The organism is Paenibacillus pseudetheri (assembly GCF_924513355.1).
GTDB classification, from domain to species: domain Bacteria; phylum Bacillota; class Bacilli; order Paenibacillales; family Paenibacillaceae; genus Paenibacillus_AQ; species Paenibacillus_AQ pseudetheri.
In genome coordinates, this window is the sequence record NZ_CAKMAB010000018.1 from 57672 (window position 1) to 109709 (window position 52038).

Below are 52038 nucleotides of genomic sequence, written 5' to 3' on the forward strand. Positions count from 1 at the left end.
CATATAGTTGCCGACAAATACTTTAAACACTTGCTTATTCTTGGCCGTCAATTCACGGATCACAGAATTATTTAACAAATAAAGCTCTTGCAGGGGTGTTCCGCCAAATCCATTGATCAGAACAGCAACTTCTTGCTGCGACTCATCGTTCATTTGCAAGTTGCTCAGCAAGGACGTAACCATTCGCTGTGCCAGTTCATCCGCTGACACGGCTTTTTCTCTGCGAATTCCAGGTTCACCGTGAATTCCAACACCGTATTCCATCTCATCCTCTTCGATATAAAATGTCGGGGTCCCTTTGGCAGGAACGGTGCAAGATGTAAAGGCGAAGCCGATGGTGCGAACATGGTCAATCGCATGTTGCGCCGCTTCTTTTACTTCCGTCAGGGACAGTCCGGCTTCTGCCGCAGCTCCGGCAACTTTATGAACGAGAACGGTTCCGGCCACCCCTCTTTTCCCTACGGTATAGAGACTGTCTTCAACGGCAATGTCATCGTCTACTTTGACATATTCCACTTGTATGCCATCTTCACTTGCGAGATGAGCCCCATTTTTAAAGTTCATGATGTCACCGCTGTAGTTCTTAATAATAAGCAGCGTTCCCTTTTTACTTGCAGAGCTACGGATCGCTTGGTAGACCTGAATCTGGGATGGAGAAGCGAACACATCACCGCACACGGCAGCATCCAGCATACCGCTACCTACAAACCCGGCATGGGCCGGTTCATGCCCACTTCCGCCACCGCTTATTAGTGTAACTTTATTGGTGTTGATCTCTTTTTTAGAAATCACTTTGAATTTATCATTGAAATCCAGCTCAGGATGTGCTAAGACAAGTCCATTACACATTTCCCGGACTAGCGTCTCCGGCTTATTCATAATTTTCTTCATCTTAAAGCTCCTTACTTAATTTGTATTGACGGCCTAATTGGTCGGCAGCCATAATTGCCGATGCTACGGCTTCTTCTGTAATGGGGAACGGCATCGAATGAATCGATTCCTCAGCAATACAAGCTTTTTTTGCAACCTCAAGAAGTTCTTCGTAAGTGACTTGCTCCACTCCGATATCTGCTAAGCACACCGGAAGCCCAATAGACAAGCAGAAATCTAACACTTCTTTTAATTCGGTACGGTCCGCATTTTCAAGCACCAATTGAGCAATCGTACTGAAGGCTACCTTTTCACCATGATAATAATGATGCGTTCCTTCTAAAGCTGTTAAACCATTATGGATCGCATGAATCGCAGCCAACCCTCCACTTTCAAAGCCCAGTCCCGATAACAAAATATTCGTTTCTATAATATTCTCCAAGGCTGGAGTTACAATATTCAAATCACAAGCCTGCTTCGCTTTATAACCATTTTCAAGCAAAGTATCATAACACATTTTGGCAAGACCTAGTGCGGTTATTGTTCCTTTAGCTTCCCCACAAACTCCTTCACGTACCCCACAAGGTAGACCCGCATTCACATTGGAATATGAATTCGCTGTGGCTCTTGCTTCGAAATAAGTGGAGAGTGCATCTCCCATCCCTGCAACCAGAAATCTTGTTGGCGCCTTGGCAATGACTGTTGTATCGATCATGACTACACTTGGGCTTTGCTTGAAATAAGCATAATCATCAAATTCACCTTCTGGGGTATAGAGTACCGCGGAGTGGCTTGTTGGTGCATCAGTGGCTGCTATCGTTGGAACGATAATCAATGCTTCTCCTTCTGCTACGCATTTCGCCGTATCAATCGCCTTACCTCCACCCAAACCAATCGTACATGCACATTGATGTTCCTTAGCCAAAGCCTGTAATCTTGCGACTTCTTGTCTTGAGCATTCCCCATGGAAGCCACTTTCAACAAGCGTTATATTAAATTTCTGTTTAGTTGACTCCAATTTATCTTTCACACGTGTAACATCATCTGGATGTGCAATGAGCAGTGCGGAATCACCGAATGTTTTTACAAAATAGCCTAAATTCAAAAGTTCATTCTCACCTTGCACATATTTCGTCGGACTGATAAACGCTCTTCTCATTTTCATTCCTCCTAGGTTGTATATAGTTATTATTATAGATTGCTCTATTTCGGTATGCATGAAACAATAAGATCAGAATAAAGCGTTTTCTTATCGAGTTTTTTTGTCTTCTTAATAAGAAATTGTATTATCTTGTCCTTTTGCGCAAAAATTCGCTATAATGTTCAATATGTTTCTATAACTTTCCTAGGAGAATATCGTGATGTCCAAATCTCGATTTAATTTAGAAGAAATTATTGATTTGAAGAAATGGGAGAAACTGCAGGATTCTTTATCACTCGTGACTAAAATGGCGATTCTTACCGTAGATTATAAAGGCGTTCCCGTGACTAAGCACAGCTTCTGTCAGCCTTTCTGCCAAGGCGTTCGCCAAGATTCTAATCTCTCTCCTTATTGTCAAAAATGTGATGCTCGTGCCGGCATTGAAGCTGTACGCCAGAACAAGCCTTATATTTATTTATGCCATTTCAACATTATCGATATCGCGATTCCAATTATTATTGACGATCAATATCTGGGTGCAATTATGGCCGGACAGCTTAAGCTTCGTGAACCTGATGTGTCACAGCTGGAGCAGATAGTATCTAGGCCACCTAATGTTGAGTCGAACATGAAGTTTCAAGCGCTCAAAGAGGATTACGAAGCACTACCTGTCCTATCCTACGATGAAGTAACCAAGTGCGTGGACCTACTTCTACAGTTAAGTACTTACATCGTGGAAGAAGCCATTCAAAAGCGTACTACCGTTGATTTGTACAAAAGAGTACTGACCACAGATATTGATATATCTGCTTCAGCAGAATTATTCGAAGAGACAGACCTTACCTATCGAAAAATCCAGTCTCTGCAGCAAGAGTTGTCAGGAGCACTTATTGAGACCAAATTGAAAAATGGAGCACAAAAGTTCGTCTCTTCAAATGCAGTGCTTCAGCCTGCGTTCGATTACATCTATGCGCATAAAAATGAAAATTTCAGCCTAAAAGAAATGGCCAAGCTTTGTCATATCAGCCCCAGTTATTTCAGTCGCATATTTACAAAAGAAACAGGCGAGAACTTCTCCCTCTTCATTGCCAGGCTCAAGATTGAATGGGCCAAGCAGCTGCTGGAAACCACAGACGCACCTATTAATCAAGTGAGTGATGATTTAGGATTTTGTGATACTGGTTATTTTATTAAAACATTCAAACGGTTCGAAAACCTTACCCCGGCTGTATACCGGAATATGTATATGAATTGATTAGTTGCATTAAGGGGAAATCTGTGATTTCGCCTAATATAGCCTCTTTGATCTTTCCCTCTCCGTTTATAATATACGTAGCAGGAAGCGCACTAACTCCGAATAAAGCAGATATTTTTCCGGTAACATCGATGACAACTGGAAAAGAAAAACTATGATCCTTAAGATATTCTGATGCAGTCCCTTTAGACTCACCAACATTAATAAACAAGGTTTCAATTTGAGAACTTGTAGATTTATGAATGTCATTCAGAAGGGGCATTTCACGCACACATGACGTGCACCAGGAGGCCCAAAAGTTAAGCACCACAATCTGTCCCTGGAAATCGCTTAGACGAACCTTTTTGCCTTCTATTGTTGTAGCTTCAAATTCGGGAGCGATAGAGCCCACTGTAATCCTCTCAGATGAATCTCTTGTTTCATTATGGCTAAATACCCATACAACAGTCGTGACAGCTGCGATAATCACCAGCATAGCAATGATTCGACGCATGCTCATTTCAGACCCAGACTATGATTAAAGGCTGTATACAAAGAACCAAATTTCGCATGAAATTCTTTGGTCGGACCTGAACCAACATTTCTTCCATGACTTAGAAAGACAATCTGATCAGCAATTTTATCAGCGATTTCTAATTGGTGTGTGGAGAAAATAACGGTATGCCCTTCTTCCTTGATTCTTTGGAGTAGGTCTACGAATTCATTCATCCAAAAAGGGTCAAGACCGTTTGTGGGTTCGTCCATAATTAGCAACGAAGGTTTGGTCAGCAATGCCTGAGCAAATAAGATACGCTGACGCATTCCCTTTGAAAAGGTGTTGACCAGACGATTTCGTTTATCCTGTAGACCTACTAAGCCAAGGACTTCGTTGACTCTCGCTTTGCGATTGGGTACCCTACGGAGTGCGGCCCAAAAAGTCAGAGCTTCCTCTGCCGACAGCCCCTGATTGAATTGATAATCATCCGGCATATAACCAATTTGTTTCGAGAATTGTTTGCGTGATTTGTGCCAGTATAAACCACCCACTGAGATTTCGCCCACCGAAGGCTGAAGAATACCCGCAACCATTCGCAAAACGGTACTTTTGCCAGCCCCGTTACCGCCACATAGTGCAAGTATGCTCCCAGTGGGGATTTGAAAGCTAATCTCTTCAACTATTGTTTGCTTTTTAATAACCTTAGAGATTCCTATTACATTCACTAAGGGGTTATCCACGAGAGCGCCCCCTTTCCCATATCCAATATACAAACAGGATCGAGCTCAACATCCAGACTAGACAGACTCCCATAAACAACAAACTACCCTTCGAACCATTTATCCATTCTACCCATTGGTAATATTCAGGTCCCAGCACTGAACCTCCGCCCAGCTTAATTACAACGAATAACCGAACAAGCTCTGCTGGGTTGAGTATTGTGAATACGACCAGCAAGGGCTTAATCCAGAGATAAGGCATTAAGCCTAAAAAGGCGATCAAAAAGGTTGGCCAACCTATTACTGTGAAAAACCACACAGCAACAGAAACAGTCAGCGCCTGCCAGCGGTTTCTTGATAATGAACCGATAAACAAGGCGATGGTCAAGAATAGTAAAACAAGTCCTGCCGAAAAAAACAAAAATAGAAAGTAGGTAGTAGAATCGAAGGCCATGCCCATGAGTCCACTAATCGTCCCCATCAAACCATAGCCGAAAGCCACAACTGTAAGTAATACGACAGCCAGACCCACATACTTGCCAAGAATAAATGACAACGTTCCTATTGGATAAGTAGATAAAAGCTGCCAACTACCTTCTTCCTTTTCTGAAGTCAGTGAAAAAGAGCCTAAAAATAAGGTCATAAGCGGCAGCAGATACAAAATCAGGCTTAGCATGGAACCTGTAACTGCGGTATAGCCTTGAATCTCATTTTGTGCATTAATCAGCAGTAAGCCAAGACTAAACGCACAAAATAATGCCAAAAAAGAATAAGCCCATGGATTTCGAAACCCCATTTTAATCTCTCTGCGTGCGACTTGCAGGATATCAACCATTACATATCCATCTCTTTATCCGATGTCATACCTTCCATTTCCTCAGACTTATGCTCGTCCATATGACCTTCTCCGCCATTCATATCCATTTGCATCATATCCGTATTTTGTTTCCATTCATGCTTGGACAGATCACTTGCTGACAGAACGCTGCCAACACCTTGTTCCTTCACAAAAGCTTCGGCTGAAGCAGTGTCCTTGAAGCTGATAACTCCATACGCCATAGGTGTGCGTAGTGTCTCATCATAGACAAAGCTGGCCTTACTGAATTCTACCCATTCTTTGTCGTTATAGTCACGGACATAGTCCTTTCCGATGTTTTTGGTTCCATTCTTGTTCTTCCATTCATTCATACAACCAATATCATCAAACTTATAATTCTTCCCGTCTTTTGTTGTTAGTTGTGTAGCAAAAGCATCGTCCTTAACCTGCATATTGCAAATCGCGCAAATATCAACTTTTTCATTAATCGCCAACGGTTCAAACTTTTTGGGGCCACAAGCCGCCAGAATTAACAAACCCATCATCATCATCAGTACTAAACTCCATTTTTTCATAACCTTAATACCCCCATATATAGTATTGTGATCACAGCGAAGAACAAAAGCAGCCAACCCACTACCATTACTGACCCTTGCCCCACACTTACTTGTCCAACATTTGCATGAACTGAATCTAATTGCATAAGTGGCTCTGGATCAGTGGACCATTGTTCTTTATCATTTGTATACAGATCGCTTAAAAATGTCATGCCCGGTGATTGAAAAAAGAGCTGATAAGCAGCATTTTCAGTAACTAATTGCTGATAAAATGGATTAATAGCATATGGCAGATCACTTACACCATCACCCGATACATCCAGCCCTTCGAATGAATCCCAAAAATTTCTCGTCATCTTATTATTCTTGGAATCTGTTGCCTCTGCTTCAATCACATTTGCAATAAAAGCATTCTTCTGAAAGCGGTTGCCTTCAGAGCCCTCAAATTGAATCCCAATATAATTTCGGAGCACCATATTATTCTGAAGAGTGTTGTCGGAGGATTGTTGCATATAGATTCCTACCCGATTTCCTTCCACGACGTTATTTACAATCTGAGAGGTACGAACGTCAAAGAGCAGGATTCCTTGAGAATGAACATTCTGGTTTTGTTTACGGAAAGAGTTTCCTGATACCATAACGTCGCTCACTCCCATCACCATCGCGCCAGTAATGTTGTATTCTCCAATATTATTCGTTACAGATGATCCATTGATATACATACAGTGAACACCGTATCGCAAATGAAAGAGCCGATTGTGATCAACCTTTGTATTGCGACTCTTCTCTAAATAAATGCCATCTCGGAGATAAGAGATTTCATTTTCTCTAATATCTGAACCATGAGAGTTATAGAGATCGATGCCATTACCTCTTTTTCCCGAAGCAGCACCTTTAGGTATAAACCAACGGATTTTATTGTTTACTATAACTCCACTATCAGCCTCACGTAGCATAATGCCAAAGCCAAATGTATGTATGACTAAATCTTTCAAAGTTACCTGATCGGCTTCCACCCGAATCGCTGCTGCTTCTCCCCCGTTATCCTGCTGTATATTAAGTCCTTGAAGCTTTACCCCATCAGCCTGAATCATAACTGCAACCTCAGCATCGGGAGATGAATTTAATAGTGTTGCCCCTCCTTCCCCGCTAATCGTCAATCTTTTGTTAATATAAACCGGGCCGAGATAAGTACCTGGAGCTAAAGTAATTGAATCTCCAATTTGTGCCGCATCAATAATCGGCTGAAGTGGAATCGCTTCCGAATTATTTGCACTAGCCCTTCCGCTGTAGGTCGTGATTATTAAAAAAAGGCTGAATAACATCATGATCAAAACTCTGTAGTGACAGAAACTTTTGCGTATAACCATTGTTCACCCCCTTGTCAGCGATTCATTCTCTAATTAATCATTCCCATTCAGAGAACAATCATTACGCCTAATTGTAAAGAAAAGGAAGATACATGCCTATAGCTCAATGTAGCTATCCCTAATGAAAAGATGTGTCTGAATTGTGAGTTATATCACATCAATTGATATCCCGAATGTGTACCCATATTATAAAAAAAACCGCGCATAGCGCGGTTCCATTAGGGTTGCTTATTATCCTCAAGAAATTGATAAACGGCCATCATTTCTTGTTTATTTAACTCCCGAATACGATTGAAAATTGGAATATCTGCTACAGCAGCAATATTTGAGCCTTCAGTCACTACATCACTAACATTACCAGTTAGCCAGGTCTGAACATCAATGCCTTCGACAATTTCCTTAAGCCCTGCATCATTAATACCACTTGCATAGCAACTAACACATGGAATCGTTAACTTATAAACGCCATCGTGGAGTCCATCTTCTGATATGACTTTCTTTCCTTTACAGAATGGACATGGCTGACTAGCTTTTATCTTATTAATTAAAGTAACCAGTTTTTTGTAACCAAACGCTTCATAAACATAGGTCAGTTTTTTGTATTTTCCATTCGTGAAATACTTATCAATGATGTTTTCTCTAGTTTCGGTAATATTCTCAAAATCACAAATCGTAATCTGATTATTCATGCTTATGAATTCAATGCTACTACTAATCTTGCCCCAGAATGGCAGTGCATTTTGCAATACCATTTCATAGTGCGCAAAGCTCGCTACTTCAAGTTCAAGCATTTTTAGAGCAACTTGTGTTTCCCTAGGTAATAGAGAGACATCCTCTGTTAGAACCATATCACCGCCGACAACAGCTTTCATTTTTTCAAGCACCGGTAATTTGCCAACGGTACCGATCACTTGTTCAAGAGGTTGTCCAATGATCTCACGAATATCTGTGTCGCTAAACTTTAGCTTTTTATGATGATTTAGTACGGTACCTTCACAGATTGGACAGGTAATCAGTATCTTGGACTGTTTAATATGCTCTTTAATAATCGCTTTCGATATTACCATGTAGTTCCCAATGATGTAATTAAAGCCTTCCCAAGTTCTCGTTGCCTTACTAGCTTTATCATAAAATGACTTTTCCCAATACCCGTACCAAAAAGTATGCTTTTCTGCATCTGTCATCTCATTATAGCTCTTACTGATATCTTGTCCGAGTTCATTCTTAATCTCTTCAAAGATGAATCTGATTTTGTGGAATTGATAGAATTTCAGAATATCCATTGCATCTGGATGCAATAAGCCATCCCAAAATGGCATATTTTTATCCTGAAGAACAACTTCAAAATCAAACTTTTCAATGACTCGACGTCCCTTGCAGCAAGGACAATGATTGTCTTGATAATAGAAATCGAAGCTACTTGTGTCTCTATTGGTTGGATGTGCCGTTACAATATTGTTGATCAAGCCACCAATTTCATACAGAAAAGTATATTGACTATATAAGTGTCTTTCCAGATCAATGGCGATGACAGGTGCAATGGTATCTGATTCGTATTCACCATAAATCAAACGCGCCATGGAGGATAAGCTTTTTAAGATGCCACCTTTATAAACGTTTTCCGCATTTTTAAAGTAGGCCATTTGATTTTCTTTTAAATAGCTAATGCCATTTTGTTGACGCAGTGTTGAAGAAATTTGCAAGGGGGCGACATACTCATCACTATTTTGTTGACGATAATACGCTTCATGGCTGACAACATCGAGATGCTCCACCGGTTCAAGCTGTCTTTTGCCAAAATCAACGATAAAATCAGAGTTTTCCAGCATATACGAGTTATGTTCAATCATCATAATGGAGACAGCTTCATCCAGAAGAATGACTCTAATGCTATCAATGAATTGATTTAGAATATTTTGTGATAGCCCTTTGGAAGGCTCATCAAAAATGAAAAGCGTATTTGTGTTTCTTGAACCCGAAAACAGCTCGGAGACTAAATGAACACATTGAAATTCACCTGTGGATAAAGACTGTGTTTTTCTTTCCAACGTTAAATACCCAAGTCCAAGCTTGATTAACAAACTTAAGCGTTTATGAGCGATGTCTTCATTCGGAAGTTCTTCAATAATATCTTCAATCGAGCGCTGAAAAATATCATCAATCTCATCACTATATTTTGTAAGCTTTCTTTTAATATCAAGAAAAGTAGCTACCGTAGACCGGCTGGTAATCGATTGATTTCGATCTTGCCCCACAATGACCAGCTTATCTTTAGGATATCGCTTCACAAAATCTTTGGACATACACTCATTGACTAATGTAGATTTACCGCAGCCTGATTCACCTGTAAACGTTACAAGTCTATTACGGGGAATCTGAATTTCGGCGATTTGAATATTACGGCAGTAAAGATCTTGAAAATGATAGTATTTAATAGGTGCAGCCTGATTTATCTCTCCATTGATTGGCGCCGGACGTGGCGATTCTTCAACGATTTTCCCGCCATATTTACCACTTCCTGGTCCAAAGAACAATTGATCGTCCGTTATGTCTAATACCGTATCCGAATGATCAATGAGCCAAATTTGATTCTTAAATCCTAGTTGTTTTATCTGCTCTAATATTTTTAAAAGGGTTTGGTGATCCAGACCCACAGAGATTTCATCAATGATAATGACTGTGTTTTCACTTGTTGCCATGAATTCAGCTAAGTAAAGTCGTGTTAACTCTCCACCTGACAAGGTGCCCATAATGCGATTTAAGGTTAAATACCCAATATTCATATGGATTATGTTTTTTAGAATGTTTTGTTTGCCTTCACTCAGTTTCAAAACTTCTGCTAGAGAAAAAATGCTTTCAACACTTAAGTCATTAATATTGGAAATACTCATGTTTTGATCCAATAACTCCATTTTGTATTGTTCAGTTTCATGATTATAACGCTTCCCTTTACACTTTTTGCATTCAACGTTTTTAGTAGTGCCGCGACCTTTACAATCTGGGCACCAGCCTAATTCATTATTAAATGAAAAAACCTCTGGCGATAGGTTATATTGTTCAGCAATCGCAACTCGAATTTCTGTGAACACACCCGTATGTGTGCCAATGGTTGAACGAGGATTGGAAGAAATAGATGATCTCCCTAGAAAAAGTACAAGTGGCATTTCTTCCATCTGAATCGCACTGAAATTAGTCTCCATAATGTTAGGGAATAAATACTGATATTCTGCCTTTGGCAATAAAGAAACGAGACGTTTCTTGGATTCTTCGCCGATGGTTTGACAAAAGGTTGTTTTACCAGAACCGGACAAACCCGCAATCCCCAGGGATTGATCTACAGGTAGTACTGCATCTAACTTATTAATATTGTTCGCAATTAGTCGGTTTATTTTCATAGTGGTATCATCTCATCTCCATTCTCTTCATTTAGTATTACCATGATTTATTCCATTAAAAAGGGCACTTTCCGTGTTTCAGAAAAGCGCCCTATTCTTGAAATTACAGTTCTGCTAATACTTTTTCAAGCTGATTGCCCATATTCGCCCAAGCATATTTAGCTCCCTCGATAGCGCCTTGGCGAGCTTTGGTCTCTTCACTAAATCCAGATTGACCAAGATGTAGATGTACCTTACCATCTGACTCTTTGCTCAAAGTCCAAGTAACTGTAGTGCCTTCTCCGGCACTATGCCAAGTATAGGATAATGTATGTGGCTCGTCTACAACGAGAACCTCGCAATCTACAATACCATCCCACCATTCATTTGGCTCTGCGCGAAATTGAAATTTATGCCCTACAACTGGCTTAAAGTCATTGCTCCAAATCCATTTCGCAAGTGTGTCTGAATCCGTCAAAGCGTTCCACACCTTCTCAATGGAGCTTGTAAATTGATAATCTAAGGATACATCTGGTTTCATTATTCTTCCTCCAATAAAAGTTTTAGTTTATCGATTCTTTCTTTCCAGAAGCCTTCGTAAAAAGATACCCAATCCCGAATTTCTTTTAATGGATTGGCATTCAAACGATATCTCGTTTCTCTACCAACCTTTCGAGCAACTACAAGATCAGCGTCTTTAAGAATAGACAAGTGCTTAGAAACTGCAGTACGGCCCATATCAAAATGAACCGTTATTTCATGTAGGGGTAATTCATCAACATCAGCCAGGATTTGAAGTAATTTTCGCCTCGTTGGATCTGCAACAGCGTCATATACATCCCTCACTTGACTATTATCGTTCAAAACCACCCCCACCTTTTCCGTAATATTACCTGTAGTGTATCCGATTATACTTTATCAGTACCCAATCGGACACCATTTAGTGTCATATTGATTATAGGACACCAAAAGGTGTCGTGTCAAGGTCCTTAAAATTTTAATTATCTGATCTTTTAATGGAATGAGGATATCGGTGCCTTGTTATTTTATTGCTCCCGTTCCCTGTATAGAAACTTTAACATTTACATCAAAAACAGCTTCGGGATAAATAGACTGCCATTGCTCCCATTCCTTATCCCCTTCATGCCGGGTAGCTCTATAGAGTAATCCAAATCCGAACGGATCTATCCCGTTTTTTTGCAGCTTTTTCAGCAAGCTTGATATCTTCGTCCTTTCTTCCTGTTCAACATGCTTTTCAAATTTAGTCCAATTTTCTTCATACACCTGATTTACGAATTCTTCTACAACTCCACGCATTTGAATAGATACACGAATAACTGGTTTATTCTTATTGTTTGTATCAATCGTATAACGTCTCTTCAACTGTTCAATAGCCAAGACAAAAGGTTGATCTACCATTTTTGTGGTGATTTCGAAATGAGGATAGCTATGAAGAAGTTCTTTAAAGACGCGGGTTTCATCTGTTGTCAAAATCGTTTTTATCTTATGTTTGTCTAAAAGAGCAACCCTATCAATTTTGTATACCTCATTTTCGGTCTCTATAATAGGCAAGTAGGGGTCCATGCCCTTTTCCGTCGTTCGACGATAGAAATCATAAAGATGTTCGGGAACCGTGAACGATGAGATTGATCCCGTTTCGGACAGGCTTAATAACAATGCATTACCTGAAAAATTTTCTGATTTTGGTTTCATTTTAAGAACAGTCTCCGCGTTGGGCTTCCCTATTGCCACAATCCCCTCCATCGGAATATCGAATCTTCTTGACAGCCAATTAAGTGGCTCGTTGATACTCTCATGGGCTAATGATTCACCCAAAATGCATATTTCTAAAAGACCAAAATTAAGATCTTTCGATGATTTTGCCCTTATTCGCCCGATTGCGCCTGATATCGTTTCGGAATTTTCACTTATGATTTGAATATTATTCACAGAAGGATCAAATTTTTGAGCAGGTAAAGCTAATTTCAATGTCACGCGATATGGATTTTTTGCATCATCTGATTGATCTACTCCGATGGCGATTACGAATATTCGTTTGTCGATATCCTTGAATGCACAACCCGATTGTATAGCCACTGTAAAGCAGAGAGCCATTAGGATAATGTTTCTCATACTTTACGCCGCCTTTTCAATACAGCAAACAACGCAACAAGCGCGACCATCAGAAATTCGGTATAAAATCGCAGCTCAAGCCAATTGACTGTATGGTATATGATTTGTTTTAAATTGAATGAACTGAAGTAGATGACTGTAACAATGGTAAATAGGCAACAAATTGCCCAAGATAATAGTTGTTCCTTCCGAAGATTATTTTGAAATTTCATAGAGAAGCATCCTTTCAACAGCTCAAGTCCAACATGAATGGTTACAGACGCATACACTAAGAGCAAAAAAAGGACGATGAGAAAATAAGGCATAATCGTACGTGAGAATAATCCTGACATCATACCAATTGAATCTAATGCAGAATACGTGGGGGCTATATAATTCCCCACCCCGTAAGTGCCATGAATTCCAATGGAAATAATCAAACCAGTGACTAATATATGCAAATTAACAATAAGGACGATGGGAGTGAATTTCCATTTGATTTTACTGGGAACAACTCGATTAAATACGATTAAGCCAACAAATCCGGAGAAAACACTATTTGCAGCCGTAATCGTTCCCCATTTCGGCCAAATGAATGCATAATCTGCCATTGCTTTAATAGAATTCCACTCTATTCCTTGACTAAAGATGGCTTTTGTAAAGGCATAGTACATTAAAGGAATACAAATAAAAAGAACGATCTCAAGCGTACTTAAAATTGTTTTGCTTGACCTTGTAGCTCCCCAAGATACTGCAAGAAAAATAAATACCATAATAGTAATTGTGTTTACATCTGTTAGATATAAATTAAAAAAGGATGATGCATACCCTATCATGATGCATCCTTTTGTTATAGTCATAATTGAAAAAAATATTAATAATGATATTCTTGCTCCTGCCGGCAAAAACATCCGAAAGATTTCAGGCAAACCCTTCCTTGGAAAATAACCAAGTGACTTTGTCATTGTTACAAGAAATATCATGCCGCTAACCGCACTTATCACAATAGCCAGCATGCTTCCATTAAACCGTTCATTCAATAAAAGGGTATATAATAAAAGACCTGTGATGGTTATCCCATCACACCATAAAACATAAAAAACATAACGATTCAAGGAAAAATATCCTCCTTTCTTTTATAATTTTCCGAATTTTTCTTGTTCTCCGATAAACACTTTTAAATAAGGTTTCCCAAAGCTTTTTAAATCGTTCAAGTAAAGGATCAAACAAAATAGTCCTACGATTAGACCTACATATCCAAATAAACTAGCTAACAAGATAAAAGGATATTTGACAATCCGTAATGCGAAACTCATAGCATTGATCGGCACGACAAAATTGGCAATGCCAATGGCGGAAGTTACGATAATCATGATATTGCTAACCAGATTTGCCTGCTGCGCAGCTTGTCCTAGAATTAGTCCACCAACTGTCGTTGCCGCTGCGCTGATCGACTTGGGAAGCCGTATACTAGCTTCGATTAAGGTATCGATTAAGAACATCATAATGAGCACTTCAATGTACGACGGATAAGGGATGCCCGCACGACTACCGGCAATAGAGAAAGCGAGCTGGGCTTGAAACAACTCAGGGTTGAAAGAGACCAGAGAAATATAAATGCCTGGAAGTAACACAGTAATGAAAATGCCGATATAACGTAGTACCACAAGGCTAAAACCGACCCATAACTGCTCAAAAGTATCATCCATTGAGGAAATGAAATCATAAAAAGTAGCCGGAGCGATTAAAACGAATGGGCTACCTTCGACAAGTAAAACGACTTTGCCTTGTATCAGATTTAACGCGACGCGATCCGGTCTTTCTGTAATCATCAATGTAGGAAAAAGTGAGTATTTACGACTAGTAAGTAATCTTTGAAGGTGTGCTGCCGAAAGGATGACGTCTGATTTAATTGAATTGAGCTGCGTTTGAAGTTCGATTAATAATCCTTTATCAACCAAAAGACTATCATAAACTAAACCGACTTCAGTCTGTGGTAATCCCCTAAGCTTTCTTTGCTCATAAACAAGATTTGGAGAGGGATAACGATACCGAATCAAATTGAGATTTGTATCAATCACATCACTGAATGAACGTTGCGAGCCATAAATCGCCGTTTCCGAGCTTGCATCTCCAAGCTGATTGTTGATCACTTTTTTCGCACTGAACAAGAAAATCTCATTTTCCATCTGAATACAGGCATGGCCGACCATCAACTTCTGCAAAATATCTTGTTCCTTCTCCGGATTGCTGATGTCGGGAAGTGAAGTAAGATAATCTTTGAACTCCTCTTTACTCGAGCATTCTAGTATGGAGTAGATCAGATCAGCCTTGATTTTCTTTTCATCGCAAACGCTAACCAAGTAAAGGATTTCCAACTCAATATCCTGAATTCGGACGAGTTCCTTCTTCAAATCGCATGAGGTAGCTAGCTGCTTCTTAATTAGTTGAAAGGCTTCGATCATGATGCAACAATCCTCCGGTTCTTTTTTGATATCATTTCCTTTTATTCTGAGTTTTATCCTACCTGTAAATATACTAGTAATTGAAGGGACCATGTTTATACTCCTAGTTCTAAAACAAAAAGGCAGGAACAAGGTTTATCACCTTAGTTCCTGCCTTTCAATTACCACGTCAATTCAACTTATTTCATTTTTACTCAGTAAAGCGGCAACACTTCTTGTTTTAGCCCTGAAAAAAGATCTCCGGATTGTTCAAAAAAGGTGTCAGGTAAATGATAATAAGCATCTCCCATAGATACGACTTTTAATTCAGGAATAATATACATGCCCATATAGGTTCCATCCTTGAGGTTGAATTTTAGCTGATACGATTTCCCTTGGGATTGCGCCTCCGCAATAGCCTCGTATTCTTTATTACTTAAATCAGCAGTTTTTGCGTTATACAGCCCATCAATGAAAGACTCCACAGAAGCATGATCTGTCAATTTTTTCAACACATCATTCCCCACATGATTAAGAACCTGGAGCTCTTTTGCATGCTTATTTAGATCAGACATATCCAGATATTCCTTAACTGTCATCGTAGAATCGTCCACCTTTGCCACGATTTCTGCCAAATAATAATACTCCTCAACTTTAACAGCGATGCGGAATTTGGATGGGTACGTCGGGATTTCATATAACTTTCCTCCAACAGCGAACGTGGACGAGAAATCCTTTTCTACAACTTCTCCTCCATCGTTCTTCCCGATCTCTTGGTTAATATCAAAATCTATGGTTCCAAGTGATTTTTCAGGCTTCATTCCTGTGAACTTAAACTGAGCACCATCACTTACAAATGCATAACGAAATCCGTTGTAATTTAAAATTTTCCGAACTCCGGTAGGAGCTGAGACTGGTGTTTGCTGCGAGATTTGTGGTGAATTCGTTAATGAAGGTTTTAGAGGAGATGTGTAGATGGCCACTCCTAACACAAGTGCCGCACAAGCAGCCATGGTTACCCACTTCGCATATGTTCTCTTATTAGTACGCCTCGCTGTGTTGGCCTTTTCCACCAGATTGCCGTCTACATAACCAATAGTCTTAAAAAGATCTTTATTATTCATACGATATAGCCCTCTTTCGTAAGGTATATTTGGAGTTTTTTTCGTGTTCTAAAAAGAACCGATTTCGTTTTACTTTCACTTATTGAGAATCGTGTTGCGATATCAGCCAAAGAATCAGAATACCAGTAACGTCTCAGAAAAATATTCCGATGATCTTCGTTAATCTTCAGCAAGAAATTGCTTATGGATTCAGCGATTTGTTCTTCCTCATATTGACTTTCGACATTGTCTGGGGAGGATAAACAATCATTTAATTCATCAAGAATCGTATCGAATTTTTTATTCCGCTTTTTGGCCATGTAATAATCGTGTTTATTTAACGCGATATTTCGTGTGATCCTCCCCAAAAAAGATGAGAGCTTAGTAGGTGTCTTCGGCGGTATCGTTTCCCACGCTCCTAGAAAGGTATCGTTCACGCATTCTTCTGAATCTTCAAAATTAGATAGAATGTTATGAGCTATCTTGGTACAATAATTTCTATATTTTTTGGATGTTTCTTCTATTGCTGTTTCATTGCGGGCAAAGTAAAGCTGTATGATTTCACTATCGTCCATTCCATCACTTCCGTTCAGTTTGATTAAGGCCTCACTTATAAAGTAAGAAAAAATTGGTTTTGGTTGCAAAAAATTTTCTGTCCTCATAAGCTTAAACATTCATTGCAATATTATGACGCGTGATTCTATCATTTTGATTCCTGAGTCAGTAGGCAATGTGCCTATAAAAAAAGCCGGTGTACCCTTTAATGGGCAACACCGGCCAATCTATTAATAAATAAATCGCAAGCATAATCGTCTCCGATACGGATTTCCCAAAAACCTGAGAACCCTTATGCGGATCAAATTAATTAAATTAATATTTAATATCATTATTTCATTTTCTCTGGATTACTTTAAGGAATTTCCCATTCTTAAGCAGACGGTAAGCCTTCTCGATCTCCGTAGTCTGATTACGATCTTGGGATAGAAAGTGTACTTCTGCGCAGAGCTATTTATAGCCAGCCTTCGTACCTTCGCCCAATGTCAGATTGCCGCGAAGATCGAGCGTAGATGCCGTATTCACAATTACGTTAAAATCGTAATTTCTTTATGCTTGTATGAGCAAGCCACGTGAAAAAGGCTATGCGCTATGGCTTGGTTTCTTGCGTATGCTCGTAAGTTCAAAAGCCTCTTTAGGAATACCCAGTTCTTGAGCCTTCTTCTTTTTAATCACCATAGCTTGTTGTAAGCTAGTGGCTTGAAATTCAACTATGGTGCCAAGCGGATCCTCAAATGCATAGTAACTTTTTTTATTGGACATTATCTTAGCGCCTCCTCATCTTATTCTCGAATAATTTTGCCTGACCATGTTGTCTAAAAAACTCCTTTGACAAGAGGTACAAAACATTTCCCGCAAAGGTTACAAGTATATTATCTCGCCCGCTTACCCAATTCTCGGGCCGGTGAAGCAGCATCCTCTTGCAATGACGGATGCCGCGAGTAACCGGCATCGGGACTGTGAAGAGGTCATCGGCGAGCGTTAAGTAGCAAGACTAGGGATGTCGCCGAAAATGGTGGTGCCAAGTCGCCATTTTTGTCTGTCAATGGTGTTAGAATAGGCGAAAATTGTCTTTCTGACGATAGAAGCTCCTTTCAAAGTTCGCAGATATGACAAATCCCCCTAATAGTGTGCGTCTCATCTTAGAGAACTATGCGCGAAGGCCACCTCATAAATAAATACCGAACTCCAGTCACATCCTGCCAGTTGCAAGTAAAACATGAATCAGAACTTTACAACAAGTAAACCCATCGAATTATGGCACTGGTTTATTAAATTGGCGTTCCCCATTAGCTTAATGCGACCTTGAGTTTTTCCCAATCTTTTAGTAATGCCCAGATTATTTCGGGCTCACTTTCAACTGATTTCATCGTACCCACATAAATATCAGATGAATATTGAGACTAAACTATCCTGCTCTTAACTTCAGACTAAAATTGTTAGAGGAAGCCGTGGCGAATTTCTGATATTCGCGCTATATCTTCTGCGGAGAAAACAATCGAAAGCTCTTACGAATCCTGGATGCCTCACTGCGGATTGGCTCTGGCAGGATGGTTTCAATCTTCCCTCTAGAAGTTCGAGACTTACTACCATAGTGGACATCAAACCAATGCTCGATAAAATCTGTCCCGATGAGTAACGTCACAGCTTCTTCCACCGTAAAAGTGACTGGTGGCAGGAATACCCCACCATCAAGGAGTATCCTTGCCCTAATTTTTTTTAATTTAACAGAAATCTCATGAAAAATAATACTATTCTAAACAAATTAGCTATAATTCTGATTCCTAAGGGGTAACTCCTTTAGAACTTAACCTTACATACTTGATGTTAGCACTGTTGGCTCTGTTGTAAGCTGTACGTTTCCTGCTACAGCTCTGGAAATCATACAAGAGCCTTCTGCTTTATGGGCAATACGAATTGCTTTATCAATATCGTCCTGTGACGCATCTTTGGTAAGTGTAATGATGGGTGAATGTTTTATCGCTTCATATGTAAAAATGTTATTTGTTACATCCACTGTCGCCTCTGACATTAAGGTCAGACTGGAAGTCGTAAGACCTGATCGCTCGAGCATAGCTGCTAGTGTAATGAGATAGCAGGTTGCCGCGGCACCCAGTAGCATCTCATCCGGATTCGTTCCAATTCCTGGCCCGCCCATTTCTTTCGGAATGGAGATTTGAGTCTTGAGTTGTCCAGCTTCAATCGTTCCGTCACTGTTACGACCGCCGTGCCATACGGCATTTAATATAAATGGGTGTTTCATTTCTAGAAGTCCTCCCTATCTTGAAATTGCATGACATATCTTAAATCGAATACTCTACATGCTAACATAGAAGAATGCGGTGAACAAACAGGCTCAGACCTACTATTCGTGAGATTTATCTATAAATTAAATTTCAGGAGGCTCTATTATCATGTCAACGATACGGATAAATGCCTATCATGGCTTCTGATTTATGCCCGGCTATGCATTGAATTGACCAGGTAGGGATCCGGCAAGGTCAAGAAAGAAACATCTAAACTTTATGGGGTATAAACTATAGTTGCTATATATACAGAGTCCTAAAGTTCTTATACCATTAACTTTGTAAGCGATTAACTTTATAGGAGGTAATAACTTGACAAAGCTTGCGCAATCCAATGAACCTCTATTGTTCAGTTTAAAGAGAAATGGTATTTATTTTATCATGACAGTTCTTTGTCTGGTGGTGCTGACAACAAGCGTTCTGTAAAATATACGGAGCTGAAATACAACGATGACGGCACCATTCAAACCATCCATCCTTAGTTTTTTATTGAAATGGAATGCAAGCCGTAGTTCTCAGGAGGGGGAAATATGATGCCAATGACACAACAAGGTGCTTTTTATACGGGGGAATATCGCAATTTATTTAAGGAGCTTGGCTTTTCTGAAGATGATATTAACGCTAAACTCAATGAAACTTGGAATGATTTGTTTTACGGAGATCCGGACGTACGAATATACTATCCGCAGGACGCGGATAAAAGCTATATCCTGGATACAGGTAATCTAGACGTTCGGTCGGAAGGAATGTCCTACGGGATGATGATGGCCGTTCAAATGAATAAAAAAGAAGAGTTTGATCGTCTATGGAACTTCTCAAAGACGTTTATGCAGCACAAAGAAGGTCGCTATGCCAATTACTTTGCTTGGCACTGCAAGCCTGACGGTACAAGGATTTCTCAGGGACCAGCACCGGACGGGGAAGAGTTTTTCGCCATGGCTCTGTTTTTTGCCGCAAAACGTTGGGGGAACGGTCCGGAACCTTATAATTATTCTGAGCAGGCCCAAACGATATTGCATGCTTGTGTACATAAAACAGAAACAGGAGATGGCGACTCCATGTGGGACGCGGAAACGAAATTGATCAAATTCATACCGGAATCCACCTTCAGTGATCCGTCTTACCATCTCCCCCATTTCTATGATTTGTTCGCCTTGTGGGCTGACGAACGTGACCACATGTTTTGGCGAGAAGCCGCGGAAGCCAGCCGCACATATCTGCATACTGCATGCCATCCTATAACTGGTCTTGCTCCCGAATATGCTAATTTTAACGGGTCCCCTGCAGAACCCCAGCCTCATGGTGATTTCAGCCATTTTTTCAGTGATGCCTACCGGGTAGCGGCTAATATCGGTCTAGACTGGGCTTGGTTCCAAAAGGACATCTGGCAGGTCGATCAATGTAACCGGATTCAGGCTTTTTTTAGGAATATCGAAGTTTCCGATTACCGGAGGTATACCATTGAGGGACAGCCCTTCGACGAACTGGTGCTGCACCCGACAGGTCTGTTGGCGACCAATGCCATGGCTTCCCTTGCTTCTAATGGCCCGGAGGCAGAGCATTTTGTCCGTTTGCTTTGGACTCCGTCGTTATTATGACAACTGTCTGTACTTCTTTAGTTTACTGGCTTTGAGTGGAAATTATCGCATTTATTGAAGGAATAATAAGTTGATGTTCATGTAAAAAAAGAACCTTATGATAAAGGGTCTTTTTTACTATTTTAAGATACATAGAGCTTTGGTATTACTTAATAACTACATATTCCAAGTTTACAAGTTTTGCATAAGCAATAATTTAGTCTGTTGTAAGAGTTAATGAAACAACGGTGTGGTGACCGCCACCATTTTCGATCCAAGCTTTAACCCCATCTTGGAAGTTAGGTTTAACATTCCAAAGTACACGAGCTACTGGAAGGTTTGGAGCTGGAACCGTTGGTTCGAAAGCAGTAACTTCGTTGATCAATAGTTTGTAATGAGTCCCAAAGTCAGCCATGGAAACAACCACACCGTCTCCTGCTTTACCATCAAAGACTAAACGGGCTGGATCGTCTTTACCACCGATACCTAGTGGGGATACGATAATTTTGGGTTGGTTGCTTGCCAAAGTAGGATCTACTTCAAGCATATGGGATTGAAGAATAGATTCTTGTCCAACCGTCAATTCATAAGTGTAATCTTCCATAAAGCCAGTAGATTGGTTATGGCTCATCACTTTAAGCAAGTGATCGAGAGCTGCAGTCTTCCAATCTCCTTCTCCAGCAAAACCATAACCTTGTGCCATCAGACGTTGAACAGCAAGTCCAGGAAGTTGTTTCATGCCATGCAAATCTTCGAAGTTCGATGTGAAAGCGTTATACCCACCTTGATCAAGGAAACGTTTAATAGCAATCTCATAGCTTGCTTGAACTCTTACGCTAGCTTCCCAAGCTTCTTTGCTGTTAGTACCATAATCAAATTTATACAGCTCTGAATATTCATCGAACAAGGCGTCGATTTCTTCTTCTTTAACTTCATTAATGACATGAACCAGGTCACCAATACCAAAGTAGTCCACAGTCCAGCCAAATTGAATTTGGGCTTCAACTTTATCTCCTTCAGTTACACCAACGTTACGCATGTTGTCACCAAAACGAGCGACCTTGATGTTGAAGCTTTCGTTATAAGCAACAGCTACGTCCATCCATTCTGCAATTTGCTTTTGAACTTCAGGGCGTTCCCAGTAACCTACTACCACTTTGTTTTGTTTGTTCAAACGGGCGTTAATAAAACCATATTCACGGTCACCATGAGCGGCTTGGTTTAAATTCATGAAATCCATATCGATGGTTGCCCAAGGAATACTTTCGTTATATTGCGTAGCTAAATGAAGCAAAGGCTTTTGCAGCATCTTTGTTCCGCGGATCCACATTTTTGCAGGCGAGAAGGTATGCATCCAAGTGATAACACCGGCAACTTCATCACGGTAATTGACTTCTTTCATGATGTTGGTGATTTTATCTGCGCTGACAGCCAAATCCTGTAACACTAGTGGGTAAGGCAAAACTCCACTTTTATTCAAAGCATCTGTCATCGTTTGGGCATGCGCCTTAACTTCAGCCAATGCTTCTTCCCCATAAAGATGTTGTGACCCTACGACAAACCAAAATTCTTTTGCTACTGCTGTTGACATATTCATCCTCTTTTCGTAATTTTGTAGTTGATTATTTTTGTCCGTAATAAGCGTCTTTTCCATGTTTGCGCAAGTAATGTTTATCTAAAATACGTAATGGCAACTCCTCTACAAAATGGTTCAGCTCTCTTGCAAACAAATTCATTTTGGATACTTCATCCAAAACCACGCTGTTTATTACCGCCGATTTCGCATCTTTTCCCCAAGTAAAGGGTCCGTGTCCTTTAAGTAAAACACCTGGAACCGCCATAATATCTATTCCACGTTGTTCAAAGGTTTCGATGATTACATTACCCGTTTCCGCTTCGTAACCACGATCGACTTCTTCTTGCGTCAAGAAGCGCGCACAAGGAATGGAACCATAGAAGGTATCTGCATGGGTCGTTCCCATGACAGGAACATCTAGTCCTGCTTGAGCCCAGATGGTCGCCCAAGTGGAATGCGTGTGCACGATTCCCCCGATTTCGGAATAATGCTTATAAAGCACGGCGTGAGTAGGTGTATCGGAGGAAGGTCTCATATCCCCATCAACCACATTGCCATCGAGATCAACAACAACCATGTCGCTGGCTTTCATTGTTTCATAATTTACACCACTAGGTTTGATTACGAATAGTCCGCTTTCACGATCAATCGCACTTACATTTCCCCATGTATACTTAATAAGTCCTTGTTTCGGCAATTCCAGATTGGCTTGAAAAACCTCTTCTTTAAGTTGTTCTAACATCTTGCTACCTCCATTTTCACACTAAATTGTCAACAGCGGACTGCTCAATCGCCAGACCTTTTTTATAACGTTCGATAAAGGTTTCAAATCCTTTAATGTCGGTTGCCTCTGGATGAATTTCTTCACCCTTAACATCTTTGAACACTTTTTGATCGAGGAAGTCTTCTAAACTTTCTTCCTGATTTTTATTCATCATGTAAGCGGCAAGAATAGCCATTCCCCATGCACCGCCTTCACCGGCAGTCGACATTACCGAAACAGGAACATTCATTGAAGCTGCTATCATTTTTTGACCCACTACCGGAGTCTTAAATAAGCCGCCGTGGCCTAAAATACTATCAATGGCTAAATTCTCTTCCTTCGTCAAAATGTCCATTCCAATTTTTAAAGCGCCAAAGGCGCTGTAAAGATGCGTACGCATAAAGTTGGACAGATTGAATTTGCTCTCCGGCGAGCGGACAAATAACGGACGGCCTTGTTCTAAGCCAGTAATATTCTCTCCTGAGAGATAACCATAGCTTAGTAATCCACCGGCATCAGGATCTGCTTCCAAAGCTTTATTTAATAGCACGCTGTACAATTTATTGGCATCCACTTTGTGTCCCATGGCTTCATAGAACTCGCGGAATAACCCGAGCCAGGCGTTGAGGTCACTTGAACAGTTATTCGCATGAACCATGCCCACCGGACTTCCATTCGGAGTAGTAACCATATCGATTTCTGGATAAACTTTGGAAAGTTCTTTTTCTAACACAATCATGGCAAAAACAGAGGTTCCTACAGATACATTCCCGGTGCGTTTTCTTACGCTATTCGTTGCAACCATCCCGGTTCCAGCATCCCCCTCTGGAGGACTAAGCGGAATACCCGATTGTAAATGCAGCGATGGATCCAGAATTTTAGCTCCCGCTTCGCTTAAAATACCTGCTTGCTCCCCTGCAACATACACCTTAGGAAGTAAATCACGGGTCTTCCACGGATAACCTTTGCTTGCAACAAGTTCATCAAACTGCTGTATCATGGATGCGTTAAAATTTGCTGAAGTTTCATCAATTGGGAACATACCGGATGCATCCCCAACACCAAGTGCTTGATTTCCAGTCAATAGCCAATGAATATATCCTGCAAGAGTCGTAATGAAACGTATCTGTGGCACATGTTCTTCTTCATTCAAAATCGCCTGATAAAGATGAGCAATGCTCCAGCGTTCTGGAATATTAAACCCAAACAGATCGGTTAATGCTTTGGCAGCCGCACCTGTTGTTGCATTACGCCAAGTCCGGAATGGAACAAGCAACTCATTGTGCTCGTCGAAAGCCATATATCCATGCATCATTGCAGAAAAACCGATTGAACCAACCGTTTGAAGAGTGATTCCGTAATTTTGTGTGACTTCTTCCTTCATCTCGCGATAGGCGTCTTGCAGACCTTTGATAATATCTTCCAAGTTGTACGTCCAAAAACCGTCCTTCAACTGATTTTCCCATTCGTAACTTCCAGAAGCGATCGTTTGAAAGCTATGATCAATAAGTACAACTTTGATACGCGTGGACCCCAATTCAATACCAAGCGAAGTTTCTTCCTTATTAATCGCTTGTTCGATGCTTAATCGATTCGATATCACGTTTGTCACCTCTCTGAGAGCGCTTTTTTAAAAGGTCATGATAAGAATTTTACTTTCTTAATTGACAGCTTTAGTATAATTTTTTTGTACGTACATTTGTCAATTTAATAGTTATATATACATACAAATATGGAGATGATAATAGTTTAACACTATAAAAAAAGAGCCCCTTTCTATTTTTTTCGCAGTCATGCTATAATTTGTACATACAAATTTACCGAATATAAGTTTAACTTAGCGAACAAGTATGGAAAGAGGAATTACATGAAACCAAAGTATCAAGTGATTTTAGATGATATAAAAAGCAAAATCCTTTCGGGAGACTACAATGTTGGTGAACAAATCCCTACTGAGTCTGCATTGCAGTCCATGTACGAAGTTAGCAGACAGACTGTTCGAAAAGCAATTTTAGAACTTTCCAACGAAGGCTTCCTGCGAAGCGAAAAAGGGTCTGGTACTTATGTCAGCAACCAATATCGTTCGAAGACCGGCGGGAGTTCCCATAAGAAGACGATCGGTGTAATCACGACCTATATTTCCGACTATATCTTTCCTTCCATTATCCGTGGGATCGAGAGTCGACTAAATGAGGATAATTATTCTCTACTATTAGCTAGTACCAATAACGATGTTGCTCAAGAAAAAAAGGCCCTGGAAATGATGCTGTCCTACGGTGTAGATGGTTTAATTATTGAACCGACGAAAAGCAATCTATATAACCCCAATATTGCTTACTACCTTTCTTTTAAGGAACAAGATATTCCGATTATAATGATTAATGCCTTTTATGAAGAAATAGAACTGCCGTACCTTTGTCTTGATGACGTACAGTCCAGCTATTTGGCAACAAAAGAATTGATAACCAAAGGGCACACCCAAATAGGGCTCATTGCAAAAATGGATGATTTACAAGGAAAGTATCGGATGAAAGGGTATATTAAAGCGCTCGGAGAATCCAAATTACGATTTTATCCGGAGCAGATTTTTTCATTCAACACGGAGACAAAACAGACGTTATCTACAGACTTGAAGGATTTTCTGAATAAAAATAGAGATACGCTCACTGCTATTGTTTGTTATAACGATGAGGTTGGGTTGGAAGTGGTTCATGCCTGCAGACAGCTGGACATCACTATTCCGGAGGAATTATCGATTATTGGACAAGACAATTCCTATATCGCCAAAAACGCGAACATCAAACTAACCACCTTGACACACCCACAAGAAGCCATGGGACGCGATGCAGCGGATTGGGTCATTAAGAAATTACAAGGAAAAAAAGACCTTCCAAACAACACTTATTATCAGCCTGTGTTAATTGAAGGAGAGACTGTAATAGAGAGATAGAATACAATTCGGATAAATTGCGGCAATATTCATATTTAAAAGGCAAGCATCCAATGTTCCGTTATTCCACCAAAGTAGAAGGTGCCCTTGGTCACTCCGCCGATTTTCAAGTCGACTCTCGCCATATTGGAGTTATTCGAAGCCCCGCGGAGTGAAAAAAAGCGGCATGGAATATCGCGCTTCCTGGCGAAGATGAAGTCGCCATTCTGGGCAACAAAATGCGAGATATTACGTGGAAACGCATTCCTGAAACCATTTTGGCGAAACCAGCGGATTTCGATAAAATCTGGGATGTGTGCGCAAAGAAAGCCTCATTTCGTAGCACCCATGTGGACGCAATCGACCAAACAGCGTATCAAACCATCAAAACAAAAGGAGCGTATATGTTAATCCAAATAATAAACAAAGTGGACTATAGAGCCATGTATCATTTCTTGTGAACACCGAATGATTTATTTTCTTGAAAAATCCTACATGTTTAAAGTCCCCTATCGCCCGAATAAAAAAAACAAAAGCGCAAACCATACACCCAACTCTTATTATCGTATTTGGTATAAAGTAGTAGTGTATATAACCTCCCTGAACCAGTAAAATGAAGCACGCGTATAGAAGAAGGATCGCGATAATTAGTGTGCCGATCTTACTAGGAGTAAAAGCAGGTTTGTACTCCCCCACTCTTGAAGGTATTGCTGCAACGGATCCCCAGCGTCCTCCATACGCCCAATAGACATGTAAGATGCTTATCAAACCTAAAAGACTTGCTGTTGACAATGTTATAACGAATTTCATATTGACCGCCTCCTAAATCACCCTATGTGAACATAAATGAAGCCTAAACGCTGTTTCCAAAACCATTAACAATTTAAACAGTTTCGTTTGTAGCCTAGGTAGCACTCGAACTAGAAAAACAGAAAATATAAACGTCAGTACATTATTTACTTGGCAAAAATAATACAAAGAATTGAGTTCCATCCTATCATAAAACAAGGCTAAATTAATGGTAGCGTTTGAGATTAGTACCAACCCACCGCTCACAAACCAGATAGATTCTTGGGTCATCGATTTGTGAATTTTAGGTGTAATACAGATATGCAAAATTCCCAAAGCATAAGCAACAAAGTCACAATAAAGTATAGAATATTTATAAAATGACTCCTTTCTCCTATTATAGTGGTTATTTGAATAGCTCGAACATACGGTTTCGTATGTTTAAGCATTTTTTATGCCCCTTTGGGTCGTAAAACCACATTAGGGACATTAGTAATCACATATTTAGTAAAATTAAAAACATTTTTTCTATATCAAAATTAGTATTAGCCTCAAACCGGGTCATCCACCCTACATAAGTTAAATAAGTAAGTCGTGCCCTTTCTATAGCCTCAGTAGGCAAAAGACCTTTTTTTTGAAAAAGCATGGCAATACATTTAATTCTTTGTTCCTCAATATCTACTAAACGTGAGGCCACGTTGGGATCATGTTTACCCCAAGCATAAATGCCAATCTCAATTTTCTTATCTCGATGGATACTAATCTGAAGTAGCTGCTCCAATGAGAAATCGTCCTGCTCTACACTCTGAATAATCCGTTTAGTTGCATAATCTTCCCAATAATCCAGTATGGAATCAAGGAGTTCTTTACGATTTCGAAAATAATGGTAAAAACTCCCTTTGCTTATGTCTAGCGTCCGAGCAAGAATTTCAATTCGTACTTCATGTATCCCCGCTTCGGCTAATTGTTTTAACCCAGCTTTTATCCAGTCTTCCCTTGTTAATTGCATGATTCACCCCTAAGATACGGTGACGTATGTTTTCATCAGGATAATGCCCAGTTATTATTTTGTCAACCTCCATATATTAAAACCTTTTATTGAAGAGTCTACTATACAAAATATAAATCACAATTCATCCGTTCAGGTGTAATAGAAGAATAAAACACCTACAATTACGACATTATAAGGTAGGCGTACGGTCCGGTTTAATTAGGAGGATGAGAAAAATCAAAACAAATATTACGTTTATTCAAGCCATTATGATTATTATGCTGAGCACAGGCCTTCTAAATCATGTCATTATCATCCCCATTCTATTGGACGCGGCAAAACGTGACGCATGGATCTCAGTGCTGCTTGCTGGGGCATGTGCGCTAGTTTGGATCTTTATCCTACACATTAGTACTACCAAAATCAAAAAGCAGCATCTTTTCGCTTGGCTGACAAAAGCATACCATCCTATCGTGAGCCGTATTCTTGCGGGAGTCGCTAGTGTATATTTGTTTGTCTTATGCATGCTTACAACTAGAGACACTGTATACTGGGTGCATCTAACCTTCTCTCCAGAGACACCTATCCTGATCCTTACTTTCATATTGCTTTTGATCTCCGTAATAAATGCTTATCTAGGTATTCATTCCCTCGCAAATACGGCTGGTCTTTTGCTGCCTTTTGTTATTATATTGGGATTTTTCATAATGTTCTCTAACACAACGCATAAGGATTATTCTTTATTAAAACCGATACTTGAACACGGTATGCAGCCAGTTTGGCACGGGACAATATACGTAGGCGCAGGTTTTGTTGAGGTCATCATGCTTTTCTTTATGCAACACCACATTAAATCTCGATTGTCATATCTATCGTTTATGCTCATGATCCTCCTTATTTTAGGTCTGACTATGGGACCGATAACTGGTGCAATTGTAGAATTTGGTCCAGATCAGGCTGAAAAGCTCAGATTTCCCGCGTATGAAGAATGGAGATTACTAACTATTGGACGATATATTGAACATCTAGACTTTTTTAGTGTTTACCAATGGTTCAGTGGTGCTTTTCTGAGAATTTCCCTAACTATGTTTCTTATTCTTGATATACACCAAATTCATAGCAAAAAAGTGAAGATGTTGGTTCTTGGAAGCATTTCTTTAGCTATTGTAGTGTTCACAGCCGTACCTTTTAGCGACCAATTTTTTCTAAGTATGTTATCTAACTATATTCTTCCCCTCTCTTTATGGGGGGTACTCGCTTTTTCTGTAATTGTTGCAGGGTTGATCAGTTTGGCTCACCGAAAGGGGAAAGTAACATCATGAAAGAGCCTGTGCAAAAGGAATCCCATACGTTCGAGGAAGTGTTCACACAAATATTTGGTTTAAGCTCAGACATTAAGAGACTGACTCTCTCTTTATCTGACTCGGACTATACCGTTCAACTGGTGTATTGCCAGGGATTGTGCGATGAAATCAAAGTTGAAGGAACCATCATTCCTGAATTAAAAAAGATTCCGGAATCTATTCTCACATCTCATGAACTTGATCTTGAGCAAAAGGTTCCGTTTCACATAACCCCCCTTCCATCAAATGAGATTGAGAATTCAATGACAGGTACTGTGCTAAATGGTGACCTTTTCCTTTTATTTACGCCATCGAATCAATGCTATGTTGTGAAATTAGCTGATCCACCTAAACGGCAACCTGAGGAACCTAATACTGAAGTGTCTACAAGAGGACCAAAGGATGGCTTTACGGAAGAATCATTTACCAATATTGCCCTTATTAGAAAAAGACTCAAGACCGAATTATTAGCGGTTGAAAAATTCACAATTGGAACACAAACAGCGACAGAAGTTCATCTTTTATATCTCAAGGAGACGATTAAGCCCCATGTTCTAACTGAGATTCAGACAAGACTAACAGACCTTCAAATCAAGGGATTAGTGAGCAGTACACAACTTGAAGAATGTCTGACTGGATTTTCGCTTTTCCCATTATTCTCATATACGGGCAGACCTGACTATGCAGCGAATTCACTGCTTCATGGCAAATTTGTGATTTTGACGAATGGTTCACCTACAGTGATTATTGCGCCAGCGAGCTTTAGCTTTTTGTTGAATACGTCGGAAGATGCACATATGGTTAATATTTTTGTTGCTTTTACAAGGTTATTAAGAGTACTCGGAGTGATGCTTTCCTTGTTTTTACCGGGTTTTTGGATCGCACTCACAACGTTTCATCAGGATCAAATTCCCTTTACATTACTTGCAACGTTAGTGAATTCGAGACAAGGAGTTCCTCTTCCGGCTCCCTTGGAAGCGATTGTGATGTTAATTTTATTTGAGATTTTTAGGGAAGCAGGTATGAGGTTACCTACCGCTTACGGTCAGACATTATCAGTTGTAGGAGGCTTGATAATCGGTCAGGCAGCTATTAGTGCCGGCATTGCAGGTCCAGGTACGATTGTGGTGATAGCGATATCAGTATTAGCCACCTTTACCTTGGTGAACCAATCATTAGTTAGCGTAGCTAGCTTCCTTCGAATTACTGTACTCTTGATTAGCGGGTTTCTAGGGTTGTTTGGTACGATGACATGTCTGCTTGCACTTGTCCTCTATTTAGTCAACCTCCGTTCTTTCGGCACCTACTACCTTTCTCCCTTATCTCCGCCTCACTTGAAGGGATTATATAAGGTTATTTTCAGAATGCCGTGGGGCAAGGGGAAATTTACGGACAATACGAGAATTAAAGGACGAGGACGATCATGAAATGGATCCGATGCATTCTTGTTACCGCTCTGCTTAGCATGCTGCTCACAGGCTGTTGGGGATCAAAAGAAATTGAACATATGATCTATGTAAATACAGTAGGTATCGATTATGTAGATAACAAAGTCGTTGTTTATATCCAAATGGTTAATTTTAGTGGCATTGCGAAGAAAGAGGCGGGTCAGACCCAGGAACAGAAAACCTTCATTGGCAAAGCAGAAGGAGATTCGTTTGATACCGCAATCTTTAATTTATATACTACTAGTCCACAAAGAATTGTCTGGAGCAATGTGAAAACAATCGTATTTAGTGAAGCTGCACTAAAGGAGAGCAGCGTTATTAATCAGGTTTTAGACGTGTGGGATCGGTATTATGAATTTCGTTATACTGTTTGGACAATGGCGACCAAAGATCCCATGGAAAAAGTGCTGACTACTCCGTCGATCGCTGATCTATCGGTAATTTACTCGCAGCTTAATAGTCCCATGCGAACCTATGAACAGAGCTCAATTATCGCTCCGCTGTATCTGTACAAGTTTATATGGAAATGGAAAGAGAAAGCCGAAACGGTTCAAATGCCTTTTATTGAAATTTCGCCAGACTGGACCAGCAACAACGCGCCTTCTCCGAACATTAGCACGACGGGGATCTGTTTTCTGCAAAATGAGCAATTTCGTGGCTGCCTGAAGTCTAGTGATATTTTAGGGGTTCGATGGTTGGAAAAAAAGACGCACAGAACGCCTCTGTTTCTCAAAGAAGAACAAACCGTACTTGCTGTGATCGTTATGAACAAAATTAAATCTTCCATTCATCCTAAGATGAAGGATGGTAAACCTGCCTTCGACATAAAAGTGTCTATGCAAGGCACTCTTCCAGAGTTAAGCTCAAACCTTAATAGAACGGAACTTGAACAAAGAGCGATAAAAGAAATCAATAATCAGATTACGGGGACTTACATGAAAGGTTTAAAAATACATGCTGATGTATATAGACTCTCAAGCATATTTTATCGCGATCTTCCAAAGGAGTGGAACAAATTAACTGATAAGGGAATCATACCGCTCGATTCAAGCAGTATTGACAAGATCAATATTAAGGTAAATCTGACCAGTGGTGGGATATCTAAGATTGATTAATCTTGTTATGATGAAGATACTTGAGGCTGATAGACCAGACAACTTTTGATTGTTTATCAGCCTCTTAACTTGAGAAGTAAAGCAGACGTGATATCGCGCCAAAGAATTAAGCCATGTATCCACACATTTTGGGTTAATACATGAGACCTACCATCAGAAGGAGGATTTCCAATTCACAACGAATTAACAGTATATCAAATTAATTTTAAACTGGTGGGAGATCTAATATGCTGTATGTAAAGGATATTTTACTACAATTACTATTTGCCCTAACCCCTTTTGTCCTTTATACCATTTACTATCGTGACAAAGCCGAAAACTATTCAAAACAATTTATTACGATCACCTGTATGATCTGCCTTTTTATGTCGATGACCTTTCCTGCTAGTGTACAAAAAGGAATCATATTTGACGTTCGTTACGTGATCATGTTTTTCGGTATGGTGTATGGCGGCATAACTACTGGAGTTGTTCTACTTGTTGAATTTTTAATATACCGTCTGCTTATTGGTGGACAAGGAATATTTTCAGCGGTCATTATTCTCTCCATTACTTTTAGCTTATCTGCTTTGTTATCCATCCTATACCGGCGTTGTTCTGAATACCGAAAACTTGTTACATTCATTGCAGGGATAAGCTTTTCCCTCATTCCTATAGGTACTATGCTTGCAACGGAATACCATTATACGATCCAGAATTTAAATTTCAACATCCTCGTTATGCCAGTACAAAATTCCCTCGGAATTTGGATTTTGATTTCCCTTTTTAATAAAGCTGTTTCTGATAAGGAACTGTACCTGAGGTATCTTCAAAGTGAAAAATCTGAAACGATTGCTCATGTCGCAGCCTCTTTAGCCCATGAAGTCCGTAATCCACTTACAGCCGTTATGGGGTTTTTAAAATTACTGAAGGATGATTCTATCACAAAAGAAAAGAGTCAGAAATATATTGATATTTGCCTTGAAGAGATTAAACGGACAGAAGTTATTCTTTCTGAATATCTATCGATAGCTAAACCAAACCATTCTATGGTAGAGAAAATTGAACTTGTGCAACAGATCTACGCGATTATAGATATCATCACTCCTTACGCCAATATGAATAACGTTACTTTAGAGATACAACATTTAGAAGATCAACTATATGTATCTGCAAATCCTACTGAAATCAAACAACTATTCATTAATTTCATCAAAAACGCGATAGAAGCTTGCGCTGTTCTTCCTTCAGGGAATGTAAACATCTGTATCGAGCGGCAATCGAAATTTGCAAAAATAGCAATAATAGATAACGGGGTTGGCATGAGCATCGAGCAAATGGATCGATTGGGAAGCATTTATTTTTCAACTAAAAGTAAAGGAACAGGATTGGGACTTACGCTTTCTTATCAATTAATCCGTTCGATGAACGGTGATGTCACTGTACGAAGTAAATCAGGGGAAGGTACACAATTCATTCTCACGCTTCCTTTATTCGACTGAGTTTTACAACGAGACAAAAAAACTCGGCTCAAACTTACGTTTGAACCGAGCCTATTTAATATTTCACTTAATTCATCAACTTCAAATATTGCAAAATCTGTTTAATCATCACCGCAGCCTCAGCGCGTGTTGCTACGTCTTGCGGAGCAAAAGTTGTTTCTGTTTTACCTTTGATTAATCCTTTCTCTGCTGCTTCTGTTACTGCATTGCTAGCATAATCAGAAATACTGGCTTGATCGGCAAATGGAGTGCGAAATTGAGCTTCCGTACAAAGATCCTTGAACGAGCTGAACAGCGTTCATGATCATGACGATCATTTGCTCTCTGGTAATGACTGTATCCGGGCTGAATTTCCCTTCGCCTACGCCTTGAACCAAACCTAACTTCGCTGCAGTGTTCACTCCTGGCGCAAACGTCCGATCCGCCATTCCATTAATGATCAGCTTGGAGGCTAGGGTCTCAGGATCCTTTTGAGCCCAGTGTCCAGCCATATCATCGAATGTTTTCTTGTTATGAACGATGGTGTATAGACCATTTGCTTGACCGAATATTGTGACTTCAGTCTTGCCGTCCTTCATAGTGAAGACCGATGGAACGAATTATGACACGTGTCATAAACGGATTTCCGAAACGTTGAAGTTCCTCCTCTTTATCATTCGATTTAAGAATGACTTTGTACGTGATGATGTCGCTTACTCGCTTCATTCCTTTTTCTACTATGGATTGTTCAAACTTCTTCTCCTGCTGTGAAGTCACATCCCAATGAGAACCCTCTTGTCCCCCACCAAATCCCCAGTAATTCGTATTAGGTCCGCTAACCGTCATATAATACGGCGCAGAATTTGAGAACGCTTCCAGAATATTGGCGCATCGTATTATAAGCAGGATTCTCTCCGCCGCCTATATTATATCTAGCAATATTAAAATTTAATCCATCTGGGGAATATAGTGCATCAACCATTGCATTTTTGACTTTATCGTTCCAACCTCCAGTGATATTACCGAACCAGGCAAGAGAGGTTCTCCATCCTTCCCAAGGTTGCTGCATATGGTTTGGATCTAATTTAATCGTAGTATTCGCTGCATTTACTTTCTGACCTGTTAGACCCAAAAACATAGGTAAGACCAAAGAAATAGAAAGAAAAGAAAGAAATAACCTTCGTTTAACTGTAGTAATCATCCAGATTACCCCCTTCTACATAAAATGATCATGTAACCACTTCTCTTTTAGCAGCCTCCATCATTATGAATACATCATTTTCTAGATTTTAAACACCTCCTCTATAAAATGTAACCGATTACAATTATGTATTTTATAACTATTCCATGATCCACAAATAGGATTTGGTTGCCCCAACCTTACAATTGGGGCAACCGTTATCCGTCTCAAATTAAGCTCTGCGAATTGTAAATTCAAAATCCATATCTACTGAAGGATCAATTAGATATTCATCAAGAACTGGTGCTCCCCAGCTGTCATCACCGCCAACGCCCATTTGACGACCGGCAATCGTAACAACGGTATGATGAATGTTCGGCAGCTCATAATGATGCGTCGCATTCTCCAGCTCCATTGCCGAATAGGGTGATATATTGGCTTCCACAGGAGCTGAGGCTGGTGCGGATATTATAATGCCTTGGCCAAGATCGTTGGTTATGGATACCTCGCGCACACCTGTACGATTACCCGATTCCTGTGGTACCAGATATGAAGATACATTATCTGCTGCTTGATTGCTGAAGCGGCATAATCTTGCACCAAATGCACGGTCGATATAATTCTCTTCCGGTCCATTCGCATACCAATTCAGCTGGTAGTAATCCGCTGGCACCTTGAAGGTTAAAGCGAAGAGTGGAAGCTTCGGTAAACCCGTCTCTCCATGGTAGCTTGATTTAACCTTTATGCTTCCATCGGAGAAAACCGTGTAAGTTACACTTACTCGTACTCCCTCTGACACACTCAGTTTATACACATAAGTCATAGTCGCTCGGTCTTCTTCTTCCATGAGTTCTAAGCTTAACGTTCTTCGGCTCAAACTTGCAGCATACCAAGAGGATGAGTCGAAATGCATTCCCGCCCCCTTGTCGTTGTCTGTCATCGCTCTCCAGAAGAGCGGTGCCGGCGGCGAAGAGATCATTTCTCGTCCTGAATATTTGACGGATATTAATGTACCAGCCTGCTTTGAGAACATAATGGAGAAGTCACGACCATGAACGCCAATATTTACATCCCCTTCAACTACGCGAAAATCATTCACAGTAGTGGTTACCTTAGGATGTGTTTGAGTCTCATCTTCTGACTTGTTCTCCATTTGAAATACATACTGTCCAAAAGCGATTTCAAAACCAGCGTTCGCCCATATCGAATCTTCCTTGAGTACAAGAGAAACATCTAAACTATATTCACCTGACTGATTCCTAATATCAGGAAAATCAAGTTCTACATATCTTTCCTCTCCGGGCTTAATCTGGGCGAAAACAATGCCACGATGGAATTCCCTGCCCTCATAATTCAGGCAATAGTTCAATTTATAAGCATCCAAGCCAACAAATAAGTTCTCATTTCTAATAGTAACACCATGGCAATCGGGGAACAGTTTGACGTTCTGATACAGAAATTTCACTTCCTGCATTTTCGGAGACCATCTACGATCCGCATAAACAATTCCGTTTCCGGAGAAGTTGTAATCGGTTGAACGGTCATCAAAGTCTCCACCATAAGCCATGTAGGGCTTGCCATATCGATCATTTTTTACGATAACCTGATCCATGAAGTCCCAGATGAATCCGCCTTGGTACATTGGATACTTCTGCTCTAGCTCTGTGTATTTATGCAATCCTCCGACGGAATTACCCATCGCATGCATATATTCACAACTAATATATGGCTTTAATGGATTCTCTTTTAAATACAATTCGATATCTGCTGCCTTCGCATACATCCGGCTCTCCATATCACTCGAATCATCAAATTCGCGGTTATGGAACACTCCTTCATAATGAACCAAACGGGTAGAGTCCTTCTCACGAAAATAATTCGCTACATTCAGAATGACTTCACCTGCAAAAGACTCATTGCCACAGGACCAAATCAGAATCGAAGGATGGTTCTTATCTCTCTCTACCATAGAAGTCGCACGATCCATTACGATATCTTGCCATTCAGGTTTACTACCTGGTATGTTCCAAGACGGTTCTACAGCCCCCATTTTCTGCCATGATCCATGCGACTCTAAATTCATCTCGTCAATAACATACACACCGTATTCATCACACAACTCGTACCAGAGTGTTTCATTCGGATAGTGCGACGTCCGTACTGCGTTGATATTCGCTTGTTTCAAAGTCTTTATATCCCATAACATATCTTCTTTCGTAATGCTGCGACCGAAGCGGGAATTAAACTCGTGCCGGTTAACACCTTTGAATACAATACGTTTACCATTCAAGTGCATAATCTTATCTATCATCTCGAATTTTCGAAAACCAACCTTTTGTGGCACGACTTCCACAAGATCTCCGGCTGCGTTGTAGACAGATACATAAAGGGTATACAAACTAGGATCTTCTGCGCTCCAAAGATGAACCTTTGATGCCTCAAGCTCCAGTGAAACGGAATCGCCTGAAACTCCAGTCTCACTACGAACTACAAGATTCCCTGCTTTATCCATAAGTTCTAGGACCACTTTCGAAGCTGGCCTACCCATCAATTGCAAAACAGCTTTCAGCGTTCCCTGCTCAAATTGTTCATCCAGATTGGTCTGAACATGGAGATCCTGCACGTGAACATCAGGCACAGTATATAGATACACATCACGAAAGATTCCAGAGAAGCGCCAGAAGTCCTGATCCTCCAGCCAACTCCCGGTACTACGCTGATAGACCTCAACCGCCAGCTTATTCTCACCTTCCGTCAAGTACGGTGTCAGATCAAATTCACTCGGTGTAAAGCTATCTTCGCTATAACCAACAAACGCCCCATTTAGCCATATATAAAAAGCGCTTTCTACTCCTTGAAAAGAGATATACAGTGGACGTTGCTTCCAGCCCGCAGGCACTTCAAAATATTTAACATAGCTGCCTACAGGATTGTGATCCTCGGATATCACCGGAGGTCTTAGATGCTCATGACCATCCCACGGATACATCGTATTCACGTACTGAGGCTGCCCAAAACCCTGAAGCTGGATATGTCCAGGAACCTCAATATCATCCCACCCTCTACAGGACACGTTCTCCTTATAAAAATGCGCCTGTCGTTCCATAGCATTGTGGGCGTAGCTAAATTTCCAGCTTCCGTTCAGGCTATAGCGCCAACGCATTTCTCCAAGCCATTCAGCTTCAAGTTTCGTCTCGTAATACCGATGATCGGAGTGCGCGTGTATTCTGCCTATTGCATAAATGGAAGGATCCGACAACCATTCCAGACTTGGAGCGATGCCCCGTTCAACCTGCTGCTTCATCTAATTTTCCTCCTTCTGCTTTAAAATGATCGCTAACTTATTTAACTGAACCCGTCATCCCAGCCACAAATTGCTTTTGCATCATGAAGAAGACAAGTGCAGTCGGCAGAGTCGTAATGACAATCGCGGACATGATCAGGCCATAGTCAGGCGCATAACCCGATCCAAGATTTGAGATTAAGAGTGGCACGGTCATATTTTCTTGTGATTGCAATACTATCAAAGGCCACAGATAATTGTTCCAGCTGTTTAAGAATGTGATAATCGCAGCGGCAGCGTAGGTTGATTTCATCGTCGGCATATAGATACGGAAGAATAAACCAAATTCTGAAAGACCATCGATGCGACCAGCCTCCATCATTTCCTTAGGAAACATTTTTGTATTTTGACGGAAAAAGAAAATTAGAAATGCTGTTGTAAATGTTGGCAGAATAACTGCTGCTGCTGTATCAATGCCAAGAAATGGGACAACGCTTGATACTTTGGCGAACATTTGAAATAGAGGTACCATGATCGCTGCAAACGGAATCATCATTGAAGCTAGCAAAATATTAAATACGATATCTTTACTCCGGCTGCGGTACATTTCAAAACCATATCCAGCCGCCGATGCTACCAGCAATGAAAGCACAGTAGTCACCACTGAGATTTTTGCGGAGTTCCAAAGGGCTTGCCACATATCCACAGAATTGAACAGATTGTCAATATTTTTAAAGAGATGCGCACCCGGTAGTAATGTCCCTTTAGTTACATCAACCGACTGATTCGTGGCACTAATAACCATCCAGATAAATGGAAAGATAGAGATCAGCGCAGCGATGATTAGAAACAGGTAAGTAAACATGCGTTTAGTTTTCATTATCTCTTGTCTCCTCCTACTTTGTTCTGAATTAGCGTCAGAATGAGTACCATTACAACAATCGAGTAGGAGACGGTTGCAGCGTATCCAAAGTCAGGTGTGTATTCAAAAGAAAGGTTATAAATATATTGGGAAATCGACATGGTTGCATTGCCGGGTCCACCTTTCGTGATGTTAACCACCTCATCAAACAACTGAAGGGTTCCAATGGTCGATGTTATCGTCGTAAACAAAATAATCGGTTTTAATAGCGGAATTGTAATTTTGAAAAATTGAGTAAATGCACTGGCGCCATCAATGTGAGCTGCTTCATAAATAGATTTGTCTACATTTTGCAGGGATGATAAATAGAAAATCATATTATAGCCAGTAAAGCGCCAAGTGATGGCAATGATGATCGTAACTTTGGCCCAGAAGGGGTCCGTAATCCATTGAATTGGTTCGCTGATTAGATGCAGATTCACTAGAGATTTATTGATGATTCCTTCGGCTCCAAACATGTACTTGAAAACAACGGAGTACGCTACAAGTGAGGTTACCGTTGGCAGAAATATGGCCGTTCTGAAAAAACCCTTAAATTTCAGTCTTTCATCATTTAGAAGGACGGCGATAAAGAGCGCCAGTACCAGCATCACTGGGACTTGAATAATCAAGTAAATAAATGTGTTTTTAACTGCTGTAAGGAACGTGGTATCGCTAAACAATCGAATATAGTTATCAAACCCGGTAAAATGAAGATTGCTTCCTCTGCCCGTCTTAAAAGATAGAATTAAAGCTTGAATCATTGGATAAAAATAGAAAACACTGATCATAATGACCGGTACAAGAACGAATAACCAGCCTGTCAGATGGATCTGCCGTGATCCTTTTGAGCTCTTATGTTTTTGCGGGCTTAGCCCTGTCTTTATAGTTTCCACTCCACTCCGCACCCTTCTGTCTTATATATTAGAGATAAAAGCCCCTGCTACCTATCCTTCTGTAGAAATCCAATTTACAGGAGAAGAAGGAGCAAGGGCATCGGTTGTATAGCCTAAGTGCGATTATCGAATTTGAGTGTCCGCTTGCTTCTGCGCATCTTTCAGAACAGTATCTACATCTTTGCCACCTAGAAAAGATTGTACTGCTACAACCATAATGTCCTCGATTGCGTAAGTGTTCATGCCATAGTTGACATTAGGAATTTGCTCGGTCCATGCTGCAAAATCTGATACGACCTTTTGGCCTTTGAAAAATTCATCCGCAGCGGAGTAAGCTTCACCGCTCGCCGCAGCTTTCAAGGTGCCGATAACACCAACTTTTGTATTCAACGTCTGATACAGTTCAGCATCAGAGGCAAAAGTCTTAGATAGGAACTCAGCTGCTGCTTCTTTACCCTCTACATTCATTACGTACCAGGAACTGCCTCCAAGGTTGGATGCGTGAACAGAGCCTTCTGTTGTTCCTAACTTAGGTAGTGGAGCTACTGCCCATTTACCAGATTGGGAAGCTTCGGCTTTAATCGAAGGTGTAATCCAGTTACCTGTAGGTACACTAGCCACTTCACCACCATTGAATGCACCTACAAACTGGCTCCAGTCTGAAATTACTTTTACGATACCGGAATCCATCATTTCTTTGTACATTACAAGTGCCTCTTTCAAAGCAGGGTTGCTTTCTATGGTCGGAGTCTGACCATCATCTCCGGTATACCATGCGCCCGCCGATTGGATCATCACTCGGATAAGTCCAAGATCGTTCGGATCAAGTGTTAGCATGCTTTTGCCGGTTTTCTCTTTTACAGCTTTACCGATCTCGATATATTGCTTCCAGTCGATATCCTGTAAGGCATCCAGGCTGTAGCCTGCTTGCTCGAGATAGTCTGTCCGTACATACATTCCAGTTACGCCAGAGTCAAACGGAACACCGTATTGTTTGCCGTCAACACTGGTAGGGCCAATCTTATAATCCGCAAAGTCAGCAGCCTTTACAACATCCGTCAATTCATAAAAAGAATCCGGATACGCTTGTAAGAAGCTCTGGGCACGGTAATCTTCGATCAATACAATGTTAGGCAGACCCTTCGTGGAACCAGAATTTAGCCCCGTATTCAGCTTTTGAACGATATCAGCCTGCGCGTTCTCAACGACGTTAACCGTTACGTCCGGATTAACTTTCGCATACGCATCTTTGGCAACATTCATAGCGGCAATGTTAAACGCCGGGTCCCAAGCCCAAACTGTAATCTCTTTTGGCTTGCTGCTACCTTCGGCTCCGGAGTTACCAGGGTTGCTCGTTTCATTTTTCGTTCCACCTGTGGAACATGCCGACAGTAGAACCACACTAGCTAGCATTACGGATAATAATTTTTTCACTACGTAAACCCCCTTGATAGTCTGAAAAATAATAAAGATGGAAGCGTTTTCTCTGCTACGCCTCCATCTTATCATTTTGTATTCGTTTTCTTTGGCAGTATCTTTGTTAGCTTTGGTGATATTATTGGGTCCTATTTTGATTCTCATTTCGATTCTGGTACTATTTTTAGATTCATGTAAAATTTTTAGTTTTTTAACAATGGAAGTGTAACAACGATTTGTGTACCTTCATTCCGTTTGCTTGTAATATTAATCCCGTATCTCTCACCGTATAACAATTTGATTCTGTCATCCACATTTCGTATACCGATCCCGGAAAACAGTTGGCGTTTGTGCTTCGAAGTTGGTAGCTGCTCCTCTTCCAGCAAATTCGGGTCAAGATCCATTCCATCACCGTTATCTACAACTTCACATACAAGCCCATCTTCCTGCACGGAAATCATGATGAGAATTCTTCCCTCATCTTTAAGGTTGAATGCATGAAAGAATGCATTTTCGATAAAAGGTTGAAGAATTAGCTTCGGCATATGATAATCCAAGCTCTCTGGCTCCACAAAGTAATTCACACGGATCTTTTCACCATACCTCACGTGATTGATATACACATAATGCTTCAAAGACTCCAATTCTTGACTGACAGGAATGGTAGAATGAACATCGCTTACTGTATTTTGCAAGAGTGAGATTAGTGAATTTATCGTTCCAGCTGCTTTTTCCTTATTGCCCTGCTGTACCAGAAATTTGATCGAAGCCAGCGTATTATATAAAAAATGTGGGTTAATCTGCATTTGGAGTGCCGCCAGCTCCGCATTACGTTGTTGCTTCTGAGTCTCCATCAGCTTATCAACATAATCATGAAGTGAATCCAGCATAAAATTGAAGGCGTTACCTAACTCCTTAACTTCATAACTACTATTAGTGACATCTACATGATTATCGAACTCGCCCGTAGGAATACTCGACATCTGCTTAACGAGAACACGCAAAGACTTCGTCATTTTTCGGGTAATCAAAAAAACAATAATGAGCGATATTGCCACGATAGCCATGATTGTCAACGTCACCGCTTTGGCATTCACCATCTGTCCGGTCACGGCGTTCTTATCAATTAGGTTCACCATATAAAAATCAAATTCAGGTAAGTATTCCGAGAAAACAATTCGTTCATTCCCCATCACATAGGTAGAATCGCCATCTTTACCTCCATCCTCTACTTCTTGCAGCAGCTTTTTATCGCGGAGCCCAATCATTTCTGTCTTGCTGCTGGATACAATTAATCCCTTCTTATTCAACAACACGACGTCATTACCTTCACTCGTAAAGTTAGCGTAAAAGGGCTTGAAATCTCGATCTCGAATGGCTACGTACATGGTGCCATAGATTCTTCCGGTCGAATGATCAAATAATGCTTTGGAAGCCACCAGCATAGGCTCCTTTACGTTCTCTTTATTTTCCCTTAGATCGAGCTGGTACAGGATTTGATCAGGATGGGATATGGTTTCCTTCGTTATTGGGTGAGCCATTAGTTCATCTGCGGAAATGTCCCAATACCAAGGATCTGTCGAATAACTCCTGCCATTTACGCCCACGATCATGATACCAACATCAACGGCGCTGAGGTTATAGCGGATTGCCCGCATGCCTTCTGTCATGTGATATGTTTTGATCGCAAGATTCACTGCGTCCGTCTCTCCGCTTGATAAATAATTTCGTATTGCCTCATTCTGAGCCATCATCGTTGCGCCAGTAGCAATAATGTTGTTATAAGACTCCAGGTTTGTCTTCATCTGATTCAACAGTTTGCCGTTTGTTATACTAAAGGTCTGTAAAAATAATTTCTCAGACATACTGATCGTAATCGCCAGCGTCAGGAGTGATACGGTTGCGATACTAATGAGCGTCACGAGAAACAGCTTGAGAAATAAGCCCTGCTGTCTGATCTTGTTTACGATATTTCCAATCATGGCTGCACTACGTCCCGTCTTCGGTACCGGCTCGGAGAAATACCAGTTTGTTTTTTAAATACCTTGGTGAAATAACTTTGATCTGAGTAACCCACGCTTGCGCTAATATCGGAAATTGATTTCTCTGTTATCTCGAGCAGCTCCATAGCTTTTTCCACCCGTACTTTGTTCAGGTACTCACTAAACCCTTCACCATTATGAGCAGTAAAATAACTCGATAAGTAAGAAGCATTGAAGTGGAACTGTCTAGCTACCCCTGTCAGTGTGATCGGATCTGCATAATGATTCTGAATATATTCGAGCAGCTTTGTCATATTAGGGTTAACCGATGAAGTCTTCTCACCAATACTGCGCTCAACTTCTCGAATGAATGCTTCGGTAACAGCAATAGCATCACTTGCATACATCGCTTCATCTATTTTTCGGAAGTAATCGTATTTGGTCTCCTCCAGTCCTCCGATTTCAAACTTCATTTTTCCAAGCGTGGTCGCTACGTTAAATATAAAGTTCCCCAATAGCGATTTAAATTCGAAAATATCAATGCGATAATCCATTGAACGCAGATGGACATATTCAAGAAATTCTGTAAATGCCTTCTGGAATTGCTTACGTCTCAACTGATCCATTAATTCTCCCATGTCAATTTCCTGACACGCTCCCGGAAGACCCGGCAAATGATCATTCTCAATCAGACTTCGTTCCGGTAAATAGAAACTGTATCGTGTAAGCTTCAAGTAATTGTCTCGATAAATCTCACCAAGTCTCTCAAAGTCCGCGAAGCTCTGACTGATAATAAAATGTGTTTCTCTCACACGATGTTCTATTTCCGAGATCAGATTACGGAGTTCAATCATAAGCTCGTCCCAATGTTCTGGATTAACGTTAAGCAAATAAATGACCGAGTCGTTAACAAACTTTAGTCGAATAAACACAACATCATCCAAAGCTAACTTTTGAATTCCTCTCTCGATTTCATTTGCGAACGTTAACTTATCACCAGAATCTTTAATATGCTTTATATCTGCTCCGAAAAATGCGAATTTTTCATGTAGAAACTTGGAATGAAGAAAAGCAGGTTCTAGCACTGACTCATATCCCGTCATGAGCTTCTCGATCGCGGACAAAAGCTGCTTTTCCTCTGGATCGGCCCCTGGATCGCTCATCTTCATCCCTGCCATTTTAGCTGTAGTTTTATTTAGGATGGACAACAGATAATCGGCTTCCAGCTTCGGCTTCAGGATGTAATCTGCTACCCCACTCTGAAATGTGGAACGGACATAATCGTATTCACTGAAGCTGCTTAAGACAATTACTTCAATGTGTGGGTACTTCTCCTTAACGATCTTGACTAACTTCTCCCCGCCCATCATTGGCATTACGATATCCGTAATAATAATATGAGGATTCAGCTCATCCATCATACTCAGTGCTTCAACACCGTTAGAAGCCTCACCAACGATTCGATACCCTTCTTGTTCCCAATCCAAAAGATGTTTAATTCCCTGTCTAACCAGCATCTCGTCATCCACAATCATAATCTTAAATATTGGTTTCATATCTGCCCCCTTGCAGCTGTTCAACCTGTTATTATGTTCATTCACTGATTGAACAAATTTAAAAAGTCATACAAATGATCAGAACGCCGTTCCTTCATACTATCGAAGTATTGGATGTAACCGTTTTCTATTTATCTGTTACTGTTCAATCCATCCGACTTGGAGCGACCTTCTATACAAATAAAGCCTTGAGACTTACTTAATTTTGTTTAAACCAAATAATAGTCCTCACCAACAATTATGGTCAAGTCCTCATTTTCAAATCAAATTCCAAATATAAGTTAATTATTTTGATTTACAATAATGATATATCGTTTTACAATAAATTAATGTTGATTAACAAGTAAAACTTGTGTATTATATGGTTATCAAGCAAAGGAGAATATCATATGAAAAAAAATATCTATTAGCTGCTTCGCCATTATTATTAAGCATCATCAGTTTAGTGATCTCACGTATGGTGGGTTCAAGTGTAGGACCCGATGGAATCTTGCATGAACCAGCCTTTTTCTTAGTTCCGCTTAGTTACCTATTTTTATTCTGCAGTATTATTGCTTTCCTATTCATAGGGTTCGGTTCAGTCCTCCATAAAAGAAAAAAGATTTTGTAATAGCCATGAGTTGGAAATTAACTTTAACTTTTATAGTGAAAAGAAAGAAGCCGCGAAAATTCGCGGCCTCTCTTCTACATCGTGTTCATTTCAATATGACATGGACTTTATGAACTCAACTTCTGCTGGAGTAAAACAGCCAGCTCTTCGGCTGTATCCCAAACGATTGGACGGATATTTTTCACTTGTACGAAAAGATCATTAGCATCGCTGCTGTTCACAGTCCAAGTCACTGGAATGTTCAACCCGAGCGCATATCCTGCAGTAAAATACACTTCAGGGGATTGGCCGGTTAAATCAGCGATAATCAGTTTACTCTCCTCTATAAGCTCTAAGGAATACGGTTCACGGTTTTGCGTTGTCGTATGCCTTAGTAACCGTGGTATATAACCAAACTGCTCGATTTTAGGAAGCAGCTTTTCCACCCACTCCGTGTGCAAATCCTCCGCATCCGACATTAGAACGATACAGGGTTTTAACTTTTTGCCTCCTGCGATTGCCGCAGCTTCATTCCATCCCTCGTTCGTCAGCTTAAAGGTCATGCCTTCCCTGATCATAAACTGCTCGTTAATCAGCTTATCTATGATATATACCAGTTCTTGCAGATTAGGCGAATACGTCAGGTTATAGCTACTGGAGAGTGGTTGAATAACAACGGATTCCCCAGGGGCTTCAGAATGTCTGTATAAGTATTGCAATAAACGGTTTCCTTTATCTTCAATCGTCACTGGAATCTTCGAGGAATTTACAATGGATTCTAAATCGTCGGCCGATAGACTGACCTTCTCTCCACGATCTGTCAGCTCCCGTATATAAGCCGATATCACATGAAACATATCGCGTTTCTTTGGATGCGCGAGAGAATTTATAGGCTCATAGCTGTCTCTCAATAAGTTATAGAACCCGTCAGGAGAACAATTACAGCCTAAAAATCTATCGTAATCACCTTCCGATGTAATGGATACCATCTCATCACAGAACAAGCAGTATTTCTTAATCATTACAACTCATCACCTCTTATTCATTGATATCCCCTTACCTTACCAAGAATATCTTAAAAAGTAGACAAGAAGATATTTCCTTTAGTTGTCTGTAACCTCTCCTAAATCATGTTACAAAGGCAAATCTTTTCCCTTAAAGACACGTATGCCTATCGCGTAAAGTACAATTCCGATTACACCTAGGAGAGTAAATTGAATCCAATAATCACCGTTATTTATGATTGCATCCGTATCAAATAGTGTATTCAGTGAGATGTACTTAAATCCCTCCAGACTGCTATCCACCTTCCCCATCAATTCAAAGAGAAAGAAAGCAAGTGGGATACCTGCACCAAAAGCGAGTGAGTTTTTCGACAAATTGAAGATACAAGAAAATAAGAATGAAATACTGCTGGTTGCAAACATTAAGAGAAACAAACCTAGATTGAGGATAAGCAAATCCAAAATATTAAAATCAATATCGTTTTGGAAAGCTTGAACAGATACTACCCCTACGATGGATAAAATCGTAAACATTGCAATAAGTGATGATACTAAATAGATGGCCTGTGTTCTGACTACTGTACTTCTTTTTATAGGCGTTGAAAGCAAGTAAGCCATGGAGCCTCTGTCCACCTGCGATGCGATTAGACTATTAGCGGTCATAATCACAAAGATCAGTGGCAGAATAACACCCTGCACCGAGTAAAAAGTTTGAGAGAGTATGCCAAGGAAAGTGGTTGATCCTAACATGTTCGCTAGGGGTGTATCCTTCACCATATCTGACATACTGGATAAAGTTTTTGGATCGAATACGGCAATAAGTACGCCACTAAAAACACTCATGATTATCGTGAAAATAAACCATAACTTAAAATTGGCTTTTAAGGTTTGTTTAAAAATCGTTTTACTAAACATTAGTTTCTCCTCCTTTAGTAAAGACTTCTGAAGTATTTTTCGAGTGTGTACTTGTTCTCAGTGATAAACTTGATTTCATACCCTTTAAGCACTTTGAAGAGTGTATTGATCTGACGATCATGTATATTTACAATGACTTGATTGTGACTTTCGCGTTGATTTGCACAATCAAAAGGTTCTTTTAAAAAGCGTTGGTAGTCCTCATGCGAAGTAAACTCTATCTTGTAAGTTTTCTCTTCATTGTGTTTGACCTCACGGGTTGATTTCACAGCAATAATTTGACCATCTTTAATAAGAGCAACCTTGTCACACGTATGTTCAACTTCTTCAAACATATGACTCGACATAAATATCGTTTTTCCCTTTTTCTTTTCATCGTTTATTATATCTACAAATTCAGCTCTCATCAGAGGGTCAAGTCCTGTTGTTGGTTCATCCAGAATCAGAATATCAGGATCAGCCATTAATGTAGCGACAATTGCAGTCTTTTGCTTCATACCCTTAGACATTCTTTTCAAGTTAGCTGTTGGATCTAGTTGGAGTTTCTCTATGATTGTATTTGCATAAGTCATGTCTTTGAGTCCTAACAGCTCAGCCTGCTGTTTTAGGAATTCCGTTCCAGTTGGAGCATCGGGAAACGCTATCTCACCAGGCGTATATCCAATCATTTTCTTTATCTCAGCAGAGTCTTCCCAGCAGTCCATTCCGCTTATCCTTACACTTCCGATCTGTGGCTTTAAAAAACCCATCAAGTGACGAATCACTGTGGTTTTACCTGCTCCATTTGTGCCTACAAAGCCAAACACTTCACCTTTTTCAATCGAGAGATTGATGTTAAAAATGCCTCGACCTTGGCCATAATCTTTTGTCAAATTATTGATTTCTATTAATGGCATTATGATAGGCACCTCCCTCTGAAATAGAGTTTCGATCATAGAACTTCATAAAGTAATCCTCAAGCGTAAACTTAATCTCAGAGAAAAACTTCAAATCATAGTCGGATATCGTGCGTATGAAAATGTTGATGTCGTTATCATTCACTCGTATTTCCGCTTGATTGTTATGCGCTTTTAGAGAAGTTACCTCAATGTTTTGTAGCGACCGAACCTCAAGACTAAAACGTTTAAACTCTTCTTTGGAGTTGAACTCAAATTCAAAGGATTTGCTCTCATTGTGACGAAGCTCATCGGCTATAAAGGTTGAAATTAACCTTCCATCTTTGATCATTGATATTTTGTCACAGGTAGCGTCAATCTCATTAAAGATATGGCTCGACAGTAAAATTGTTTTCCCTTTTTCTTTTTCCTCTTTGATGAAATCAATAAATACATTTTGCATGATAGGATCAAGACCGCTTGTAGGCTCATCGAGAACAAGTACGGCAGGATTATGCATAAAAGCTGTTACAATCGCGAGTTTCCGCTTCATCCCTAAAGACATACGTTTTAAACTTCCCGCAGGATCAAGCTCGAATTTTGAAATCAAATAATTGGTATGAGTCATATCATTTAGGCCACGTAAATCAGCCATCATCTTAATAAACTGCGTACCCGTCAGTGTTTCAGGCAAGGCAATTTCCCCGGGCAAATACCCTAGATTCTTCTGAATTTCACTGGCACTCTCCCAGCTATTCAATCCATTAACTAAGGTGTATCCCATCTGAGGACGAGAAAATCCCATGATATGGCGAATCGTTGTCGTTTTACCCGCTCCGTTCGGTCCTAAAAATCCGTAAACTTCACCTTTCTCAACTTGGAATGAAACATCGAACACACCACGCTGATGACCATAATCTTTTGTTAAATGCTCAATGTGCAATACTGCCATATAAATACTCCTTTCTGAGCAAATGAAATATTAGGATGAGACTTCAGATAAAGGATTCCTTATTCCATCCATAACGAAATGAACAAAATTTTCGACTTCTTCATCACTGATTGAGTAGTTCTCGAACAATACAAATCGAGATACAAAGAAGCTTCCACAAACCGTCATTAAATAAATCAAAACCTGATCCGTAGGTTTATCTTTTAGTTCTCCGCGCAGCTTGAATTCTTCTACTACACGAGAAATTTGTAGCGAGATATTTTTGATGAAATGTGGGGCTATTTCTTTTTTAAGCTCATCCTTATAGATGATCTCCTTCACAAAAACTCGAAATATTTCTTTATTCCTATCAAAAAACTCAATTCTATTCTTCAAAAATCCCGTTAAAAATTGCTCGAACGTCTTCGTATCCTCCGTTAAGACTTCACTAAAAACCTCAGTTGCCATAGTGGGTAAAGAATCTTTCACAAATGGCAGAATAATCGAGAGCAAAAGCTTATCTTTTGTTCCGTAATGTTTAAAGATCGTCCCTTCCGATACTTTTGCCAATTTAGCTATTTCAGCCGTAGAAGTATTCGCAAAACCTTTATCAGCGAACAACTTAATCGCTATTTCAATTATCTTTTTTTGTTTTTCTGTTTTTGTCTTTTGAGCAGCAATTAGTGAGTTGAATAGATCTTGGGTCATTTTTTTACTCCTTTTTTAGAGTCTATCGATAAAGTGAGTGATTACTCACTCGAATATACACCGCAAAAGTTTGAGAGTCAACAAAAAAGTGAGTGATCACTCACTTTTAACTTTAATGACCTTCCAATCAATGGTTCATACATTCGTTATCCTCCGGTGCTCGGTATTAATTAAAACCAATAATTGGGTGCGGTGTATAGGGTTCTTCTAAGAACGTAATTTCTTGAGCTGTTAACGTAATGGATAACGCTCCTACAGCATCTTCGAGATGTGATATTTTCGTAGCACCAATGATTGGAGCAGTAATCGGTTCTTTCTGTAGCAACCATGCAAGGGCAATATGAATCCGCGGAACACCATGTTTTCCGGCAATCGCAGCCACCCGCTCCACAACTAAATGATCAGCTTCTGTAGTTCCGTCATATTTGGATTTTTGGATTTGATCGGTCTCTGAACGATGGGTTGATACTGTCCAATCGCGAGTTAATCTACCGGAGGCCAACGGGCTATACGGGATAACGCCGATTTTTTCTTCCTTACAAAGTGGCAACATCTCGCGCTCTTCTTCACGGTAGATAAGGTTGAGGTGATTCTGCATGGATACAAATCGGGTCCAACCATTCTTCTCCGCTACATATAAAGCTTTCTGAAATTGCCAAGTATACATAGCAGAAGCACCGATATATCTTGCTTTACCCGCCTTAACCACGTCATGAAGTGCCTCCATCGTTTCCTCGATGGGTGTGTGATAATCCCAGCGATGGATCTGGTATAAATCCACATAGTCTGTTCCCAATCTTTTAAGACTTTTATCGATTTCACTCATAATTGCTTTGCGGGAAAGCCCAGCACCATTGGGTCCCTCATGCATACGATTATAAACTTTAGTCGCGAGGACCATTTCATCTCGATTGGCATAATCCTTGAGTGCTCGTCCAAGAATCTCCTCACTCGTTCCGTCAGAATACACATTAGCTGTATCAAAAAAATTAATTCCGAGCTCTAGAGCTTTTTTTATGATCAGCCGACTCTGCTCCTCATCAAGCACCCACTGATGGATCCAACGTTCCGGTTGAGACCTTGTTAGAAAGAAATTTATAGCTATCATATTGGAAATTGAAAAAAAGCACCGTCTGAAAATTCTTCAGGCGGTGCTTTTTTATACTAAGGAGACTCGTAAAAGCCAGAACGTTGGTGTAAGCATTCACTGGAAGTAAATCTAACATCCTCCCAGGAGGGATGGACCTTATTTTCGCTAATTCTTCGTTCTCACATCCTCTATAACACCATTCCAATTCATTCTAAAGTCCAAATGTGATAAATCTTTCGTCATAATCCCATGATCCACAATGCTCGCCATTAGTGTAGGCTGAAGCAAATCCATAAACACTTCGAGCATCATCATAAGTGGTGCTAACACAGACCACACCCAATATGGCCTTAAGTAACTCTTAAGTTTCCACATTCCATCACCTTTTAAGATAAGTATGTGATTTTTGATTTCATCGGTGTTCTTGGCTTAGCATTTGGAACTTCCTCCGGATAACCAATGCCAAATAGTCCAATCACATCGTAATCTTGCGGGACACCTAGAATTTCACGATTATGAGGCAAAGCACCTAAAGAAGCCCAATATGCTCCAACCCCTACTTCATGTGCAGCTAATAAGAAGTTCTGTGCAAAACAAGCGGCAGCCATAACATTCTCGTCACGTTCAAACGCTGTTGCACCAGGTTTAGATAAGATAGCAAGAACGACAGGAGCACTTCCAAAATTCGTCTTATGCTTTAATTTAGCTCTAGTATCAGGCCCGATAAAAAGGAGCTCCCAAGGTTCGTTCATACGATGGTTTGGAGCATAACTAGCTGCTTCCAGCCAATTCAATAAATCATCCTCATGAATCGAATCCGCCTTAAATTGCTTAATACTTCTACGAGTTTTAATAAGATCAATGGTTTTCATTTTTTTGATCATTCTCCTCTTTTTTAATTTCGCAAACAGTCTTATCTTCCGGCGTTACTTCATGAATCTGAAAAATATGGATAAACTCTTCAATGATCGCTTCCGTTGCCTTCAATTCACCGCTAATCACCTGCTTGATCGAATCCAGCTCCGGTGTTTGCAGCTGCCGCTGTAAAGTGGCTCGATTCACATTAAGCTTTTCCAAAAATGCTAGAGCTCTGCCGCGACGAAAAGTTTGAGCACTTTTTGGGGGACCATCCATAGAATCCATCCCATGTCTGCTCGTTTGCTCGCGGTCTCTATGCTCTCCACGTTCTTTGTGTTCCCCATGTTCTCTATCACCGCGTTTTCCGAAATGTCCATCACGCATAGTTACTCCTCCTTTCGTTTGTATACATATGTATACGTTGCGTTTATGTATACAAATGTATACGATCGAATTGAGACTGTCAAGGTTATCATTTTCATGGGACAGATCTAGAGTAAAAGGCTGAACAAATTCAGCCCCTCCTCATCAAACCGTACGTGAGGTTTTCCCTCATACGGCTTTCCGATGTCCGTCACTCATGGGCATGCAGATTACAATAACGTTTTAAGTCCATGCTGTAAGGCGATATATTTAACCTCGGATAGTGAGCCTATCCATCTTCTGCGTTGTCTTTTCTTTGCATACCACCGTGTTAACCGTTGCAAAATATACCAGTCTAGTTTCGCTAACTTCTTTTGGCTATAGTTCGTGTAGTAATAATTT

The 52038-nt window shown here is 40.3% G+C and carries 48 protein-coding genes and 3 pseudogenes (1 of these 51 cut by a window edge); 9 read left to right on the top strand and 42 right to left on the bottom strand.

What is annotated here, in order from left to right; all coding sequences use genetic code 11:
• Together dhaK and L1028_RS17280 are read right to left on the bottom strand one after the other, a co-directional pair.
• A protein-coding gene (gene dhaK / locus L1028_RS17275; protein ID WP_234535865.1) for a dihydroxyacetone kinase subunit DhaK crosses the window boundary here: on the bottom strand, positions 1-891 show its 5' portion. It extends 870 nt beyond the left edge of the window; the window shows 891 of its 1761 coding nt (coding positions 1-891); its start codon is at positions 889-891; the stop codon falls past the left edge of the window.
• A 1-nt stretch (position 892) separates the two neighbouring features.
• Complete coding sequence (locus L1028_RS17280; RefSeq protein WP_234535867.1) at positions 893-2029, bottom strand: glycerol dehydrogenase; 1137 nt, start codon at positions 2027-2029, stop codon at positions 893-895.
• A gap of 202 nt (positions 2030-2231) precedes the next feature.
• Between L1028_RS17280 and L1028_RS17285 the strand changes: the two genes are divergently transcribed.
• The gene (locus L1028_RS17285; RefSeq protein ID WP_234535869.1) at positions 2232-3266 is read left to right on the top strand and encodes a PocR ligand-binding domain-containing protein; all 1035 of its coding nucleotides are present in this window, start codon (positions 2232-2234) and stop codon (positions 3264-3266) included.
• Here the strand turns inward: L1028_RS17285 and L1028_RS17290 are convergent.
• The 16 genes and pseudogenes from L1028_RS17290 to L1028_RS17365 all read right to left on the bottom strand — a co-directional run bounded on the left by L1028_RS17290 (position 3229) and on the right by L1028_RS17365 (position 19055).
• Positions 3229-3765, bottom strand: a complete 537-nt coding sequence (locus L1028_RS17290) for a redoxin domain-containing protein (protein ID WP_234535871.1) — start codon at positions 3763-3765, stop codon at positions 3229-3231. The genes L1028_RS17285 and L1028_RS17290 overlap by 38 nt on opposite strands.
• Positions 3762-4481, bottom strand: a complete 720-nt coding sequence (locus tag L1028_RS17295) for an ABC transporter ATP-binding protein (protein ID WP_234535874.1) — start codon at positions 4479-4481, stop codon at positions 3762-3764. Before L1028_RS17295 ends, L1028_RS17290 begins: the two co-directional genes overlap by 4 nt.
• A complete protein-coding gene (locus L1028_RS17300) occupies positions 4474-5295 on the bottom strand; it encodes an ABC transporter permease (protein WP_234535876.1) in 822 nt (273 codons plus the stop codon). Before L1028_RS17300 ends, L1028_RS17295 begins: the two co-directional genes overlap by 8 nt.
• Positions 5295-5852 carry a nitrous oxide reductase accessory protein NosL gene (locus tag L1028_RS17305; protein ID WP_060623663.1) on the bottom strand — a complete coding sequence of 186 codons (558 nt, stop codon included), beginning with the start codon at positions 5850-5852 and terminating at the stop codon, positions 5295-5297. Before L1028_RS17305 ends, L1028_RS17300 begins: the two co-directional genes overlap by 1 nt.
• Complete coding sequence (locus L1028_RS17310; RefSeq protein WP_234535878.1) at positions 5849-7204, bottom strand: right-handed parallel beta-helix repeat-containing protein; 1356 nt, start codon at positions 7202-7204, stop codon at positions 5849-5851. Before L1028_RS17310 ends, L1028_RS17305 begins: the two co-directional genes overlap by 4 nt.
• A gap of 218 nt (positions 7205-7422) precedes the next feature.
• Entirely contained in the window at positions 7423-10599 is a 3177-nt protein-coding gene (locus tag L1028_RS17315; RefSeq protein ID WP_234535880.1) for an ATP-binding cassette domain-containing protein, read from the bottom strand.
• A gap of 103 nt (positions 10600-10702) precedes the next feature.
• Entirely contained in the window at positions 10703-11119 is a 417-nt protein-coding gene (locus L1028_RS17320) for an SRPBCC family protein (RefSeq protein ID WP_234535882.1), read from the bottom strand.
• Positions 11119-11448 (bottom strand): ArsR/SmtB family transcription factor, encoded by a 330-nt coding sequence (locus L1028_RS17325; protein WP_423803055.1) that lies wholly within the window; start codon positions 11446-11448, stop codon positions 11119-11121. The genes L1028_RS17320 and L1028_RS17325 overlap by 1 nt, the downstream gene beginning before the upstream one ends.
• Before the next feature lie 171 nt (positions 11449-11619).
• The gene (locus L1028_RS17330; protein ID WP_234535886.1) at positions 11620-12711 is read right to left on the bottom strand and encodes a Ger(x)C family spore germination protein; all 1092 of its coding nucleotides are present in this window, start codon (positions 12709-12711) and stop codon (positions 11620-11622) included.
• Positions 12708-13805, bottom strand: a complete 1098-nt coding sequence (locus L1028_RS17335; RefSeq protein WP_234535889.1) for a hypothetical protein — start codon at positions 13803-13805, stop codon at positions 12708-12710. Before L1028_RS17335 ends, L1028_RS17330 begins: the two co-directional genes overlap by 4 nt.
• Positions 13806-13826: 21 nt before the next feature.
• Positions 13827-15155 (bottom strand): spore germination protein, encoded by a 1329-nt coding sequence (locus L1028_RS17340; protein ID WP_234535890.1) that lies wholly within the window; start codon positions 15153-15155, stop codon positions 13827-13829.
• Positions 15156-15349: 194 nt separating this feature from the next.
• Positions 15350-16258, bottom strand: coding sequence for a hypothetical protein (locus L1028_RS17345; RefSeq protein WP_234535892.1), 909 nt, complete (start codon positions 16256-16258; stop codon positions 15350-15352).
• Positions 16255-16911 carry an RNA polymerase sigma factor gene (locus L1028_RS17350; RefSeq protein WP_234535894.1) on the bottom strand — a complete coding sequence of 219 codons (657 nt, stop codon included), beginning with the start codon at positions 16909-16911 and terminating at the stop codon, positions 16255-16257. Before L1028_RS17350 ends, L1028_RS17345 begins: the two co-directional genes overlap by 4 nt.
• Before the next feature lie 463 nt (positions 16912-17374).
• A complete protein-coding gene (locus tag L1028_RS17355; RefSeq protein WP_234535896.1) occupies positions 17375-17554 on the bottom strand; it encodes a hypothetical protein in 180 nt (59 codons plus the stop codon).
• A 718-nt stretch (positions 17555-18272) separates the two neighbouring features.
• Positions 18273-18502, bottom strand: a pseudogene (locus tag L1028_RS17360) (helix-turn-helix transcriptional regulator); the annotation flags it as partial.
• Between the two features lie 103 nt (positions 18503-18605).
• On the bottom strand, positions 18606-19055 hold the full coding sequence (locus L1028_RS17365) for an OsmC family protein (RefSeq protein ID WP_234535899.1): 450 nt from the start codon (positions 19053-19055) through the stop codon (positions 18606-18608).
• Positions 19056-19439: 384 nt separating this feature from the next.
• Here L1028_RS17365 and L1028_RS17370 point away from each other — a divergent pair.
• Both L1028_RS17370 and L1028_RS17375 read left to right on the top strand, forming a co-directional pair.
• Positions 19440-19580 (top strand): annotated as a pseudogene (locus L1028_RS17370) (alpha-N-arabinofuranosidase); the annotation flags it as partial.
• 51 nt (positions 19581-19631) lie between these two features.
• Positions 19632-20754: pseudogene (locus L1028_RS17375) on the top strand (family 8 glycosyl hydrolase).
• A gap of 138 nt (positions 20755-20892) precedes the next feature.
• Here the strand turns inward: L1028_RS17375 and araA are convergent.
• From araA to L1028_RS17390, 3 genes are read right to left on the bottom strand one after another with little or no spacing between them, the layout of a single operon-like run.
• A complete protein-coding gene (araA, locus tag L1028_RS17380; protein ID WP_234535900.1) occupies positions 20893-22266 on the bottom strand; it encodes an L-arabinose isomerase in 1374 nt (457 codons plus the stop codon).
• 31 nt (positions 22267-22297) lie between these two features.
• Positions 22298-22993 (bottom strand): L-ribulose-5-phosphate 4-epimerase, encoded by a 696-nt coding sequence (locus tag L1028_RS17385; RefSeq protein ID WP_234535902.1) that lies wholly within the window; start codon positions 22991-22993, stop codon positions 22298-22300.
• Positions 22994-23009: 16 nt separating this feature from the next.
• Positions 23010-24617 carry a xylulokinase gene (locus L1028_RS17390; protein WP_234535904.1) on the bottom strand — a complete coding sequence of 536 codons (1608 nt, stop codon included), beginning with the start codon at positions 24615-24617 and terminating at the stop codon, positions 23010-23012.
• A 264-nt stretch (positions 24618-24881) separates the two neighbouring features.
• Between L1028_RS17390 and L1028_RS17395 the strand changes: the two genes are divergently transcribed.
• Positions 24882-25964, top strand: coding sequence for a GntR family transcriptional regulator (locus L1028_RS17395; RefSeq protein ID WP_234535906.1), 1083 nt, complete (start codon positions 24882-24884; stop codon positions 25962-25964).
• Between the two features lie 363 nt (positions 25965-26327).
• Here the strand turns inward: L1028_RS17395 and L1028_RS17400 are convergent, their stop codons facing one another.
• Positions 26328-26753 (bottom strand): DUF3995 domain-containing protein, encoded by a 426-nt coding sequence (locus L1028_RS17400; RefSeq protein ID WP_234535908.1) that lies wholly within the window; start codon positions 26751-26753, stop codon positions 26328-26330.
• Positions 26754-27228: 475 nt separating this feature from the next.
• Positions 27229-27741 (bottom strand): TetR/AcrR family transcriptional regulator, encoded by a 513-nt coding sequence (locus L1028_RS17405; protein ID WP_234535911.1) that lies wholly within the window; start codon positions 27739-27741, stop codon positions 27229-27231.
• 209 nt (positions 27742-27950) lie between these two features.
• Between L1028_RS17405 and L1028_RS17410 the strand changes: the two genes are divergently transcribed.
• The 4 genes from L1028_RS17410 to L1028_RS17425 all read left to right on the top strand — a co-directional run bounded on the left by L1028_RS17410 (position 27951) and on the right by L1028_RS17425 (position 33110).
• Positions 27951-29045 (top strand): GerAB/ArcD/ProY family transporter, encoded by a 1095-nt coding sequence (locus tag L1028_RS17410; RefSeq protein WP_234535913.1) that lies wholly within the window; start codon positions 27951-27953, stop codon positions 29043-29045.
• Entirely contained in the window at positions 29042-30493 is a 1452-nt protein-coding gene (locus L1028_RS17415; RefSeq protein ID WP_234535915.1) for a spore germination protein, read from the top strand. Before L1028_RS17410 ends, L1028_RS17415 begins: the two co-directional genes overlap by 4 nt.
• Positions 30490-31629 (top strand): Ger(x)C family spore germination protein, encoded by a 1140-nt coding sequence (locus tag L1028_RS17420; RefSeq protein ID WP_234535917.1) that lies wholly within the window; start codon positions 30490-30492, stop codon positions 31627-31629. The genes L1028_RS17415 and L1028_RS17420 overlap by 4 nt, the downstream gene beginning before the upstream one ends.
• Positions 31630-31856: 227 nt before the next feature.
• The gene (locus L1028_RS17425) at positions 31857-33110 is read left to right on the top strand and encodes an ATP-binding protein (RefSeq protein WP_234535919.1); all 1254 of its coding nucleotides are present in this window, start codon (positions 31857-31859) and stop codon (positions 33108-33110) included.
• A 67-nt stretch (positions 33111-33177) separates the two neighbouring features.
• Here the strand turns inward: L1028_RS17425 and L1028_RS31715 are convergent, their stop codons facing one another.
• The 10 genes from L1028_RS31715 to L1028_RS17470 all read right to left on the bottom strand — a co-directional run bounded on the left by L1028_RS31715 (position 33178) and on the right by L1028_RS17470 (position 44303).
• Positions 33178-33405 (bottom strand): S-layer homology domain-containing protein, encoded by a 228-nt coding sequence (locus tag L1028_RS31715; protein WP_423803056.1) that lies wholly within the window; start codon positions 33403-33405, stop codon positions 33178-33180.
• Positions 33329-33688 (bottom strand): S-layer homology domain-containing protein, encoded by a 360-nt coding sequence (locus tag L1028_RS17430; protein WP_234535920.1) that lies wholly within the window; start codon positions 33686-33688, stop codon positions 33329-33331. The genes L1028_RS31715 and L1028_RS17430 overlap by 77 nt, the downstream gene beginning before the upstream one ends.
• Positions 33669-33935: a hypothetical protein gene (locus tag L1028_RS17435; RefSeq protein WP_234535922.1), complete on the bottom strand. Its 267-nt coding sequence runs from the start codon at positions 33933-33935 to the stop codon at positions 33669-33671. The genes L1028_RS17430 and L1028_RS17435 overlap by 20 nt, the downstream gene beginning before the upstream one ends.
• Positions 33925-34290, bottom strand: coding sequence for a hypothetical protein (locus tag L1028_RS17440; protein WP_234535924.1), 366 nt, complete (start codon positions 34288-34290; stop codon positions 33925-33927). Before L1028_RS17440 ends, L1028_RS17435 begins: the two co-directional genes overlap by 11 nt.
• A gap of 211 nt (positions 34291-34501) precedes the next feature.
• Entirely contained in the window at positions 34502-37573 is a 3072-nt protein-coding gene (gene lacZ / locus L1028_RS17445; protein WP_234535926.1) for a beta-galactosidase, LacZ type, read from the bottom strand.
• A 37-nt stretch (positions 37574-37610) separates the two neighbouring features.
• Positions 37611-38432, bottom strand: coding sequence for a carbohydrate ABC transporter permease (locus tag L1028_RS17450; protein ID WP_094868759.1), 822 nt, complete (start codon positions 38430-38432; stop codon positions 37611-37613).
• Positions 38432-39244 (bottom strand): carbohydrate ABC transporter permease, encoded by an 813-nt coding sequence (locus L1028_RS17455; protein ID WP_341482559.1) that lies wholly within the window; start codon positions 39242-39244, stop codon positions 38432-38434. The genes L1028_RS17450 and L1028_RS17455 overlap by 1 nt, the downstream gene beginning before the upstream one ends.
• 228 nt (positions 39245-39472) lie before the next feature.
• Entirely contained in the window at positions 39473-40783 is a 1311-nt protein-coding gene (locus tag L1028_RS17460; protein ID WP_234535937.1) for an ABC transporter substrate-binding protein, read from the bottom strand.
• Positions 40784-40968: 185 nt separating this feature from the next.
• Positions 40969-42747 (bottom strand): sensor histidine kinase, encoded by a 1779-nt coding sequence (locus L1028_RS17465; protein WP_234535948.1) that lies wholly within the window; start codon positions 42745-42747, stop codon positions 40969-40971.
• Positions 42744-44303, bottom strand: coding sequence for a response regulator transcription factor (locus L1028_RS17470; RefSeq protein ID WP_234535949.1), 1560 nt, complete (start codon positions 44301-44303; stop codon positions 42744-42746). The genes L1028_RS17465 and L1028_RS17470 overlap by 4 nt, the downstream gene beginning before the upstream one ends.
• A gap of 361 nt (positions 44304-44664) precedes the next feature.
• Here L1028_RS17470 and L1028_RS31310 point away from each other — a divergent pair, with 361 nt between their 5' ends.
• Positions 44665-44913, top strand: coding sequence for a DUF3955 domain-containing protein (locus L1028_RS31310; protein ID WP_279306873.1), 249 nt, complete (start codon positions 44665-44667; stop codon positions 44911-44913).
• 107 nt (positions 44914-45020) lie between these two features.
• On the opposite strand, the gene L1028_RS17480 is transcribed toward L1028_RS31310, so the two are convergent.
• From L1028_RS17480 to L1028_RS17520, 9 genes are all read right to left on the bottom strand, one after another.
• Complete coding sequence (locus L1028_RS17480; protein WP_234535952.1) at positions 45021-45914, bottom strand: hypothetical protein; 894 nt, start codon at positions 45912-45914, stop codon at positions 45021-45023.
• Positions 45915-46025: 111 nt separating this feature from the next.
• Positions 46026-46811 (bottom strand): ABC-2 transporter permease, encoded by a 786-nt coding sequence (locus L1028_RS17485; protein WP_234535962.1) that lies wholly within the window; start codon positions 46809-46811, stop codon positions 46026-46028.
• Positions 46812-46825: 14 nt separating this feature from the next.
• Positions 46826-47707 carry an ABC transporter ATP-binding protein gene (locus L1028_RS17490; protein ID WP_234535965.1) on the bottom strand — a complete coding sequence of 294 codons (882 nt, stop codon included), beginning with the start codon at positions 47705-47707 and terminating at the stop codon, positions 46826-46828.
• Positions 47685-48638 (bottom strand): ABC transporter ATP-binding protein, encoded by a 954-nt coding sequence (locus tag L1028_RS17495; protein ID WP_234535967.1) that lies wholly within the window; start codon positions 48636-48638, stop codon positions 47685-47687. The genes L1028_RS17490 and L1028_RS17495 overlap by 23 nt, the downstream gene beginning before the upstream one ends.
• 30 nt (positions 48639-48668) lie before the next feature.
• Complete coding sequence (locus L1028_RS17500) at positions 48669-49325, bottom strand: TetR/AcrR family transcriptional regulator (protein WP_234535969.1); 657 nt, start codon at positions 49323-49325, stop codon at positions 48669-48671.
• A 166-nt stretch (positions 49326-49491) separates the two neighbouring features.
• On the bottom strand, positions 49492-50433 hold the full coding sequence (locus tag L1028_RS17505) for an aldo/keto reductase (RefSeq protein WP_234535971.1): 942 nt from the start codon (positions 50431-50433) through the stop codon (positions 49492-49494).
• 147 nt (positions 50434-50580) lie between these two features.
• Entirely contained in the window at positions 50581-50790 is a 210-nt protein-coding gene (locus L1028_RS17510; RefSeq protein WP_234535989.1) for a hypothetical protein, read from the bottom strand.
• An 11-nt stretch (positions 50791-50801) separates the two neighbouring features.
• Positions 50802-51287 carry a nitroreductase family protein gene (locus L1028_RS17515; RefSeq protein ID WP_234535974.1) on the bottom strand — a complete coding sequence of 162 codons (486 nt, stop codon included), beginning with the start codon at positions 51285-51287 and terminating at the stop codon, positions 50802-50804.
• Positions 51274-51657, bottom strand: coding sequence for a hypothetical protein (locus L1028_RS17520; RefSeq protein ID WP_234535976.1), 384 nt, complete (start codon positions 51655-51657; stop codon positions 51274-51276). The genes L1028_RS17515 and L1028_RS17520 overlap by 14 nt, the downstream gene beginning before the upstream one ends.
• Between the last annotated feature and the right edge of the window lie 381 nt (positions 51658-52038).

What these genes read in the sequence shown, in the direction of transcription:
- L1028_RS17280 (WP_234535867.1), bottom strand. Translation starts at nt 2,029, where the DNA reads ATGAGAAGAGCGTTTATCAGTCCGACGAAATATGTGCAAGGTGAGAAT.
- L1028_RS17285 (WP_234535869.1), top strand. Translation starts at nt 2,232, where the DNA reads ATGTCCAAATCTCGATTTAATTTAGAAGAAATTATTGATTTGAAGAAA.
- L1028_RS17290 (WP_234535871.1), bottom strand. Translation starts at nt 3,765, where the DNA reads ATGAGCATGCGTCGAATCATTGCTATGCTGGTGATTATCGCAGCTGTC.
- L1028_RS17300 (WP_234535876.1), bottom strand. Translation starts at nt 5,295, where the DNA reads ATGGTTGATATCCTGCAAGTCGCACGCAGAGAGATTAAAATGGGGTTT.
- L1028_RS17305 (WP_060623663.1), bottom strand. Translation starts at nt 5,852, where the DNA reads ATGAAAAAATGGAGTTTAGTACTGATGATGATGATGGGTTTGTTAATT.
- L1028_RS17310 (WP_234535878.1), bottom strand. Translation starts at nt 7,204, where the DNA reads ATGGTTATACGCAAAAGTTTCTGTCACTACAGAGTTTTGATCATGATG.
- L1028_RS17315 (WP_234535880.1), bottom strand. Translation starts at nt 10,599, where the DNA reads ATGAAAATAAACCGACTAATTGCGAACAATATTAATAAGTTAGATGCA.
- L1028_RS17320 (WP_234535882.1), bottom strand. Translation starts at nt 11,119, where the DNA reads ATGAAACCAGATGTATCCTTAGATTATCAATTTACAAGCTCCATTGAG.
- L1028_RS17330 (WP_234535886.1), bottom strand. Translation starts at nt 12,711, where the DNA reads ATGAGAAACATTATCCTAATGGCTCTCTGCTTTACAGTGGCTATACAA.
- L1028_RS17340 (WP_234535890.1), bottom strand. Translation starts at nt 15,155, where the DNA reads ATGATCGAAGCCTTTCAACTAATTAAGAAGCAGCTAGCTACCTCATGC.
- L1028_RS17345 (WP_234535892.1), bottom strand. Translation starts at nt 16,258, where the DNA reads ATGAATAATAAAGATCTTTTTAAGACTATTGGTTATGTAGACGGCAAT.
- L1028_RS17350 (WP_234535894.1), bottom strand. Translation starts at nt 16,911, where the DNA reads ATGTTTAAGCTTATGAGGACAGAAAATTTTTTGCAACCAAAACCAATT.
- L1028_RS17355 (WP_234535896.1), bottom strand. Translation starts at nt 17,554, where the DNA reads ATGTCCAATAAAAAAAGTTACTATGCATTTGAGGATCCGCTTGGCACC.
- L1028_RS17365 (WP_234535899.1), bottom strand. Translation starts at nt 19,055, where the DNA reads ATGAAACACCCATTTATATTAAATGCCGTATGGCACGGCGGTCGTAAC.
- araA (WP_234535900.1), bottom strand. Translation starts at nt 22,266, where the DNA reads ATGTCAACAGCAGTAGCAAAAGAATTTTGGTTTGTCGTAGGGTCACAA.
- L1028_RS17385 (WP_234535902.1), bottom strand. Translation starts at nt 22,993, where the DNA reads ATGTTAGAACAACTTAAAGAAGAGGTTTTTCAAGCCAATCTGGAATTG.
- L1028_RS17395 (WP_234535906.1), top strand. Translation starts at nt 24,882, where the DNA reads ATGAAACCAAAGTATCAAGTGATTTTAGATGATATAAAAAGCAAAATC.
- L1028_RS17400 (WP_234535908.1), bottom strand. Translation starts at nt 26,753, where the DNA reads ATGAAATTCGTTATAACATTGTCAACAGCAAGTCTTTTAGGTTTGATA.
- L1028_RS17405 (WP_234535911.1), bottom strand. Translation starts at nt 27,741, where the DNA reads ATGCAATTAACAAGGGAAGACTGGATAAAAGCTGGGTTAAAACAATTA.
- L1028_RS17410 (WP_234535913.1), top strand. Translation starts at nt 27,951, where the DNA reads ATGAGAAAAATCAAAACAAATATTACGTTTATTCAAGCCATTATGATT.
- L1028_RS17415 (WP_234535915.1), top strand. Translation starts at nt 29,042, where the DNA reads ATGAAAGAGCCTGTGCAAAAGGAATCCCATACGTTCGAGGAAGTGTTC.
- L1028_RS17420 (WP_234535917.1), top strand. Translation starts at nt 30,490, where the DNA reads ATGAAATGGATCCGATGCATTCTTGTTACCGCTCTGCTTAGCATGCTG.
- L1028_RS17425 (WP_234535919.1), top strand. Translation starts at nt 31,857, where the DNA reads ATGCTGTATGTAAAGGATATTTTACTACAATTACTATTTGCCCTAACC.
- L1028_RS17430 (WP_234535920.1), bottom strand. Translation starts at nt 33,688, where the DNA reads ATGAAGGACGGCAAGACTGAAGTCACAATATTCGGTCAAGCAAATGGT.
- L1028_RS17435 (WP_234535922.1), bottom strand. Translation starts at nt 33,935, where the DNA reads ATGACGGTTAGCGGACCTAATACGAATTACTGGGGATTTGGTGGGGGA.
- L1028_RS17440 (WP_234535924.1), bottom strand. Translation starts at nt 34,290, where the DNA reads ATGATTACTACAGTTAAACGAAGGTTATTTCTTTCTTTTCTTTCTATT.
- lacZ (WP_234535926.1), bottom strand. Translation starts at nt 37,573, where the DNA reads ATGAAGCAGCAGGTTGAACGGGGCATCGCTCCAAGTCTGGAATGGTTG.
- L1028_RS17450 (WP_094868759.1), bottom strand. Translation starts at nt 38,432, where the DNA reads ATGAAAACTAAACGCATGTTTACTTACCTGTTTCTAATCATCGCTGCG.
- L1028_RS17455 (WP_341482559.1), bottom strand. Translation starts at nt 39,244, where the DNA reads ATGATCAGTGTTTTCTATTTTTATCCAATGATTCAAGCTTTAATTCTA.
- L1028_RS17465 (WP_234535948.1), bottom strand. Translation starts at nt 42,747, where the DNA reads ATGATTGGAAATATCGTAAACAAGATCAGACAGCAGGGCTTATTTCTC.
- L1028_RS17470 (WP_234535949.1), bottom strand. Translation starts at nt 44,303, where the DNA reads ATGAAACCAATATTTAAGATTATGATTGTGGATGACGAGATGCTGGTT.
- L1028_RS31310 (WP_279306873.1), top strand. Translation starts at nt 44,665, where the DNA reads ATGGTTATCAAGCAAAGGAGAATATCATATGAAAAAAAATATCTATTA.
- L1028_RS17480 (WP_234535952.1), bottom strand. Translation starts at nt 45,914, where the DNA reads ATGATTAAGAAATACTGCTTGTTCTGTGATGAGATGGTATCCATTACA.
- L1028_RS17485 (WP_234535962.1), bottom strand. Translation starts at nt 46,811, where the DNA reads ATGTTTAGTAAAACGATTTTTAAACAAACCTTAAAAGCCAATTTTAAG.
- L1028_RS17490 (WP_234535965.1), bottom strand. Translation starts at nt 47,707, where the DNA reads ATGCCATTAATAGAAATCAATAATTTGACAAAAGATTATGGCCAAGGT.
- L1028_RS17495 (WP_234535967.1), bottom strand. Translation starts at nt 48,638, where the DNA reads ATGGCAGTATTGCACATTGAGCATTTAACAAAAGATTATGGTCATCAG.
- L1028_RS17500 (WP_234535969.1), bottom strand. Translation starts at nt 49,325, where the DNA reads ATGACCCAAGATCTATTCAACTCACTAATTGCTGCTCAAAAGACAAAA.
- L1028_RS17505 (WP_234535971.1), bottom strand. Translation starts at nt 50,433, where the DNA reads ATGATAGCTATAAATTTCTTTCTAACAAGGTCTCAACCGGAACGTTGG.
- L1028_RS17510 (WP_234535989.1), bottom strand. Translation starts at nt 50,790, where the DNA reads ATGTGGAAACTTAAGAGTTACTTAAGGCCATATTGGGTGTGGTCTGTG.
- L1028_RS17515 (WP_234535974.1), bottom strand. Translation starts at nt 51,287, where the DNA reads ATGAAAACCATTGATCTTATTAAAACTCGTAGAAGTATTAAGCAATTT.
- L1028_RS17520 (WP_234535976.1), bottom strand. Translation starts at nt 51,657, where the DNA reads ATGCGTGATGGACATTTCGGAAAACGCGGTGATAGAGAACATGGGGAA.